The organism is Paraburkholderia phytofirmans (assembly GCF_046028095.1).
Lineage (GTDB): Bacteria > Pseudomonadota > Gammaproteobacteria > Burkholderiales > Burkholderiaceae > Paraburkholderia > Paraburkholderia phytofirmans_A.
The window spans coordinates 401,932-458,746 of the sequence record NZ_JAQQDJ010000004.1; the positions used below are offsets into that span (position 1 = coordinate 401,932).

The following is a 56,815-nucleotide window of genomic DNA, read 5'->3' on the forward strand; positions in this document are numbered from 1 at the left end:
GGGATTTCATGGGCGATGAATGTCAGTCTAATGTTCGAGGAGGCGTGCGATGCTTCAGGGAGCCGCATGCAGCGGAACGCGACGGCGCCGGTACAGTGCGAGTGTTGCTCCGAGCCCGCACACCGCGGCGAAGCTCATCCAGTAGCCTGGCGCGGCTTTATCACCCGTCATATGAATGAGCGCGGTCGAGATGACGGGCGTAAAACCTCCGAAGACCGCTGTCGCGAGGCTGTAGGCGAGTGAGAATCCGGCGACGCGTACCTCCACTGGCATCACCTCAGTGAGCGCGACGACCATCGCGCCGTTGTAAATGCCGTACATGAACGAGAGCCAGAGCAGCACAAGCAGCATGTTGACGAAGCTCGGTGCGTGGGCCAGCAGCGACAGCGCCGGGTAGGCAGTCGCAATCGCCAGGATCGTCATCGCGAGAAGGAGCGGACGGCGTCCGATCCTATCCGACAGCGCACCACCGATCGGCAGCCAGATGAAATTGGAGACACCCACGCACAGCGTGACGAGCAGGCTGTCGGCAGTGCTCAGATGCAGGACCGTCTTGCCAAAGGTCGGCGCATACACCGTGATCAGATAGAAGCTCGTGGTGGTCATCGCCACCAGCAGCACGCCGGCGATCACGACATTCCAGTTCTGCACGAGCGTAGCAAAGACCTCTTTCATGCTCGGGCGATGCTGGCGCTGTTTGAATTCCTGCGTTTCCTCGAGATTGCGCCGCAGGAGGAAGATGAAAGGCACGATCATGCAGCCGACGAAGAACGGCACGCGCCATCCCCACGCGGCGATCGCCGCCGTGTCGAGCCACTGATTGAGCGCGAAGCCGAGCGCGGCGGCGATGACGATCGCCACTTGCTGGCTCGCCGACTGCCAACTGGTGAAGAAGCCCTTGCGGCCCGGCGTCGCCATTTCGGCGAGATACACCGATACCCCGCCGAGTTCGGCGCCCGCCGAGAAGCCCTGCAGCAGACGGCCGATGAGAACCAGCGCCGGGGCGAAGAGTCCGATCGTCGCATAGCCGGGCACGAACGCGATCAGGATGGTGCCGCTCGCCATGATCGACAGCGTGACGATCAGGCCCTTGCGGCGGCCGACATCGTCTATATACGCGCCGAGGATGATCGCGCCGAGCGGCCGCATCAGGAAGCCCGCGCCGAACACTGCGAACGTCATCATCAGTGAAGCGAACTCGCTCCCCGCCGGGAAAAAGACCGCGGCAATCTGCGTGGCATAGAAGCCGAACAGGAAGAAGTCGAACTGCTCGAGGAAGTTGCCTGCCGTCACGCGTAGCACGGCGGATGCCTTCGATTGCCCGGGGGCCAGTGGGGGTGAGGAGGGATGCATCGAGTTGTCTCCAGAAATTTTTGAACTTGCGGTGTTCGGGCGATTTGTTGTTTGTCGAATATTCGCCCGAACCACATGAAACGATAAGTGCTATTTTCGAAACGATTGATGTCCGTTGGTTATCAGTGCCGGGAAAGCGCTCAGGCTACAAATCGGCACTGCGACGCGGGCGTTCGGGTGTCCATATTGCGCCCCCGGTTCAGGTGATCGTCGATTTCCGCCGCGCATCCGAGCATGCGGGGATATAGGAAGATCGTGAATGCGGCGGTTTCCAGATCGGTCTCAGTCAATTCACCACGTTGCAGCGGCTGCCACAGCATCTTCAGCAGCAACGCCGCGATCACCGCATCGACGTTTACACAGTACACGTTGCGGGACACGCCGACATCGAACAACGCCTGCACCAGTTCGCGATAGAAAGCATGGAATACGTTATATTCGCCACGCTTCTCGCATAGTTCCGCGATGAACACTTCGCGCGGGTCGTAGTTGACCGGCCTGTCCTTGAAGACCGGATGGTTCACGCCCGGCAGCTTCGCGATGTCGAGGCTGCCGGCATGCTTCTGCCGGGCCTTGTATTGCGCATACCGCTCGACCGAGCGCTCGGCCAGCGAGCGCAGGTCGACGCCATGTGCAGGGTCGGATGGATCGGCGAGGCCGCTGTCCCGGAACGCTTCGATCAGGAACGCGATGCCCTCATAGCCGTTGCCGCCATGCGTATAGCCGGTATGCGTGAGAAAGCCGACCAGCGCCTTGTTGAGTTGCACGCGCTCTGGACTTTCCGGACCGTCGGCCGATACCGCGCCTTTCGCACCCTGCGCCGAGATAGCTCCTGGACCGTTGGTGAGCAGCAGACCGACCAGCGTCTTGAAGGCGAACAGATCGTCGGGCCCGGGATCGAGGTTGAGCAGCGCAGCAAAGCAGATTTCGGTGAGGCTGCGTTCGTTCAGCAAAGCTTGCGTGGTAAAGCCGCAGAAGCCGTCTGGACGGTGCCGCGAGGCGTCCGCCGATGCGCCGATCAGCGTCCCGAACAGCATGGTCCACCAGGGCAGGCTCTCGGCCGTAACGCGCGAGATGCGCTTGCGCATCAGCGGTCCCCATGCGAGCGTCGTGGTGATTGCGGCCAGCACCGCGTCGGCCGTCGGGTGATCAGGCTGAGACGCGAGCCAGCGGACGAGCACCGACTTGACACCACGCTCGGCGAGTCCCGCGAGCATCGCCTCAGCGCGCGGATCGCTTGAGTCGGCGAAAAACGGCTCGCTGCCGCTCGCGTCGATCCGGGCGATGTCGAAAATCTCATCGAGAGGGCTTGTCAGGCCAGCTGCCGAGAAGCGATCGATCATCCATTTCGCGGCATCCCGAGCCGCTCGCTGGCGATTCGGCCCGATGATCGAAGCAGCGGCCGCCAGGATCGCGTTGGGCGCGTTTCCGGCCTCGCGGGCGGCTTGCGCCGCCGCGAGTTCCGGCGTTCCGTGCAGATTGACGAACGCGGCGATTGCCACATCGATGAGTTTCTCGTCGTTCTCGCCGCCGAACTCGTGAAGCAGGGCAAGGCTGACGTTCGCTTCGAGCGAATGTGTCGCTGCGTCGAGCATTGAGGCGCCATGCAGGCTGCTGACCTGGGTTTTCGCATCCATCTGCGAAGCGCCCGATGCGTCCTTGAGCGCCTGACGCGGCGCAATCGCCCCGACTTGCCGATTGATCTGCAAGACCTGCTCGTCGTAGGGGGCGACCGCACCGACCACGGGAATCGCAAGGCCGGCCGGAAGCTGGATGCCCTGGTTGGAGCTGAACCACGGCTTGAGCGCGAGACTGCCTTCGGGCTCGAAATCGGGCATCGTCGCGTTGGCGCGCATCACGGCAGTCAACGCAGCCGGGATATGCGCAATGTTCGTAACGACCGCGCCCTTGGCCGAGCAGCTCGGATCGTCGAGCGTGAAGAGCCGGTCCACGCCGAACTTCTCCATGAACCAGCGTTCCTTGGCTTGTGCGTCGTCGGAGCCGCCGGACATCGCGCCCGCATGGCCGACCGCACGCGTGAGGCGGGTCTTCCATCGGCCCACCACGCAGGCGACCACCGGCTTCGTGAAGTCCGCATCGGCCTCGTAGTAGCCACCCGGTTCGCAATAGAGCACCGCGGCCTTGCTGCGCGCATCGTTGGCGAGCGCAAAGGCAAATTCAGGGGCGGCATAGTGGATGTAGACGTCCTTGCCGCTGGAGATGACCGTCGACGTGCCCCAGCCGCTCATGCGCAGGTACTGCGCGATCGTCGTGCTGAAGCCGCCGGAGTTCGAGAAGATGGCGATCGATCCCTTGCGCAATGAATCGTCTGGACTATCGCCACCGAGTGCTCCGCCGATTCTCACACGATTCCACGAGTCGGCGACGCCCAGCCCGTTCGCCCCGAAGATGTCGATGCCCGCCTGCTGCCCCATCGCGCGAATTTCGCGAGCGTCGTGCACGGCGATCTTCTCGGTGATGATGAAAATCTTCTTCAGATCGGGATTGACGCGGATCAGTTCGGCGACGCCGTCGCGAGCCGCCGATGGCGGTAGATAGACCACGCCGCAGTTGAAGCGATGCCCTGCCTCCAGACCCTCGCGAACGTTGTTGTAAACAGGGATATCGCCGATAGATGTGGCGAGCACCTGGCCGCCCTTGCCCGGCGCCGTGCCGAAGACAATATTGCCGCCCGAAAACGCATGACTGACGGGCGTTACGTCTGAAGACTCACCGCCCAGGATGTTAAGTACGCACACGCGATCGTCCCGCGTGGCGATCTGCGCGAGCGAGTTGACGCCAACGAAATACTTGAACTGGTTGCTGGTTTGCTTGTACATGTCGCTCTCCTCAGGCTTGAGCCGTTTCGGTTTCGGTCGTGGGCGCGCCGATCCGTGCTGCGACCTCGGCTCGGCCACCGGCGCGCATCCACGCATCCGCCTGCCGTGCGTACTGGATGACTTCACTGATGTCGGAATCAAATCCGAACAGCCGGTACGGCAGGCCGAGCGAATCGCATGTATCTCTCAGCGCGGCCATCCCTCGCACGAGGTTCGGTCCTCCGCGGCCGAGCACCACGTAAAGGGGCGTCGGCCCATGCTCGCTGAAGTGTTCGCGAAGAGCATCGGCCATCGCTCGCAACGTCTCGAAGATGTCGGTGTTATTCGACTTGCCGCCGATGATGAAAAGCACATTCGACTGCTTGAGCCAATGCCTGAAGCAGATGCGGGCTACTTCTTTCATCTTCGCGTAAGGCGGATTGCCGCCGAAATCCGACGAGATGATCGCGGCGTCGCCCAGCATTTCGGTGACGAGCGAGTTGGCGCCGCCGCCGAAAGTCGGCGCGAGAATCGTGCCTTTCTCGTTGATCACATACACGTCGCTCTGGCCCTGGTGCGTGCGCAACTGATTGATCTCCTGCTCGAAATCGGAGTAATCCGCCGCGAACAGATGTGGCGGCAGTCCGAGGCGCGTCCATCGCGGATCATCGCGATCGAAGCCGCACTTGAAGTCGCAGGCAACCGGCGTGAGTCGTCCGTGCTTGTCCTCGCGCATGCGGATCGGATTCAACTCCAGCGTCGTCATGCCGAAATCGTGAAAGAGCTCCCAGAGTTTCGGCAACTGCTGCACGAGCGGCGAGATGATCTCCTTCGGCGCACCGATTTCGCTCAGCGCGTTCGCCACGACGAACGCCTTGAGTCCCGTCAACGCGTCGAAGGGCACCATCGCCACATGCTTCGGGTCGACCTCTTCGATATCCATGCCGCCCTTGTGCGAGAGCGTCATCATGGGTGCCCGAAAGCGGGTGGAATCGGTGATCGAAAAGTACACCTCATGCTGGGCCGGGACGCCGCCCTCGAACGTCACGCCATTTGCCTTTGCCTTCAGGTGGCCGACGGTATGCTCGGCAAAGTACAACCGCTCTTTTTCGGCCAACGCTGTCTTGAGATCGCCCGCGCGGCCGAGCAAGCCCGCCTTCCCCTTCTTTCCGACTCCACCCTTGAAGACCGGCTTGATGAAAATCTGACGATAACGATCGATCATCGTCTTGATTTCCTCCTCGCTGGCGCTCGGGCCGAGGATCTCACTCGCTGGGAATCCGACGAATTGCAGCAGGCGTGCGCCGTACAACATACCGGTGATTTGCATGGAAATGTCTCCTGAAGGTCTTTGCGATAGAAAAGAAACAGGCCGATCGGCGCTGTCGACTGAACGCTGACGCGCGCCAGTCGGAAGCGATAGGTGTGAAACGCAGTCGTAGCGTCGTTGGAGTTCGGCTTGGCTGGGCCAGGGCGTGCTTTTATTGTCCGATGCCTGAACCGGCTGCACCGCGGACTGCACGGCCCATTAAGGCGGGTCGCAGGAATGTCTTGCAGCGCGTTAGCCGCGCAAGTTGCGCCGTGCGTTGTGCATAGTCGTGTCTCCGATGCGTTTTACTTTCGTTCCAATGTCGCTGGAATCTTGAGTACAGATACTCACGCAAAAGGATCTACGCGATAAGTGCATTTTTTTGAAGCATTGATGTTCAGGTGTTATCAATGCAGTCGGATGAAACGTGGCATCGCCGCCACGTTTCTCTTCGCGGCCTGTCGGGGCAGACGTGCCAGCGGTCCAAGCTCTGAGGCGACTTCAGTTGATGGTCCGTTGTCGGCGCATGACGGGACATTCGATATTCGTCGGAGACCGTCGGTTCCGGGTCGGCTACAGTCCGAGGCACTGTTCCGCGCGGCCAGGTACCGACCGGCGTTCCCTGACACGGGCTTCGCCGATCTCGATGCTGCACGCGACTCGGCAAGCGACTTCGTGCATAGAACTATCGGCCGGCGCAGGCACGAGTGCCCCCTATCAGAAGATTCGCGAACACTTTGACTATGTGCGATAGCACACCAAAACGCACTGCCGTTCGAGCGAGCATTGCTTGGCACGCTTCTGCTTCCGACGGCAGATCGGCGCTGCACCTTTTGTTCAGATTTATTTGAGCTCCTGGCACTTCTTGACATAAACTTGTGAAGTCGTTATGGGATCGAAACATGTTAAACGTCAGCCTTAGGTCACAACTGCAGACGTATATGCGAAACATTCGCAGACCTGTGGAATTGATCGTGTCGCAGGACGGTAGTCAACAATCGCACGAGATGGTGACGATGTTGAACGAAATCGCGTCGTTGACAGATCTGGTGACGGTAATCGGGGAGCAACAGGGCAACCCACGTAAGCCATCATTTTCAATCAGGCAGGCGGGAGGAAAACCCGGTATCCAGTTTGCCGCCATTCCAACAGGGCCTGAATTTTCGTCTCTTGTCCTTGCAATACTCCAGGTTGGAGGACATCCCGTAATTGCCGACCGTACGACCATGGAACAGGTTCGAGCGCTGGAACGTGACTACGATTTCGAGACCTATATTTCGCTATCTTGTGAAAGCTGTGTGGACGTTGTGCAAGGGCTGAACATGATGACGGTGATCAATCCACGGATTCACAACACTACGATCGACGGAGGAATTTTTCAAAGTGAGGTGTCGGCGCGTGAGATTAGCGTTGTGCCGACGATCTACATGAACGGCGAGGTATTCGGTGAGGGGCGCAGCAGCTTTGTGGAGCTCGGCGCGAAACTTCACGATATAGAACTGAGCATGAGAGCAGCACTGCACGCGGCGGGCAAGCATTAGCACTGACCTGCAGATCATATCGGTGGCGTAACCCCTGCAGATTCGTTCACGGGGCTGTCGTTATCTGAAACGCTGAAAGTTTGTCACGCGTGGACGTTAGCCGACCGCGTCGGGTAGAAGTCGGCCATGAAGCGTCAGTCGCCCGCACCGTCGCTCGGAGATTCAGGCGTCGGTTCCACTCAGGAACCGGCCATTCAATTCGCAATAGTGAAGTGTTGCGTATCGGCCATTGCCGTCATTCGAGTATCGACGTCGGTCTGGCCGCTATCAGTTCTTTGTCCGACATTCGAAGATCGGCATTCGCGAATGACCGGTCTCACCGCTAGCGAATGCGTACTGCGACCCTTTCTCAGTCATACGAGGTCAATCAAGATATCCGGCCGCTTTTCGATCTGCAACGGCCATTCATCAATACAGTCGAATCGTACTGGAGGTTCAACCTCCCGATGTGGGCTGCCGCGAAAGCTCGCACGCGGCATCGACTCACATCATTTCGGGGCTGCTCAGTGTCGTTCCGTCGGAAAAGCGGGCTAGTCTGTAGGGTTTAATGTCGAACTGCGGCGCCGCGTCCATTACCAGCCGGCTCACGAGAACGCCTGCGCCTGGCCCTAGTCCAAAGCCGTGTCCGCTGAAGCCGGATGCGATCACGAGACCGGGTTTCGCATTAACCTTCGAGATGACGGGAACGAGGTCCGGCATCGTGTCGATCGCGCCCGCCCATGCGTGAGCGATCCGCAGGCCCGCCAACTCGGGAAACACGCTGGACACATTTTGCAGGGCACGTTCGAGCCATTCGGTATCAGGCCGGGGATCCAGCACCCGCGTTTCTTCGAACGGCGAGACGTCATCGTCGCGCCACGTTGCGCTTGCCTCCGGTCCGTGGAAGAAACTGGTACCGACGCGAATCTTCAGTTTTTTCTTCAGCTTGCTGCGGAACATGGTCCGAAACTTCACCGAATGCCGCAGGTTTTGCGGCGCGAGTTCCACGCGTCCGTAGCCGGGAACAGCGATCGTGTAGCCGCCGTCCAACCGCCTCCTCAGCGCGAAGTTTGGCCCGGAGAAACAGCCCTCGATGACCCCCGGCGCCTCAGCGGTTCGCAACGCCGTTCCCATCACGTTGATGGAGGGCAGATCGATGCCGTGATGCTGGCAGAACAACGCGCTCCAGGCGCCTCCCGCAAGAACGACGGTGTCGGCTGCGAGCCGGCCGCGCTCGGTCCAGAGGCCGGAGACACGCCCGGCACTCGTATCGAGACTTCGTACCGCGCAGTTCTGATACACCCTCGCGCCGAGACGTTGCGCGCCGCGAGCAATCGCAGGCGCGGCTTTCGACGGCTCGGCTCGGCCGTCCGTGGCAGACCACAGCCCGCCAGCCCACTTCGCACGTCCGGACGGAATGCGCGCCGCCAGTTCGCGCGCACTGAGGATCTCGCTGTTAAAGCCGACTTCCCGGGCGCGGGCAAGCCAAGATTCCCACTGCGCGATGTCCGATTGATGCTCCGTGCCGTACAGGATGCCCGCCTTACGAAACCCAACGTCCTCGCCCAGTTCTTCGCTTAGTTCGCTCCAGCGCTTGAGGCTCTGCATCGCGAGCGGCAACTCATGGAGGTCGCGGTTCTGCTGACGTACCCAGCCCCAATTGCGCCCTGACTGCTCGCAGCCGATGACGCCCTTTTCGAGCAGAGCCACCTGGACGCCGCGTCGCGCCAGTTCATACGCGGTGCTGACGCCAATAATGCCGCCCCCAATCACCGCGACATCGCATCGCTCGGGGAAACCTTCGCTATCCGTGACTTCGTCGATCCTTAGCATTTCATAGCCGTTGTTTGCCGCTTCTTAGTACGTTCCTGCGGTCGAGACCGTCGGAAATGCGCACCTAAAGGGCGATTTCGCCATCCGCAGATAGTGGCTACGATTTTGGTATGTTTCACCGCTTCGCCGATAGGACGATCCTGTTGTATCCGCAAGGGATACAACGATGATCCGCCAGGCGCTGACGCAAATCTTGAATTGCTATCTTGCAGACTGTTGCCGGGACCAGGTTTTTGCTAAGCCGCCGCATTCCCACGCTCTTGCTTCCTGGTTACCGGCACGCGCAAGATAGGCGAGCGGGGATGTTTCGTCGAGTGTGACCAGAGCATCGTCAATCGTCGTGAGCCTCCGACGCGAGTACAGCAACGCCGTCAGCCGCCCGCACTCCTTGCCCCGCAGGCAGCACGAAGATCGGATTGATCTCAGCTTCAACGATGCGCCCGCCAAGCCGCACCGCCATCAGCGAAAACGCAACGATTGCGCTAACCAGCGCATCAATATCGGCGCGAGGCCGTCCGCGATATCCGTCGAGCAGGGGCCACGTTTTCAGTTCGCGGATCATCCCGAGTGCGTCGTCACGCGACAGCGGCGCTTCGGAGGAGAGAAGGCGCATCGTCGTGTCCTTGAACAGTTCCGCCGTGACGCCGCCCATACCGAGCAGCAATGCGGTGCCCAGTGGATCGCGATGAAGGCCGAGAATCAACTCCGTCCCACCGGTCACCATTTCCTGAACCAGAAAAGCCTCCGCGGATACGCCGGTCGCGGTTTCAACGTCGTCCCGCATACGGTTCAGGCGTGTCCCGATGTTCTCGGCAGCGACCCCAACCGCAACGCCGCCGACATCGCTTTTGTGCGTGATCGTGTTCGACAGCAGTTTGAGCACGACTTTGTTTCCCAGCTCGCGAGCGGCGCTCTCGGCCTCACTCGCGTTCGTGACGACGCGCTCGCGTACCGCTGTCACACCGAAGCGGGCAAAAAGCGTTTTCGCTTGCGCCTCGTCTAGCGATCCATCGGGTAAGTCGCTCACGTCGACTTCTGCATCGGGGTGTCGTTCGACCAGACCCACGTCGCGCTGCATGTACTTTTCGTGCTGCCACATCGCAGCCAGCGCGCTCGTCACGCTTTCGGGCGAGGGGAATGCCGGTACTCCCTGCTCGTTAAGCAAACTTGTGATTTCCGGCGCGTGCGGGCTCACGAATGCCATCACGGGCTTGTCACTGCCGGGCAGCGAATCGCGGATCGCGCCGGCCATCAGGTCGGGCATTGCGAGGCCCGACGAACCAACGATAACGACGACCGCGTCGTATGCCTTACTGTCGAGTAGCGTGCCGATCGCACCACGCAGCAGAGCCGGTTGCAGACCCGCTAGCGTCACGTCGATCGGATTGCGGTCGAGCACCGCATGGTCGCCGGTTTGCAGCGCGCGCAGTTTTGCGGCCGTCGCTTCATCGGGCGGCGGAGTCTCGAAGCCCGCCATGCCGAGGCTGTCGGTGACGAGGGTGCCCGCTCCGCCAGTCGATGTCAGAATCGCCACGCGTCGCCCAGAGAGCTTGCGGCGCGTAGCAAGCGCATGAGGAAGATCGAGCAAATCGGAAAACGTCTGGGCACGAATCACGCCAACCTGGCTGAAGAGCGCGTCATACATACGGTCGGAGCCCGCCAATGCGCCCGTATGCGAGACTGCCGAACGCGCACCTGATTCGGAACGCCCAATCTTGAACACCACTACCGGCTTGCCCGCCGCCGCCGCCCGCAACGCTGCGCGCCGGAATTGCTCGGGCTGACGCAGCCCTTCCATGTAGAGCGCGATAACGGAGGTCGAATCGTCGTCAACCAGATAATCGACGAAGTCTGCCATGTCGAGATCCGCCTCATTGCTGGTCGACACCAGCTTGGACAAGCCAATGCCGCGTGCCGCCGCGCGCGACAGCAGCGAGCCGAGGATGCCCCCGCTTTGCGATACCACGCCGATTCCACCGACTGTAAAAGCATCGGTTTCCAGTGCGCCGCTTGCTGAAAGCGTGATGCGGTCGGTCAGGTTGACGAGCCCGATCGTATTCGGTCCGAGCAGGCGCATGGATCCCGCCGCCTCGATCAATTGCGCCTGACGCCGCGCGCCTTCCTCGCCGATCTCTGCATAGCCACTTGCCAGTACGATTGCAGCGCTCGTCCCGCGGCTCGCCAGATCTCTTACCGCAACGTGGGCGCGCTCGGCTCCAAGCAGTACGATGCCGACGTCGGGCGCGTGCGGCAACGACGCTACATCGGGATAGCAGGTCAGACCGTCGATCGATTCGTAACGGGGGTTGACCGGGTAGATGGCACCGTCGAAGCCATGCTTTCTGAGGTATGCGACCGGTCGCCCCGACGTTTTGGTCGCGTCCGCCGATGCGCCGACAGCGGACACAATCATCCCAAGGGCGAGAAGGTGGTGGCCTTCTGCGATCGCGACTGCAACATGGGGCGCCTTCGGAATCTGGAATATAGAGCTCGATAGAAGATCAACAAAGAGGAGAACGTGGAGATGCGGGTATCGGCTTCGCTCAGTCAAGCGGTCATGCAAGTTAGGATTAGCTACCAGCGGTTTGGCCCACACTTTCCCGCCGTCGCGCCAGCGCGAACGACCGCTTGACCTCGGAAACCGCCGTTAAGACCGGGCTGGTCCTACTGGACGAAGAGGGTCGTCCTGAGTCGGTCAGCGTGTGGCTCGGTGCGCCCATGAAGCGACATTCGTAGAGTCAAACTGAACGGCCGCTGATCGACTCTGACCGGCCATTCCTGAAACCTTTGTAAGCAAATCGGGAACAGTGGTTTAATATGCACTGTCGGCCGTCTGTCGGGCTTCGCCAAGGGATGCAAATGAAACGACTCGTTTGTCTGTTCCTCGCAATAGTTTGCTCTTCTTTTTCATTTCCCGAGACGGCGAAACCCCAACAGAGCCCACCACCGATCAAGGAGGAATTGGGCACGCAAGCGCTTCACCGTCGCGCAGTTGAAGCCGCCATATGGGGCATGCCGATTGTGAGCGTCGATGCAATGCGAGAAGCCTTCTTTCGCGATGCAAGTGCGAAGTACGGCGATATTGTCTACTGGTCAAAACCAGCCGACTGGAAGAACCAGACGACCACGCCGAACGCTTCTTCGCTCTACATCTACTTCAACTTCAACACGAAGGATGGCCCGGTCGTACTCGACTTCCCGGCAGCAGCAGGTGCCGGGTTGTTCGGGACAATGCTCGATGCCTGGCAAACGCCCTTGACCGATGTTGGTCCGCAGGGTGCAGACAAGGGAAAGGGCGGGAAGTACCTCGTCCTCCCACCTGGCTACAAAGGCACGGTCCCGTCGGGCTACATTCCACTGCGCTCCGCCACCTATAACGGATATGCGCTGTTCCGTGCGATCCCTGCCACTTCGTCTGACTCTGACGTAACGAAGGCCATCCTGCTGGTAAAGCGGCTGAGGCTTTATCCGCTTGCGTCGCGCTCGCATCCACCCGAGCAACGCTTTATCGACATGGCCGGAAAATTATTCGACGGCACTGTCGCATTCGATAGTACTTTTTATGACCGGCTCGCCCGCATGATCCAGGAGGAGCCTGTGCAGACGCGCGATCTCGTGGCGATGGGGCAGATCCGTACCTTGGGTATCGAAAAGGGAAAGGAATACAAACCTGATCCGGCGGCAAGTTCGGCGCTAACCGAGTCGGCGCGCGAGGCACACACAGGGTTTATCGCAGCACTGAATCAAGGCGAGCCCTGGTGGCCGGAATCTATGTGGACGCTGCCGGAAAATCTCGGGCCGAAGACGGGTTTCTCATTCCAGACATCCGACTATCTGGGTGTCGACGCGCGCGGGATGATCTACTTCCTTGCCTATGCGCCTCCAGCGAAACTCGGAGCTGCGACGTTTTACCTGACCGGATTGCATGACTCGCAAGGAAATCCGCTCGACGGTGGCAAGAGCTACCACCTGCACGTTCCGGCGGATGTGCCGGCGAAGCAGTTCTGGGCAGTAACCGTCTACGATCTCGATACTGCGGGATTCATTCGAGAATCGCCCCGCGTAGGCTTAGATTCATACAACCAGAATCTTCAAAGAAACGCGGACGGCTCCGTGGACGTCTTCTTTGGCCCGAAACCGCCGCCGGGTAAGGAGAGCAACTGGATCTACACCACGTCAGGGGGAAAGTGGTTCACGATGTTCCGACTTTACGGCCCTGGCAAACCATTGTTCGACAAGTCGTGGCGGCTCGCTGACATTGAACCCGTTGCTCATTAGGCTCAAGCACAGACCTCTCGGCACGACTTGCCGGCAAAGCCCAGATGCTGCCAGGGGAGAACAGAGATGCATTTCAAGCCACTTGCGATAGTGTGCGTCGTGAGCGTTGTCCTGTCGGCGTGTGCTGTTCCGTCTTCCGACACATCGCAGATGGATGGCCAACTCCAAACCCGTATCGGCAACATCGGAATCCAGAATGGCTACCCAGACAATGATGCGGTCAGGAGGCTGTACGATGAGATGGACTTCCAGCGTGCCTGCCAGGCCTATATCTGGGCGACACCTGCGGTCGCAATGGAAGCGCTGCGCCGGGCGAACAGGCGGGATTGGGATGTCGATTACAACACCGTTTCTGTCGTCGACAACTACACCACGCCCGCTGTTAAGGCGCTTACCGGCAACAACACGACGATCTATGCAGCGGTATTCATCGACCTGAATCGCGATGGTCCGGTCGTGGTCGATTCGCCTGCGGGCGCGTACGGTGTGATCGACGACGCATGGCAAAGGCCGGTAGTCGAAGTGGGGCCATTTGGTCCTGACAAAGGCAAAGGCGGCAAGTTTCTCCTGCTTCCACCGGCGTTCAACGGGACCGTCCCTACGGGCTACCTTGCTGCGCATTCCAAAACAAACCTGGTCATGTACCTCGCGCGTGCTTTCGTCCGCGATAACGATGTCAAAGCAGCCGTGAATACGCTAACCGAGATCCGCGTCTATCCGCTTGCAAGGGCGTCGAATCCGCCGCCTACCCAAGTTGTGCGCGCCGGGACTCGCCCGCTGGACTCGATCGCACCGCGGGGATTCGAGTACTGGGAATTGCTCGAAAGCGTCATCGACCGGGAGCCGGTCGAACCGCGTGACCGCTTCTTTTACGCGATGCTCAAGCCGCTAGGTATCGAGAAAGGCAAACCGTTCGAACCGGATGCGCGTCAGAAGCAGATATTGACGGAAGCCGCGCAGGTTGGCTTCCTGATGGCCCAAACTCTCAGCATGGCTCCCCGGCTTGCGAATGCATCTTCTTATCCTGGCACGCACTGGGAATGGGTATTGACGCTCAACCCTGACCAGGAGGCTGCTAACTATAGCCAGCTCGACGAGCGTACCGACTATACGTTCGAAGCGATCACGATCGCAGAAGGAATGGTCAAACCTATCGTGGGCGCGGGCTCGCAGTATATGAGCACGGCCAAAGACAACGATGGCAGATGGCTGGATGGTGGCAAGCAATACCTCCTCCACGTGCCAGCAAACGTTCCGGCCAAGGAGTTCTGGGCGGTCACTGTCTACGATAATCTGACGCGCTCGATGATCGTTACCGATACGATGAAGGCGGGTGTGTCGAGTAAAGACAAGTTGCAGATGGAAGCTGACGGATCGGTGGATATTTATTTCGGGCCGCAGGCGCCGGCGGCCGTACGCAGCAACTGGGTGAAGACGTTGCCAGGGCAAGGCTGGTTTGCTTATTTCCGCTGGTATGGTCCGACCCAGCCGTTTTTCGATAAGACGTGGGCTTTACCCGACATTGTGGAAAGCCCTTAGCTGGCGAATATCTAGCTTACCGAAGGACCGTTCCCCGCTTGCTATCGGTCGCTTACGACGGCTCGGAGTACGACCGCTCAGGGTCGACTACGGAACCTCGGGTGTCATCCGAGACACTCGCCCTCGGGCCGGCTATGTACTTCCGAGTTCGGCTAAACACGCGCAGCCGTTCGACCCCATAGCCCAGATCGCCCAATCGCTGCCTGCAATTTGCGACCGTGCACATCACGGTAAGCGGAGTCGCCTCACATCCCGCCGCAGAGGCGCACCGAACAGACGGCTGTACTCGCGACTGACCTGCGAGGCGCTTTCGTAGCCGACCTGGATCGCGGCGCTTCCCGCGTCAATGCCAAGGCTGAGCATCAGTTGCCGCGCCTCCTGCAAACGCAACTGCTTCTGGTATTGCAAAGGACTTGTTCCCGTGATGTTGCGGAAATGCTGACGGAACGTCGAAGTACTCATGTGTGCCTGCGCGGCCAGGTCATCCGCCAGTAGTTCCTTTGAGAAATTCTGCTTGAGCCAGGTTAGCGCTCTGACGATTTGTTGGCTCGGCTATCCGTTGGCTGCAAAATGCTGTAATTGCGGGCTGTGGGGACCAGCGAGTAGCTCCCTTTGGCATCCGCACCATGCTGGTGGAGCCTAAGTTCTTCAGAACAGACCTTCTCAACGCAGAGTCAACTACCTACGCCGAACTCTCCATCGAGGACTACGCGTCCCGCACTAAAGAGACTGTGACCGCCTGGAAAGGTATGAACGGGAAACAGGGCGGCGATCCGGCCAAGCTTGCCGCTGCGCTGGTAGAGTTGACGGCGCAGGATGAGCCTCCTGCTCGCTTCGCCGCCGGCGCGGATGCGGTCGAAGCCTTTGAGGCGAAGGCAAACACTCTACGCGCTCAGGCGAATGCGTACCGCGAGCAGTCCTCATCCCTTTTCGCACGCCCCTGAATAAAGCCGAGCGTCTTTGGTCGCGGCAATTCCCCACCACGCTCCAGGGTCGCGGCCCGGCGGAACCGTCGCAGCCTTTAGCCCAAATTTAACGTATTAGCAGGTGGTACGGGATTGCCTGAAGCCGCCGAACGGCGCGGCCGGTTCGAGTGCGAGCGTGTTGACGAGTACACGTCCTGCTTCCATCGGCGGCGCGACCTCGAATGCGCGCTTCTCGTCCGCCGAGAACACGTCTGCGCCGCGCAATCAGACGGCAACCGCTAGAATTGCGGCTTTAGCCCGGAATACGCCAATGTCTTTTGCCTCGCTTGGCCTGATCGATCCCTTGCTGCGTAATTTGCAGGATCTCAATTACCAGACACCTACGCCGGTGCAGGCCAAGGCGATTCCTGCTGTGCTCAGCGGCAATGACGTCATGGCTGCGGCACAGACCGGTACTGGCAAAACGGCGGGTTTTGCGCTGCCGCTGTTGCAACGGCTAGTGCAACACGGCCCGGCGGTGTCCAGCAACCGCGTGCGTGTTCTGGTGCTGGTGCCCACGCGTGAACTGGCCGAACAGGTGCTACAAAGCTTTATCGCTTACGGCAAAGGTCTCGACTTACGATTTCTAGCCGCCTACGGCGGTGTGAGTATCAACCCGCAGATGATGAAGTTGCGCAAAGGCGTGGATGTGCTCGTTGCCACGCCGGGCCGTTTGCTGGATCTCAATCGCCAGAACGCAGTGCAGTTTGATCAAGTACAAACGCTGGTGCTGGACGAAGCCGACCGTATGCTGGATCTGGGCTTTGAGCGTGAACTCAACGCCGTGTTTGCTGCATTGCCCGCTCAGCGCCAGACCCTGCTGTTCTCAGCCACGTTTACCGATGATATCCGCGCTATGGCGGCGGGCATTTTGCACGACCCGGTCAATATCAGCGTCAGCCCGCCCAATGCCACGGCCAGCAAGATCAAACAGTGGGTGGTGCCGGTGGATAAGAAGAACAAGCCTGACCTCTTCATGCACCTTGTGGCCGAGAACAACTGGCAGCACGCGCTGGTATTTGTCAAAACCCGCAACGGCGTGGATTACCTCGCGGCCATGCTGGATGATGCGGGCTATTCGGTCGACACCATCCACGGCGACAAACCGCAACCGGCGCGCATGCGTGCGCTGGAGCGTTTCAAGACGGGCGAAGTCCAAATGCTGGTAGCCACCGATGTCGCTGCGCGCGGGCTGGATATCGACGACCTGCCGCTGGTGATCAACGTTGATCTGCCGATCGTGGCGCAAGACTATGTGCACCGTATTGGCCGTACCGGCCGCGCGGGCGCCAGCGGCGTGGCGGTGTCCCTTGTGTGTGCCGATGAAGCGCCGCAACTGGCCGCGATTGAAGCGTTGATCCGGCAAACGCTGCGCCGTGAAGAAGAGCCTGGCTTCGAAGCCGAACATCGCGTGCCGCAAACTAGCGCGACGGGGCAGATCATCAAGAAACCCAAGAAGCCTAAGAAGCCCAAAGTGCCGCAAGCCGCGCCCGGCGCCGTGCAGGTGCTCAGCAAGAAACCGCGCCCGCAAGTTGGCGAAAACAAACGCAAGCCTGCGGCGCAACGCGCTGTGGCGTCGGGTAAAGGCACGAGCTTGTCCAGCAATAGCCCATTCAGCGTGCAAAAGCCACGCAGCAAACCTGCTAGCAAGCCAGCTGCGGGCTCACGTAAGCCGGCTGGCAAACCCGCAGGCGGCCGCGGCAAACGCTAAGCCTGATCAGGTGGGGTGAGTAGTGCCAGCGAGAAATGACGGCAGAGTGAAAAGGGCTATGCGCCGTCCTGGTCACAATCGCCAGCGGACTAACGCCACCTGCGCGTCGCTCTCGGGCGTCATTGTCAGCGAGAAGATCTGACAGGCGCCGGGGCAGGGCGCGGAGCAGATCGGACCAATCAGGCACGAGTGAACCTGTCGTCACGCCCGTTGTGCAAAGCAGCAGGTGTGGCGAAGCTGAACCTGATCGATTCACTGCACCGCGTCAGAAACACGCCGGAAGTGCGCCGTAATTCGAGTAACTCGCTACGCGATGCGCCGGCGGAAGTCCCGATCATAGGCGATGTGCGCGGGGGGGAATGCCGACCACCATGAAGCCTAATCGCCAATCGCAACAACCGCATCTTCTTCAAGCCAGCGCTGGCAGTCGTCCCGCCCATTGCTGCACCGCTTCTTGACAACGGCATCATTGGACGGGCCATCGCTCAAAGCGATATTCTGACTCCACGCCTCCGCTTTATCTAACCCACGCGGAGGCGAACGCTATCGTCGATGCAATACCACGCGCAATCGACGCGATCACAAACGCACTTGCCACAAGCAAGCGCCTGATCCACTCCGAGGAGACATAAAATGAAAATCGCCGTACCAAAGGAAATCAAAACGCAGGAGTACCGGGTTGGTCTGACGCCGGTGTCGGTCGCCGAGTTGGTTCGACACGGCCATAGCGTCGCCGTCGAGAAAAGCGCGGGCGAAGGATCGGGCATTGCTGATAGCGACTACGTCAAAGCGGGTGCAAGCATTCAGGATTCGGTCGAGCGTCTGTGGAAGGAGGCGGAGTTGATCGTCAAGGTCAAGGAACCGCAGGCGATAGAGCGCGCACGTTTGTCCCGCGGCCAGATCCTGTTCACGTACCTGCACCTCGCGGCCGACGCCGATCAGACAGCCGATCTGATCAGGAGCGGCGCGACCTGCATCGCATACGAAACAGTGACCTCGCGTTCAGGCGGTTTGCCGTTGCTGACGCCCATGTCGGAGGTGGCGGGCCGGCTGGCGCCACAGGCGGGGGCGCGCTGCCTCGAAAAATCGATGGGTGGCCGCGGTGTGCTGCTCGGCGGCGTGCCCGGTGTGCCGCCGGGAGAGGTGCTGATTCTGGGTGGCGGCGTGTCCGGCACGCACGCGGCGACGATTGCGCTCGGCATGGGCGCGAGGGTGACCGTGGTCGACCGGTCCGCCGACGTTCTGAAGCGTCTGACAGTGCAGTTCGGCAGCGCGATCCAGACGGTCTTCTCGGTGCAGGCTCAAGTCGAGGAACTGCTTGAACGGGCCGATCTCGTGATCGGATGCGTGTTGCTGCCCGGCGCGGCGGCGCCAAAGCTGATCAAGCGGGAAATGTTGGCGCGCATGAAGCCGGGTGCGGTGATTGTCGATGTCGCGATCGATCAAGGCGGCTGCTGCGAGACCTCGCGTCCGACAACGCACGACGCGCCTACGTATGTCGTCGACGGTGTGGTGCACTATTGCGTGGCAAATATGCCGGGCGCGGTCGCAAGAACGTCGACATTCGCCTTGAACAACGCCACGCTGCCGTTCGTGCTCGACATCGCGAACAAAGGCTGGAAGCAGGCATTGCTCGACGATGTGTACCTGCGCCCCGGCCTGAATGTGCATGAAGGCCGGCTCACCTGCAAACCGGTCGGCGACGCGTTGGGGATAGATAGCTGGGAGGTCAGTGAGGTGCTCGCAGCCTGAGTAGCGCCTGCTTGGTAATCTGAGGGCAATCTTTTTCCGGGCGGTCGCAACAGCGTGCGACCTCTCCCGGATTTTCAAGCATTAACGCAGTGAGACACTCGCGAGATTCAATTGAAGAGACGCGACCGATTTCGCGGCGTACGGGCCAGCGCGGTTTGCGTCATTGTCGTCGCACAAGCCGAAATGGACGAAGTGGGCACGGAGAAGCGAGCAGGCATGTGAGCGGGACACGTCGGTGGCATTGCGTCCATCCTATCAGCCGATAGCGGGCTTGCTGGCGACTCACCCGGCACATGCATCGTCGGGACGAGCGTGCGGGCTCCTCAGCTCTTCAATGGCAACCAGATCTCAAGACCACCCATCCCGCTGACGGGATCGAACTTCTCGTCATAGCGCTCAAAATTCGGCGCGTCGGCAGGAATATGTCCCGATGCCGGCAGCCACTGATTCCAGATCGTATTCCAGGTGCGCCGGATAGCCGAAATATGCTCGCGATGACTAAACACCGCATACCGCTGCGGCGAAATACGCAGCCGGCTCAGCTCAGCAGGCAATGCCGAGAAGTCGCTGACTTCGACGCCACACAGATAATCGATGTTGCCGCTGTCGTCCGCGTTATAGCAAACGCCGTACGCCACATTGCCGACCTGTCCCGGCGCTTTGCCGAAGTAGTCGCCAAAGCGCTGCCACTGCGACGGAATCGCGGCACAGGTTTCGCTCGTGTAGCGCTCGCTCAGGCCCGCGACGAGAAACGCTTTGCCGTCTTCAAAGCGCGGCGGTTCGAGATGGGTAAGCAGGGTTTCGTCCATTTTGATCGGCTCCACGAGGGCGAGATTGTCGAGATGGCCACGCGCGCGCAGCGCGTCGGGCGTGAGTCCGAATTGCTCGCGAAACGCACGCGTGAATGCCTCGTGAGAACCGTAGCCGGCGTCGATGGCGACCGCGAGGATATCCGGTGCGCCGCTCGCCAGCCGACGCGCCGCTTCGCTCAAGCGACGTCCGCGCACATAGCGCATCACCGAAAACCCCGTGGCCGCTTCGAAGGCACGCGCCAGATGAAAACGCGACACGCATCCGCAGGTGGCGATGTCGTCGAGCGTCAACTCGTGGGCAAAGTGGCTTTCGATAAACCACAGCGCTTTTCCAACCGGGTTCATATGGGCTCTCATGTCAGCATGGAACTAGCATAGCGAGCGCCGATGCGGGATGTTTGATCGGGATTGCGGTTTTGCGGAAACGCGTTTTAATAGTTTTCGGTCGCGGCTTTGTTGCCCGTGGCGGTGGAATGTTCGTCCGGTGCCGTCGTGTTTTTACCGTGAGCGTCTTCATGCGCACCCGCACTACCTGCACTACCCGCGTGCCCCGTCCGTAACAACAAGCCGCCTAGAATCCCCGCCACCGCCGCAAAAATCGCCCCAAACAAGAACGCGACGTGATACCCGCTATTCAGTGCAGCCACGGCATCTCCAGACGACGCCTGCACCGCCTCACTCCGCGCTGCGGCGAGACTCGCCAACACCGCAAGCCCAAGCGCACCACCCATCATGAACGACGTATTGACGATACCCGACGCGAGCCCCGAATCGCTCGGATCGACATCGCTCATGGCGGCGAGCAACATCGGGTTAAACGCAATACCCGCGCCGAAGCCGAGCAGAATCATTCCCGGCATGACATCGAGCACAAAACTGCCGCCAACCGGCGCGCGAGCGAACAACGCAAGACCGCAAGCCGCGACCAGCAGTCCCACGGCCAGCGGAACGCGCAGCCCAAAGCGCATTACCACCCGCGCCGACAGCCCGAGTGAGAAGAACCCCATGATCAGATTAGCGGGCAGGAACGCGAGCCCGACTTGTAACGGCCGATAGCCGAGCACACGCTGCAAATACAGCGCAGAGATAAAGAACCAGGCGAACATCGCCGCCGCCCACAGCACGCCGACCACATTCGCCGTCGCCACATTGCGCAAGCGGAACAGACCCAGCGGCATCAACGGATGCTGCACGCGCGACTCAATCACCAGGAACACGGCCAGCAGCGCCAGCGCCGCAAACAGCAAACCGAGCGTCTGCGCCGAAGTCCAACCGGCCTCATTACCATTCACCACCGCATACACGGCCAGCATCAGCGACACGGTGACGGACACCGCGCCGGCCACATCGAGCCGCTCGCCGTGCGCATGACCGCGCGCGGACGGCAACAGCGCGACACAGAGCGCGTACACGGCGATACCAATGGGTAGATTGACGAGAAAGATCCAATGCCAGCTCAGCAGATTAGTGAGCAGCCCGCCGAGCAACACGCCGATACTGCCGCCGCCCGCACACACGAACCCATACACGCCCATGGCTTTCGCGCGCTCGCCGGGTTCGGTGAACAGATTCATGATGAGCGACAGCGAAACCGCCGAGACGATGGCGCCCGCTACACCTTGAATCGCACGCGCGCACACCAGCAGCCCTTGTGAGTTCGAAATCCCGCAAGCAAGCGACGCCAGCGTGAACAACGTGATGCCGATAAGAAACAGCTTGCGATGTCCATACAGATCGCCGAGCCGCCCACCCAGCAGCAGGCAACCGCCGAACGTCAGCATGTACGCATTCACCACCCACACGAGCGACGTCTCGGTAAACCCAAGATCCGCAGCGATAGACGGCAGCGCGACGTTCACGATCGTCGTATCGAGCACGATCATGAGCACGCCGAGGCACAGCACGATCAGTGCGAGCCAGCGTTTGTTGCCGTGGATGGAATGGGTCATGCAGGCGACTCCTTAGGCATGGTCGATTGGATGCCGAACATGCCGCGGCTGAAACAGATACCGCTCCGGAAGAACCGGCGAGCAGTCCAGACCAACCGTTTGGCAACTCGTTGACGACAATGGGATTTGCCAGTCTAGCACCCGCTAATTTCGACCCACAACTACGAGTTCCAGGTCGGTGCGAACCTCAATCGCCGCCGAGCAATTCGTACTTGCCGCCACGTTCCAGTGCGCGCTGATACGCCGGCCGCGCATGAATGCGCTTCAGGAAATCGATTACCGCCGGAATCTGGCCTTCCATGCCGCCGCGCGCCGTGCCGGCTTCGAGCGGGAAACTCATCTGCACGTCCGCCGCCGTGAAGTCGTTGCCGACGAACCAGCCGGTCTTGCTCAACTCCTGATTGATATAACCGAGGTGCAGCTTCAACTGCGGATCGATGAAACTCGATTGCAGCGTGCCGGCGATCTTGCGCGCAATCGGCTTCGCGAAGAACGGCATCGGCGCGCTGGCAATGCGCAGCGCCACGAGCTTGAGCAGCAGCGGCGGCATCGCCGAACCTTCAGCGTAATGCAGCCAGTACGTGTAGCGCAGCCGCTCAGGCGTGCCTGGTGCTGGCGCAAAACGTCCCTGCCCGTATTTGCCCATCAGATACTCGATGATCGCGCCCGACTCGGCGATCGTCTGGCCGTCGTCGGTAATCACGGGCGACTTGCCGAGCGGATGCACCGCGCGCAACTCGGGCGGCGCGAGCATCGTCTTCGGATCGCGCTGGTAACGCTTGATCTCGTAAGGAACGCCGAGTTCTTCGAGCAGCCACAGCACACGCTGCGAGCGGGAGTTGTTCAGATGATGGACGATCAGCATGGGTCGAGTGACGGTGGCCAGTGAAGTGTCACATCATAAGGATGTTGCGCAGAGGCGGGCCTCTAGTCGCACCTCACACGCGTGATTTGCTGCCCATCAACTGATTCGACGGCAGCGTTTCGTCGAGCAGCTTGCGCGCGCTCTCGATGCCGGCCACCGGTAATCCCTCGGGGTTCAGCAAGCCTACCTGCACCAGCACGGAAGCCTGATCCCAATAGATGTGCTCGTTATAGAGCTTGTCGCCTCGGAAACAAACCACCGCCAGCATGGGCACCTCGAAATACTTACCGGTCGGCGGAACGCCGGGCAGCAACCAGTCGATTTCGCAGCTATGCGTGCAGCTAAAAATGAATTCGTCGACGATGCGATCCGCGCCGATGGTGCGCGAAATCGGAATCAGCTTCGTATCGACGGGATTCGAGTTGACGAAGTGATGCGTATAGAAACGCTTCAGATTGTCGTGGCCGACTCCACCGGTCATGGTCGGAACGTGATTGACGTAGGGTTGCGCGACCATGGTCGGCATGACGGCATCCACGTCGCGCGTGGCGAACTCGTAATAGCAATGCGCTTCCCACAGCGCGTTGAGATCGTAGACCGGGCCGAGCACCTTGCGCAGCAGCGCGAGCGTGCGGGAATACGCCATCATCGCGGCGGGCTTGTCGTATTGCGGGCGCGACGGCGCGGCAAACGCATGATCGCAACCCGGGTACACGTATTGCTCGATTTGCGGCCGCGTGCGCAACGCCGCGCTGATCCGTTCGCGGGTCTCCGCCGGACAGTGCGAATCGTTTTCGGGGAAGTGAAACACCATCGGGCAACGAATTGCCGGTACTTCATCCAGATGCGCTTCGAGGCCGACGCCGTAGTAGCTGACCGCGCAATCGACATCGGTTCGCGCGGCGCTCAGGAACGCGAGCTTGCCGCCGAGGCAGTAGCCCACGGTGCCGACTTTGCCCGCCTGTTCAGGCATGGCGCGCAATGCAGCGAGCGTGGCGGCGATATCGTCGATGGCCAGATCCGTGTCGAACTGGCTGAGATAGTGGAGCGCCTGTTTCATGTCGACTTCGCCGTAACCGAGCACGATCCCCGGTTTGATCCGCCAGAACAGATCGGGCACCAGCACCACATAACCTTCTTCAGCGAAGCGATCGGCCAACGTCTTCATGGTGTCGTTGATGCCGAAAATTTCCTGCAGGAGCACGAGTCCCGGGCCCGACCCTTGCGCGGGGCGGGCGACGTAGGCATTGAAACGGCCGCCATCCTGGGCGACTACTTCGATGAAAGAGGCGGCCATGCGGTGTGTCTCCGTGCAGGTAGTTTGAGCTATGCCATGGTACGCAACTCGAAACGTTTGAGCTTGCCGGTTTCGGTGCGCGGCAATGAATCGACAAAAACGATGACGCGTGGATATTTATACGGCGCCACGCTATTTTTCACGAAATCCTGCAGTTGCGCGACCAGTTTGTCATCGCGCTCGTAACCGGGATTCACCACGACGAATGCCTTGACGATCTGCCCGCGGGTTTCGTCCGGCACGCCGATCACGCCGCATTCGGACACCGCGTTGTGTTGCAGCAGGACGCTCTCCACTTCGGGCCCGGAGATGTTGTAACCGGCGGAAACGATCATGTCGTCGGCGCGCGCCTGGTAGAACACGTAGCCGTCTGCGTCGAGATAGACGGAATCGCCGGGCAAGTTCCAGCCGTCGCGCACAAACTTCTTTTGCCGCTCGTCGGCGAGATAGCGGCAGCCGGTCGGGCCGCGCACCGCCAGTTTGCCGATCGTGCCCGGCGCGACCGGTTGCATGTCGTCGTCCACGGCCTGCACGGCGTAACCCGGCACCGCGCGGCCGATGGCGTTCGGGCGAATCTCGTCGCCCTGCGCCGAAATGAAAATGTGGATCAACTCGGTGCCGCCAATCCCGTCGATCATGTCGATGCCGGTCGCGTCGCGCCATAAACGCCGTGTCGAATCCGGCAACGCCTCGCCCGCCGACACGGTTTTCTTCAACGAAGAGACGTCGTGGTGCGCAACCAGCGGCGCCATTTGTCGATAGAACGTTGGCGCGGTGAACATGACGGTCGCATGAAAACGTTCGACGGTCTGCAGCAAAGTCTCGGGCGTGAGCTTCTCGATCAGCACTGTGGACGCGCCCACTCGCAACGGGAAACACAGCAAGCCGCCAAGGCCGAACGTAAATGCGAGTGGCGGCGTGCCGCAAAAGATATCGCTCGACGTAGGCTTGAGCACGTGACGCGGGAACAGATCGCACATGGCCACGACATCGCGATGAAAGTGCATGCAGCCTTTCGGCGCGCCGGTCGTGCCGCTGGTGAAGGCGATCAGGCAGACGTCGTCGGCAGCGGTGTCGCACGCGGTGAAGTGGTCGGGCTTGTTGATCGCAAGTGTGTCGAGAGAATCAGGGGCGTCGTCGTGGAAGAGGCGGGTTTGCTTCAAGCCCGTGCAGTAAAACTCGTCTTCTGGATCGCTGCAGCGCGCGAGTTCGGCGGTCAGCCGGGCGTCGCACAACGCCGCGCCAACTTGCGCTTTCTCGATGATCTGCTTCAGCTCCTTGGCTCGTAGGAGCGGCATGGTCGGCACCACGACGAGCCCAACCTTCAGCGCGGCGAGTGCGGTCACGGCCATATGCAGCGTGTTCGGGCCGCGCAGTAAAACGCGGTTGCCGGGCTGCAGTCCCATTTCGTCGACCAGCACGTGCGCGCTGCGATTCACAAGCGCCAGCAGCTCACCGTAAGTGGTAGCGCGCGGTGTTCCGTCGACATCGGACCAGATCGCGGGATCATCACGGTGGCCCGCATCGATGGTTCTGTCGAGCAACTCCGTCGCGCAGTTCAAGCGCGCCGGGTACGCGACGTCCGGGTTGTCGAGCAGAAAGACGGGCCATTGATCCTGCGGCGGAAGATTGTCGCGCGCGAAGGTATCGACGTGTGCTGACGGTTCCATCATGGTCTCCCGGGCGTTGAGCCGGCTGAATGCGCTTCGGTTGGCTTGGTGGCTTTTTTCGAATGTGCTGCGCTACTGCGGAACCACGGCGGTCGCTTCAATTTCAACTTTCGCTTCGTCTTCGATCAGCGCGACCACTTGCACCGCGCTCATCGCGATGTCGTAGTCGCCGATCAACTCGCGAAACGCGCGGCCGATGTCTTTCAACGACGCCAGATACTCGCGTTTGTCGGTGACGTACCACGTCAATCGCACCAGATGCTCAGGCTTGCCGCCGGCTTCATGCAAAACGGCGAGCACGTTCTTGAGCGCCTGGATGGCTTGCGCGGCGAAGTCCGTCGTGTGAAAGCGCGCCTGTTCGTCCCAGCCGATCTGACCGGCAATGAACACCTGCGTGCCGGTTGCCGCGACGCCGTTAGCGTAGCCACGCGGCTTGACCCAGCCGGCGGGGAGAAGAGCTTTTTTCATGGGCGATGCGCCTCAGTGGAGTCCGGCTGTGGGGCAAACGCCGCGAGCGCGCTCGCGATGTCGGCGGGAATGTCGATGGATGTGCCGCGCTCGAGCGACGTCGTGACGAGCACCTGTTTCGCGCGAAACCGGGTTTCGCCGTTGCACTGCCCGACGATATCGATGCTAATCGAGCGCCGGCCGATTGCTGCCACGTTAAGTGTCAGCGTGATCGTTTCGCCCATCTGACTCGGCCGTGAAAACTCGCAATCGAGTTTGACGATCGGCAAGCCGACACGGCGTTGCGAGATCATGTGCGCGTAGTCGATATTCAGGCCTTCGTTAAACCAGTCTTCGACCAGCGCGTTGGTCATCACGAGATATTGCGGAAAGAACACGATGCCCGCCGGATCGCAGTGCGAGAAGCGGATGCGTACGGGCCGTTCAAAAGACGCGCTCATTTGGCGTTGTCTCCGGCAGTCGCGGCAGCGTGCGCTTTCAACAGATCGCGTCCGATAATCAGCTGCTGCACTTCGGTCGCGCCTTCGTAAATGCGCAGCGCACGAATCTCGCGATACAGCATCTCGACAGCCGTGCCGCTTTGCACGCCCATGCCGCCGAACAGTTGCACAGCAGCATCGATCACCTGTTGCGCGCCTTCGCTTGCGTGCCACTTCGCCATCGCAGCTTCGCGCGTGACGCTTTCGCCTTGATCGCGCAGCCACGCGGCGCGATAGACGAGCAACGCGCTGCTGTCGATGGTCAACGCCATTTGTGCTAGTTTGGCTTGCGTCAGTTGAAAATCGCCGAGCGTCTGCCCGAACATCTTGCGCGATGCGGCGCGCGAGATACCTTCGGCCATCGCATGACGCGCGAAGCCGAGCGACGCCGCCGCCACGGACGTGCGGAAAATATCCAGCGTGCGCATGGCGAGCTTGAAACCTTCGCCGGGCGCGCCGAGCATCTGGCTGCGCGGCACGCGCGCGCCGGCAAAGTGCAGACGTGCGAGCGGATGCGGCGCAATCACGTCGATGCGTTCAGCGATCTCCAGTCCCGGCGTATCCGCATCGACGATGAATGCGCTGATGCCACGCGCGCCCGGCGCTTCGCCGGTTCTTGCGAACACCACGTAGAAATCGGCGATCCCGCCGTTGGAGATCCATGTCTTGTCGCCGTCGAGAACGTAGGCGTCGCCATCCTCGCGCGCGGAGAGCGCCATGGCGGCGACATCGGAGCCGGCTTCGGGTTCGGACAGCGCGAACGCTGCGAGCGCCGTGCCGTTAGCGACGCGCGGCAGATAGCGGGTCTTTTGTTCGTGCGTGCCGCCGAGCGAAATGGCGCCCGAACCGAGTCCCTGCATTGCCAATGCGAAGTCCGCGAGCCCGGAGTGTTTGGCCAGCGTTTCGCGCAGCAGGCAAACGGCGCGCGTGTCGATCGTGTCGCCATGGCCGCCGTACGCGACGCCGCCCACGCCATATTTCAGCCAGCCCGCCTCGCCGAGTTCACGCACCAGGTGGCGACAGGTTGCGTCGACGTCCTTGTGGTCTTCGTGCTTCAGCTTCTCGCGGCACCATGCTTCGATACCTGCGGCCAGCTCGCGATGATGCGGCTCGAAAAACGGCCACGCCAGCGCGCTATGCGGATCCAGTTCGGTGTTGGCGCTCAACTCAATCTCCTTCGAACACCGGACGCGATTTCGCGGCAAACGCGCTGTAGGCGCGCTCGAAATCACGTGTGCTCATGCAGATGGCCTGGGCTTGCGCTTCCGACTCGATCGCTTCGTCGATACTCATGCTCCATTCCTGATGCAGCATCTTCTTGGTAATGCCGTGCGCGAAGGTCGGACCGGCGACGAGATCGGCGGCGAGCTTTCGCGCTTCTTCAAGCAGCGCGGCAGGTTCGCATAGCCGGTTGTAGAAGCCCCATGCGTGGCCTTCTTCGCCGCTTGCCGAGCGCCCGGTGAAAAGCAGTTCGGCGGCGCGCCCCTGACCGATGATGCGCGGCAGAATCGCACAAGCGCCCATGTCGCAACCGGCGAGACCGACGCGCGAGAACAGGAAAGCGAGCTTGCTGCGCGCAGTTCCAAGCCGCATGTCGGACGACATGGCGAGAATCGCGCCGGCGCCGGCGCAGACGCCATCGACCGCCGCAATGATCGGTTGCGGACAATGGCGCATGGCCTTCACCAGATCGCCGGTCATGCGCGTGAAGAGCAGCAGTTCCGGCATCGGCAGATCGATCAGCGGCGCGATGATGTTGTGCACGTCGCCGCCGGAGCAGAAGTTGTCGCCCGCGCCGTGAATCACGACCGCTTTGACGTCGGTCGCATAGGTCAATTGCCGGAACAGATCGCGCAACTCCGCGTACGACTCGAAGGTCAGCGGGTTCTTGCGCTCGGGGCGATTCAGCGTGATCGTCGCGACCTTGTCGGCGACCGACCAGCCGAAGTGCCGCGCTTCGTAGCCGGCTAGCGTGAGGCGATTGCCGGCCAGCAGGGCGTCGGCGTTGGATCGTGTCATGAGTCTCTCTCCGCGGTTCGATGCCGATCAGTCTTTCAGACTGTCGAGCAGATGTTGCTTGAGTTTGCCGAGGCGCTGATGAGTGCGCGATTTTTCATCGAGGCTCAAACCGCCGAACAGTTCAACCACCCATTGCTCGTGTGCGATTGCCATCTTGTCGAACGCTTTGCGTCCGGCCGGCGTCAGGCACACGCTGATCGAGCGCCGGTCGTTCGGATCGTTGTCGCGCGACACCAGGCCTTCTTTTTCGAGCTGATCCGTAATGCCGGTGATGTTGCCGCCCGTCACCATCAAACGGCGCGACAGCTCGGTCATCTTCAGACCTTCAGGATGACGCTCCAACTGCGCCATCAGATCGAAACGCGGCAACGTGGTGTCGAATTCGTTGCGCAGACGCTTGCGCAGTTCGGCTTGCACGAGGTTGGTCGTCGTCAGCATGCGCAGCCATAGACGCAGGCCCATGTGACTATCCGCGCCGGTGCTCATTTCGAGGTCCACGACGTTCTCCGCGGGTTTGGGGACGCCCTTGCGCGGCGGTTTCGTTTCAGCCGCCGCCGCGGGCTTCTTGATGTTCGATGACTTGGTCACATCACTTCTCCACCAGAGATGGAAATGGATTGCCCCGTGACGGCGTCCGAGCCGGGTTGGCAGAGCCAGAGCACCGCATTGGCGACCTGTTCCGGACTCACGAAGCGATGTTGCGGATTCGAGCGAAGCAAGGTTTCGCGCGCCTGCTGTTCGGTGCGCGAGGTCTTGCTGGTGATCTGTTCAAGCGACGCGTGCAGCAGTTCGGTTTCCGTGTAACCGGGACAAACTGCATTGACGGTGACGCCTTTCGTTGCGACTTCCAATGCGAGCGAGCGCGTGAGACCGATCACGCCATGTTTCGCGGCGCAATAGGCGGCGACGTACGCGTAGCCGATTTGCCCCGCCGTGCTGGCCACGTTGACGATACGTCCATGGCCGCGTTCGAGCATGCCGGGCAAGGCCGCGCGCGTGCCGAGAAAGACGCCGGTGAGGTTCACGTCCAGCATGCGCTGCCAGAGCGCCATGTCGGTATGCGTGAACGGCGCGGCTTGCGCCTGGCCCGCGTTGTTGACGAGGATGTCGATTGCGCCGGCCTCGGTGAACGCACTCGCGACGGAGTCTTCCTGTGTGACGTCGACGCTGATGCAAGCCACGTCGCCCAGTGCCCGGCATTTCTCCCGCTGCACGTCGAGACGTTCCGCGTTGCGACCCATCAACGTGACGCGCGCGCCGGCGCGTAGCAGAGCTTCCGCGACGGCGGCGCCGATGCCGCTGCCGCCGCCGGTGACGACCGCGTGCTGTCCCGCGAGTGTCGAATTGAGTGTGTTCACACGGTTCCTTCGGCGCGTTGCGCGCGTTCTTGCGGCGACAGCCCCGCGTTCGCGGCGGCTTGAGCGCGCTCGCGTTCGAGGTTGCGTTCGAGTTGAGACTTAGCCGCGGTGTAGGGCTTCGGCCACATCACGTCGAAATAGCCAATCTTGGCCGCTTCGTTCAATGTCCACGAAGGATTCGCCAGATGCGGGCGCGCAATCGCGCACAGATCCGCGCGGCCTGCCGCGATGATGCTGTTCACGTGATCCGCTTCGGAGATCGCGCCGACCGCGATGGTCGCGATGCCTGCTTCGTTGCGCACGCGGTCGGCGAACGGCGTCTGGAACATGCGGCCGAATACCGGTTTTTCTTCTTTGCTGACCTGGCCCGACGACACGTCGATCATGTCGGCGCCGGCTGCCTTGAAGGCTTGGGCGATCTTGACTGCGTCGTCGGGTGTCGTGCCGCCTTCGACCCAATCGTTCGCGGAGATGCGCACGGAAATCGGCTTGTCTTGCGGCCAGACCGCGCGGATCGCCTTGAAAACCTGCAATGGATAGCGCAGACGATTTTCCAGCGAGCCGCCGTATTCGTCAGTGCGATGATTGGTGAGCGGCGACAGAAAGCTCGACAGGAAATATCCGTGCGCGCAATGCAATTCGAGCCAGTCGAAATCTGCCTCGGCCGACATTTGCGTGGCGCGGACGAACTGCGCTTCGATTTCGCGTAACTCGTCTTGCGTGGCTTCGCGCGAATGCTGGCTGATGCCACGCAGATATTGTTGCGGCGATGCTGAGAGGAGCGGCCAGTTGCCTTCTGTGAGCGGCTGATCGATGCCTTCCCACGAGACACGTGTCGACCCTTTCGCGCCGGAATGGCCGAGCTGAATGCCGATCTTCGCATCCGATTGACGATGCACGAGGTCGACGATGCGTTTCCATGCGGTGAGATGCTCCGGCGCATACATGCCGGGACACGCGGGCGTAATGCGCGCTTCGGGCGAGACACAGGTCATTTCCGTCATGACCAGCCCTGCGCCGCCCATGGCGCGAGCGCCGAGATGCATCAGGTGATAGTCGCCCGCAATGCCGTCGACGGCGGAGTATTGCGCCATCGGCGACACCACTACGCGGTTTTTCAGCGTGACGCCGCGCAACGTGAAGGGGGTGAACATGGGCGGCACGGAGTGCTTCTCGGGCGCGCGATTCACGCCGGAGCGCTGGGCGAGCCAGTCTTCGAAACCGGACAGATAGTGCGCGTCGCGTTCACGCAGATTTTCGTGCGAGATGCGCTGCGAGCGCGTGAGCAGCGAATACGCGAACTGTTCCGGCTCGAACGACGTATAGCGATCGACATGTTCGAACCATTCCGTCGAATTACGCGCCGCGTTCTGAATGCGCAATACGTCGATGCTGCGCACGTCCGTGTAATGCTTGAGCGCGGCGGCCAGGTCACCCGGATGCGCGCCGATGCTATTGGCGAGTTCGATCGAATCTTCGAGCGCGAGCTTGGTGCCCGAGCCGATCGAGAAGTGAGCAGTGTGCGCGGCGTCGCCCATGAGGACGATCGGCGTCTGCGAGCCGTCCGCGTTATTGCGCCAATGCACCCATTCGTCGTTGACGACACGCGGGAAGCGAATCCATTGCGACGAGCCGCGCAAATGCGCCGCGTTCGACAACAAAGCGTTGCCGTCCAGATACTTCGCGAACAGCTTTTCGCAGAAGGCGATGCTCTCTTCCTTGCTCATTTCGTCGAGGCCGGCGGCGCGCCATACGCGCTCCGGCGTTTCGACGATAAACGTGGAGGTCTGATCGTCGAAGCGATAAGCGTGCGCCTGGAACCAGCCGAATTCGGTTTCTTCGAAAGCAAAGGTGAAGGCATCGAAGAGTTTTTTAGTGCCGAGCCAGACGAAGCGGCAATCGCGCATGTCGATGGCGGGCCGATAAGTGGCCGAGTACTTTTGACGGACCGCGCTGTTCGCGCCGTCGCACGCAATGATCAAGTCGGCTTCGTAGACACTGTCGTCCGTGACCTGGGTTTCGAAAACCAGCTCGACGCCGAGTTCTTCGCAGCGCGCTTGCAGGATATTCAGCAGACGCTTGCGGCCGATGCCGCAGAAGCCGTGACCCGACGAACGGATTTGCCGGCCGCGGAAATTGATCTCGATGTCGTCCCAGTGGTTGAAGGCGTCGAGGATGGCGTCGGCGCTGGGGGCGTCGGCGGCGCGTAGATTGCCGAGCGTCTGGTCGGAGAACACGACGCCCCAGCCGAAGGTGTCGTACGGACGGTTGCGCTCGACGACCGTGACATCGTAGGCCGGGTTCCGGCTTTTCATCAAGAGCCCGAAATACAGGCCGGCCGGGCCGCCACCAATGCAAACGATGCGCATGCTTGTTCCCCAAGTGTGAACGCTGCTGATGGGGGTAATTTAGGCTTCGATAGTTTAGATGTCAAGTAAATGTGGTTGTGCGAGGTTGGTGGTCGCGGCCGTGGAAACTCCCGCTCACGCAACTCGCCTGAGTCAATCGTTTCCTCGGCGCTATGATCATTTCGGTTCCATAGCCAATATCATTGTTAGCGAACTGCATTTACATTATTCATATCTAACAACGGACCCGCCGACGCAGCGCCAGCGGGCAACTGGCTGCCGACGCCTCGCGGCACGCAATACCGGCTGACGTTCCGGTATTACGGTCCACTCGACGGCGTGGCCAATGGCACGTACTACCCGCCGCCAATGACGAGAGTCCGGTAAGCAGAAGCATGTCGGAGCTAAGTGCTGTCCATGAGAGGCCACAATGAGTTTGCATAATAAATGGCTCTTATAGCCATTACGGCAATGCTGGTCGGCACAGGCAACGGCCGCGCAGAATCGCTATCGCCGTCACCCGGATGGAGCAGCGCGATGCCGCCCGGACCCGATGCACGGGTTTCGATGACGGAGTCATATGCCCGAATGGTCGCGCGCGATGCGTATTTCTGGGCGTGGCCGATGGTCAATATCTACAATCGCCGGCTCGCATTCAAGCAGGCGCCCAAGGTCGGGCTAATGAACGGCACGATCCCTTACGCGCCGCTGAACCGGCTCGCCATGTTGCACGACTACATCCAGCCGGAGCAGCGCTGGGTTGCTTGCCCTAATCAGGATGTCGCGTACGGCGCGGGCATCGCGGCACTTGATGAGACTCCGGTAGTCGTGCAGGTACCGGACTTTGGCACCCGCTTCTGGGTGTATCAGATCGTCGACCTGCGTACCGATAGCTTCGCGCAGCTGGGAGCCATGTACGGCACGCGCCCGGGCTTCTATCTGCTGGTCGGTCCCAACTGGAACGGCAAAGTCCCCGCGGGCATCACCAAGGTGTTCCGCGCCGGGACCGGCACGGCCTTCGTGGTGCCGCGCGTGTTCATGGACGACACCGCGCAGGACCGCGCCGCCATCCAGCCCGCACTGGCAGGCATCGATGTCTATCCGTTGGCCGAGTTCGATGGCACGCCAAAGCGCCGCGACTGGTCCCGTCTGCCCTCGCTCACATCGCCCACCGACGATAGCGGCGGCGGCGAGACGAAATGGGTCATTCCCGAGAAGTTCTTCGATGAACTGCCGCTGGTGTTGAAGGATGCACCGCCGCTGCCGGGCGAGGAAGCCCGATATGCGCAGATCAATGCTGTGCTGGCTGCCGCGAGCAACGACCCGGCGCTCAAGCGCGCAATGATCGACGAAGCGACGAAGACGGAAAAGGAACTGATCGACCCGCTGCTGCAATTTCGCAACTGGGGGCTGCCTGTGGGTAATCACTGGACCACGACACAGAATAACGCGGCATTCGGCACGGACTATTTCACCCGAACCGCAGTGGCCAAATCAAACATACTGGTCAATGCGCCGGCTGAAACGAAATACCTTTACCAGGATCTCGACGCAACCGGACAGCGACTCTCCGGCGCGAACCGGTACACCGTGACCTTCCCGAAAGGCCAGACGCCACCGGTCGACGGCTTCTGGTCGCTGACCCTATACGACAGCAATCATTTCTTCGTGCCGAACCGCCTGAAGCGGTATTCGCTCGGCACCAAGAACCGCGACCTGACATTCAACAGCGATGGCTCACTGACCCTCTACGTGCAGGCCGAGTCACCCGGTGCCGCGAATGAGTCGAACTGGCTGCCCGCGCCGGCCGGGGCAGTGTTCACGCTCTATCTCCGCGCCTATTGGCCGAAGACCTCGATTATCGACGGCTCCTGGGCACCGCCGCCGGTGCGCTTGGTCAACTGATCGCGGCGTTCCCCGCAAAGCTTTCTTGCACACCTTGCATGCAACTCGGAGGGCAGATTGTGAGAATTGGCCTGCGCCGTTGAACGTCACGAGGGCGACGTCATCGAGAATAGACGGGGACGCGTACGGGTGCAGCAAATTATCCGGACCGATCAAACAAACAAAATTAAAAATGGCCGCCGTTTGCGGAGCAAGCCATGAGAGAACGCGAGGCCGTGGATCACGCTGTAAAGCCGCATAGCTAGAAAAGTCTAATCCACGACATGCCACGGTGCCTGATGAATATCGGACTAAAGACAGGCGCATTCAGAACCGCGTGATGAGCCGGGTGAACTGCGATGAAACCCGCTTTCGTCCATGGCCGCATCTTCACGCGTTAGAGTAAGAAGCGCGTGAGCTGGGGCAGTCAGTAAGACCAGTAGCCGAAGCGTTGCGGGTAGCCATAAACGACGGGAGCCGGTGCATACGCGACGGGAGGCGCAGCGTAGACAGGCGCCGTGGTATAGACCGCCGGCTGGGAAATATTGTTGCCCTTCGAGGCCATACATTGTGCGTAGGCGGCGTTGTAGCGCGCCTGCAGACTGGCCGAAGTGGCTGCCGCGCCGTTTGCACCCACGGCGCTCCCAAGCAGCAGGCCCGCGCCCGCACCGATTGCTGCGCCGATGCCGGCGTCGCCTGCCGCGGCGCCGAGCAGCGCGCCAGCGGCCGCTCCGCCCACGGTGCCGATCGCACTGCTGCCGACGCCCTCGGGTATTGCGCTGTGTGCCGGTGCGGTGGCATTGTCCGAGCGGAACGCGTAGTCCCGACATGCGTAGTCTTCCTGCTGGAACACGCTTATCGGTTTGCCGCTTGGCGGCAATGCAACGACGGACGGGCCGGTCGGCTGCATGACGGCGCAGCCGGTGAGCGCAACGGCGACCAGGCAGACGGGCAAGGCTATGCGGGCGGTTCTTAAGAGCTTCATGATGTGACGTCCCCTGATTCGATGACGCCATCTTGAACGCGCACAATTAGCCTTGAATTAGTTCGACACCGCGCAGGGCGGGTGCGCATGAGGTAATGGCTCTTATGACCCGCGAGTTGTCGCCTGCCTGATCGTACGGCTAGGGCCAAACCGGGTCAAAGTAGCGATAGACGGGACAGGCCATATTCCGCGGTCCCGTTCGAGTTCCTGGCTGTTGCGTATCATGATGACGGAGACCAGTCCGTGCCGGTATGCTATCGGACTCGGTAATCGATCCACGCAAGCACCACGGGAGCAACGTGAAAAAGACTGAGTTGCGAAACGACTTTCTGGAATTGCGCGAACTCATTCGCGAGTTTGTCAGCGAGCGCGACTGGGACAAATTCCACACTCCGAAGAATCTGGCAACGGCGCTCAGTGTCGAGGCAAGTGAGTTGCTCGAGCCATTTCAATGGCTTGTTTCAGGCGACAAAAGCGAACTCGACGAAGCGAAGGAAACCGCCATCCGGCACGAAATGGCCGACGTTCTGGTGTACCTCGTTCGCCTCGCCGACAAGATGGATGTCGACCTGTTTCAGGCCGTGCTGGAAAAGATGGCGCTTAATCGGCAAAAATATCCCGTTGACAAAGTCCGTGGTGACTCGCGAAAGTACTCCGAGTACAAAGACTAACGCAGCGAGCCTTTCCCGCAGCCTCACCCGCATTTCAGGAGTGTCAGCCGATGTCGGCTTCGTCATCCGCCAGCGCACACGCCGGCGCGTCCTCGCTGATCACCTCGCTGGTCGCAGCCGCGCTGTTCATGGAAAACCTCGACGGCTCGATCATCGCAACCGCGCTGCCGCAAATGGCGCATTCGTTTCATGTCACACCGGTCGAGCTGAGCGTCGGCATCACCTCGTATCTGTTGACGCTCGCGGTATTCATCCCGATCAGCGGCTGGATCGCCGACCGGGTCGGCGTGCGCACGGTGTTCACGGCGGCGCTTGCGATCTTCACCGTCGCATCGGTGCTGTGCGGATTGACCGACAACCTTTTTGAATTCACCGGCGCGCGGATTTTGCAGGGCATTGGCGGCGCGATGATGGTGCCGGTCGGGCGGCTCGCCGTGCTGCGCGCCACGCCGAAAGAAGGCCTGATGCGTGCGATCTCCATCATCACGTGGCCCGGGCTGGTCGCGCCTGTCCTCGGACCGCCACTCGGCGGCTTCATTACGACGTACTCGTCGTGGCGCTGGATCTTCTATCTGAACGTGCCGCTCGGACTCGTGGGCGTGGTGCTGGCGTGGCGCTTTATCAGCTCGGAACGCGACACGGATCGTCGTCCGTTCGACATGCTGGGTTTCGTGCTGACCGGGGTCGCGGGTACCTCGGTGATGTACGCAATGGAGGCGATTGGCCGCGCGGACTCGTCGTGGCGCACGGCGCTGGTGTTTCTGGCAATCGGTCTCGCGGCTTGCGCGGGCGCGTGGTTTCATCTGCGACGCAGCGCGCACCCGATGGTCGATCTGTCGGCGTTCCGGATCAAGACGTTCACGGTGGCGATCGGCGGCGGGTCGCTGTTCCGGATTGCGATCGGCTCGGTGCCGTTTCTACTGCCGCTGATGTTTCAGGTCGGCTTCGGCATGAATCCGTTTCAGTCGGGCTTGCTGACGCTTGGCGTATTCGCCGGCAATCTGTCGACGAAGCTCGTCACGACGCGGATCTTGCGGCGCTTCGGCTTTCGCTCTGTGCTTCTCTATAACGGCGCGTTCGCCGCGGTGACGCTGGCGAGCATGAGTCTGCTGACGGCCTCCACGCCATATGGATGGATCCTCTTCGCGCTATTCGTCAGCGGCGTCGCGCGGTCATTGCAATTCACGGCGATCAACACGCTCGGTTTCGCGGATGTGCCGAAACAGCAGATGAGCGGCGCGTCGACCTTATCGAGCACCTTGGGCCAGATGACGATGGGCATGGGCGTCGCGGCCGGCGCGATCGCATTACGGATCGCCGCGTGGTGGCATGGACACGACGGGCAAACACTGGCGCCGGCCGATTTCACCATCGCGTTTCTGATGATGGCGGCATTGAGCGTGATCGCAATAGCCGATGTCATTTCGCTGTCGCCTGATGCCGGCGCGCATGTCAGCGGGCACCAGCCGGCGGGCGAGAAGTCGTGACGATGCGGGCGAACTGCACACCCAACCTTCTACGCCGTGCTTAAGCAGTTGAGCCGCGGCACGCGAGCATCGCGGCCCGCGCCTCAAATCGACTTCACTTCTCCACCGTCCATCCGCAAGCTCGATCCCGTCATCCAGCGCGCCTCGGGTGACACGACGAACGCCATCAACGCGGCAATCTCATCCGGCGTGCCGTAACGCGTGATACCGGCTTCAACCGGAAACTTCGCCGTCGCTTCTTCGACGGACATGTTGTGCAGCGGTGCCCAATGCTCCAAGTACGAGCGTCGCCGGCCGGTCATCACGGGCCCTGGCAGCACACTGTTGACCTGCACGCCATCGGCGATGCCGCGATCCGAGAACGCTTTCGCGAGCGCCACGATCGCCGCGTTGATCGTGCCCACGGCCGCATAGGGCGCCTTGGGAAACAGCGCCGAATTCCCCGACATCAGCACGACCGATCCTGAGCTCTCCTTCAGTGCCGGCCACGCCGCGATCGTCAATCGACGCGCGCCGTGCAGCTTGAGCGCGAGACCGTGGTCCCATTGCTCGTCGGTCATCTCCAGCACATCGATCTGCGGCACCGCGCCGGCAATGTTGAGCAACGCGTCGATCCGGCCGAACGTCGCGAGCGTTTGCTCGACGACTTGCCGCGCGACGTCCGGCTCGGAGAGATCGGCGTCGATAACGAGCGTCTCGGCGCCGGCCTTCTTCACCTCGACGGCGGTCTCTTCGAGGTTCGCGCGGTTGCGCGCCACGAGCACGATCGAATCAAAATCCCGTGCCAGTCTGATGGCGGTCGAACGACCGATACCCTGGCTTGCGCCCGTCACGATGGCGACTTTGCTGAACATGTTGCTTCTCCTGATTGATTGAATGAAGGACGCTTCAGTGCTTTCTTCGGATAGGTCAGCGGTCGAGAAAATCCGAAATGGCCGCGGCGATTTCCGTGGCGTGCGTCTCCAGAGCGAAGTGGCCTGTATCGAAGAAGCGCACCACCGCGCCCGGAACGTCGCGCTTGAATGCTTCGGCGCCGGCGGGCAGAAAGAAGGGATCGTTTTTTCCCCACACGGCGAGCAGGGGCGGCTGATGGGTGCGGAAGTATTGCTGGAATGCCGGGTACAGCGCGACGTTGCTTTGATAGTCGTGGAACAGGTCGAGTTGTACCTCGTGCGCACCCGGCCGGCTCAGATAGAAGTCGTCGAGCGAGTAACCGTCAGGCGACACGGACGCCGTGTCGGACACACCGTGCGTGTACTGCCAGACGGTCGTTTCGTGCGTCAGCAGAGCGCGAAGCGCATCGCGATTAACCGGCGAAGCGTCTTGCCAATAGGCTCGGATAGGATTCCAGCCTTCGCTCAATCCTTCTTCGTAGGCGTTGCCGTTCTGCGAAATGATCGCGGTGATCCGCTCGGGATGTCGGATCGCAAGGCGGAAACCGGTCGGCGCGCCGTAGTCGAAGACGTAGACCGCAAAACGGTCGAAGCCGATCGCCTCCGTGAAATGCTCGATGACATTGGCGATATTGTCGAACGTGTAAGCAAAATCGTCGCGGCTTGGCATGTCGGACTGACCGAAGCCGGGCAGATCCGGCGCGACGATATGGAAACGGTCGGCGAGCTTCGGAATCAGGTCGCGAAACATATGGCTCGAACTCGGGAAGCCGTGCAGGAGCAGCAGCTTTGGCGCGCCCTGATGCCCGGCTTCGCGATAGAACACCTTGAAGCCGTCGACATCAGCGTGACGATAAGCGATTGAAGTCATGATTTTTCTCCTGAAGGGAGCACAGTTGAACGGGGCACGAAAGGCGCTGTGCGATGTTGGGTATCGCAACTCGCGCCGAACTCGCGGATAACGTTAGCGAGCGGAAACCGCCTGGACGGCTTCGGCGATGACATGCGTGACGGCGTCGGGCGCGGTCACGATCGGCGTGTGGTCGACCTGATACGACCGCACGTGCGCATTCATGCGAGCTGCCATGAAATGCTGGGTTTCAGGGTTGATCATCCGGTCCTGTTCGGCGATCAGGAACCAGCTTGGACGGTCTTTCCACAGCGGACGCCCGACTGCTTCGCCGATGCACGACACGGAAATCGGACGTTGCACCGCGGCGAGCACCGCCAACTCTTGTTGAGTTGCCTGTTGCGCAAACGCTTGGGCGAACGCCTCTTGCGGCAGCCATATCAATCCGTGTCGATCCGGCGCGAGTGTCGGCGCCAGCGAATGCATTTCGCCGCGATAGAACACGTCGCCGACCGTTTCGCCTTCATCGGGTGCCAGCGCGGCGACGTAGACCAATGCCCTGATTTTGTCGGACCGGCTCGATCCGATCACAGCGCCGGCATACGCATGGCCAGCGAGCACCACCGGGCCTTCGATCCGCTCAAGCGTCCGGTCGAGTGCGGCCACGTCTTCACTCAGCGACGTGAGCGGCAGCGGAGCCGCGACGGCATCGACCCCCTGTTTCTTCAGACGGTCGATCACCTTGCTCCAACTCGATCCGTCCGCCCATGCGCCGTGCACCAGCACCGCGCTCACATTGCCAGTAGACATGTCCTGCTCCTTTGAAGATGGTGAATGCTGCTTGCGAAATGCAGCCAGATTCGCCGTATCTTTGTAACCTTCTTGATGTTGTTTTAAAGGTTACTTATTCGATGTGTAACTTGTCAAGTGCCTTTTTAGCGGTTACGATGCTGTCATCGTCATTGCAGATTGATTACAAGAAAAATGGACTACCGTCAGATTCCGGCGATATTCGTAGCCGACGCGCCGGGCCTCGATTTTCTGAACTCGGTCGCGACGCCGGTGGATGAACAGGTCGACTGGATCAGCGATGGAGGCGGATTGCTGAACTGGCTGGAGCAGGCTGAAATGGTGCCGCGCTCTGCGCTTGCGGCACTGCGGTCGCAATCCACGCCGGCCGAACTCGACGCCGTCGCGGCGCAGGCTCGCGCGCTGCGCGAGTGGTTCAGGGTGTTTGCGCAGAAGAGGAAGGGGCGGCCATTGACCGCGAGAGATTTGCGTGAGCTCGCGCCGCTGAATCAACTGCTCGGGCGCGACGACCGCTATGGAGAGATCGTCGCTAATGTGGCGGGCGAGGCGTCGCCTTTTGAACTGCGGACGAATCGGCGTTGGAAGTCGCCGGAGTCATTGTTGATGCCGATCGCCGAAGCACTGGCGAACCTCGTGTGTGACGAGGACTTCACGCACGTGAAGGCATGCGAAGGTCCGCGCTGCACGTTGATGTTCGCGGATCACACGCGGGGTCACGCGCGCCGCTGGTGCAGCATGGCAATTTGCGGGAACCGCGCAAAGGTTGCCGCTCACCGGAAGCGGCTCAAGGAACAGCAAGAAGAGTGACGTAATGCGGTTCTCGATTTAGCGTTGTAATCGCGAGAACCTGACAGATGAACAAGTCATCACTACACCACGGTTGGCTTGGTGAAGTGAAGAGCAGCAATCCTGGCGCATGCCGTTCGAGCGAATCTGCGAACGCTTCCGGCGCGCAGCTATAATCGCCCTCGAACATGGCCAGGGGAAGTTACTCGTGAAAAAGACCGCCGCATTCGTGCTCGTTGCGCTTGTATTGACCGCTTGCTCGTCTGCCGAGAAGCAGGAGCAGCAAGAGCAGAGGTTCCTCCACAACGAAACCAACCTCGCCGCCGCTCAACGCAATGCGGCGGTCGACTGCCAACCGGCGAACTGCGACGCCGCCTGGGCGCTGACGAAACGCTATATCGAGCAGCATTCCGATACGGCGGTAACGCGCGCGGATGCAGTGGCAATCGACACCGACGTGCCGAGTGGTTCAGGCAAGGTGGCCTTTTCGGCGACTCGCGCGGCAAAGGGTTCGGGTGCGACCTTGACGCTCTTTGCGCAGTGCCGCGGTATGTATGGGCCGGACAATGCGAAGGGTTCGGACTACGACGAGTGCGCCGAGAAGATCCTCAAGACCCAGAACGGCTATGTGGCGTTTCTCAGGTCACACGCGTCGGGCCAGTAACGCCTGGAACTGCCACTCGAGCATCAATGTACTCTCCGTCCCGCACTATCTATCACCTGTTCGCCATCCTCTTTTACAAACGCGCGTTGTTGCCCGGCGGGTAGGATGTCGAGCACGATTTCGGAAGGTCTGCATAAGCGCACGCCGAGCGGCGTGACGACGATCGGACGATTGATGAGGATTGGATGCGTCAGCATCGCGTCGAGTAACTGCTCATCGCTCAGCGTTGTATCGGCGAGGCCGAGTTCGTCGTAGGGCGTGCCTTTTTCGCGTAGCGCGGTTCGCACGGTAAGGCCCGCGCGTTCGATCAGGTTCTTCAGTGTGTCCCGATCCGGCGGGCTCTTCAGATACTCGATGATCTCCGGTTCGATACCGGCATTGCGAATCATCGCCAACGTGTTGCGCGAAGTGCCGCAATCCGGATTGTGATAGATCGTGACACTCATACGCGTTGTCCTTTCAGGTTGTGTTTCGTCTCGTACCAGTGCTGCGAACGATTGACGACGCCGACCACCAGCAGCATCACCGGCACTTCGATCAGCACGCCGACGACGGTAGCGAGCGCGGCGCCCGAGTGGAATCCGAACAGACTGATCGCCGTGGCGACCGCCAGCTCGAAGAAATTGCTCGCGCCGATCAGACTCGAAGGACCTGCCACACAATGCGCAACGCCGAGCCGGCGATTCAGCAGATACGCAAGTCCGGAGTTGAAAAACACCTGAATCAGAATCGGCACCGCGAGCATGGCGATGACCAGCGGTTCGTCGACAATGGCCTGTCCCTGGAAGGCGAACAGCAACACCAGTGTGGCGAGTAGCGCGCCGATCGAGTAGGGGCCGAGATGTGCGACTACCTGTTGGAAATGGGCGTCGCCCCTGGTCAGAAGACGCCGCCGCAGTAACTGGGCGAGGATGACCGGCACGACGATGTACAGACCGACTGACGTGATCAGCGTGTCCCATGGCACTGTAATGGCCGATAGACCCAGCAAAAGCGCCACCAATGGCGCGAAGGCCACGATCATGATCGAGTCGTTCAGCGCCACTTGTGAGAGCGTGAAATACGGGTCGCCCTTACAAAGCTGCGACCAGACGAACACCATCGCCGTGCAGGGTGCCGCGGCCAGCAGAATGAGGCCTGCGATATAGCTGTCGAGTTGAGCGGCGGGAAGCCACGGCGCAAAGACATGCCGGATAAAAATCCAGCCGAGCAGCGCCATCGAAAACGGCTTAACGAGCCAGTTCACGAACAAGGTGACGCCAATGCCGCGCCACTGGCTTTTCACCTGCGTCATGGCGGTGAAATCGACCTTGATCAGCATCGGAATGATCATCACCCAGATCAGCACGCCGACCGGGAGATTGACGTGCGCCACCGCCATGCGGCCGATCGCCTGGAACGGCAGAGGCAGCCACCGTCCAAGTGCGACGCCGCACACGATGCACAACGCGACCCACACGGTCAGGTAACGCTCGAAGAATCCAATCGCGGACCGCGCGCCGCGAATCGTCGTGACAGTACCGGTCATTTTTCGCAGCAGCCTGGAAGATCCGTGGCGCTGCACGTCGCGCCGGCACAGCAGTTTTCCGTGAGGAAGCCGATCAGATTCGTCATGGAATCGAAATTCGCCGAATAGATGACGAAGCGGCCGTCTTGCCGCGGCGTCACCAATTCAGCATGCGTCAGGTCCTTGAGGTGAAAGGACAGACTGGACGGCGAGAGCCCCAGCTGCTGCGCGATTTCACCGGCCGCCATGCCGTCTTTCCCGGCGACAACGAGCAGGCGGAAAATCGCCAGGCGAGATTCATGAGCGAGCGCGCCAAGGGCGCGTACCACGAGGTTCGAGTTCATGACCGAACGATACGCCCTTCGCTTTTATATTTCAAGTATTGTTGAAATGACGCCGTGAGCGTCGCGATTGAAGCAGATCACATGGAGGGTGTTTTCTATTGGAATCTCGCGGGCGCTGATCGGCTCAATTTCGCAGGAAGCCCTTGGGGCGCTCGACCTAACCGAGATTGCATTTGCGCTCCGCGCGAACCATACTTGTTTTCTCCTTTATTGCTCGCGGTGAACGGCGATGAACAGCAACGATCCTGATAGCGATCACCACGCGCACCCGCACACCGACACGCACGACCATCACGGTAGTGCTTTGTCGGAAATGGATCTGCGTGTTCGAGCTCTGGAGTCCCTGCTGGTCGAAAAAGGTTATGTCGATCCGCAGGCGCTGGATGTACTCGTCGAAACCTATGAGCACAAAGTCGGGCCGCGCAATGGCGCCCGTGTGATTGCAAAGGCGTGGCGTGATCCGGCGTACAAACAATGGCTGCTCGACGACGCCACCGCGGCGATTGCGTCACTCGGCTACACGGGCCGGCAGGGCGAGCACATGATCGCGCTGGAGAACACACCCGCGACGCACAACATGGTGGTCTGCACATTGTGCTCGTGCTACCCGTGGCCTGTGCTTGGACTGCCGCCGGTGTGGTACAAGTCGGCGCCTTATCGCTCGCGTGCCGTCATCGATCCCCGTGGTGTACTGAAGGAGTTCGGCTTCGAATTACCGGCGGAGGTCGAGTTTCGTGTGTGGGATTCCACTGCTGAAGTTCGATACCTCGTGTTGCCTATGCAGCCGCCAGGAGCTGACGGCTTCTCCGAAGAGGCGCTAGCTGAACTGGTCACGCGTGATTCGATGATCGGCACGGGATTGCCGAAGACTCCACAATCGACACGGGGGACACCATGAACGGCGCGCAGGACCTTGGTGGCATGCAGTCTTTCGGCCCGATATGCCCCGACAACGATGTCTCGCCTTTTCACGCCGACTGGGAGCGCAGGGTGCACGCGACCACGATTGCCATGGGCGCAATCGGCAAGTGGAACATCGACATGTCGCGTGCGGCGCGGGAGAGTTTGCCGCCGGCGCAATATCTATCCAGCAGCTACTACCAGATCTGGTTCGAGGGTTTGAAGAAACTCATCCTGAGCACGGGTCTGGCCACGGCCGACGAAATCGAGTCAGGCGAATCGAGGACACAAGCTGTGCCGGTTCCGCGCGTGTTGATGGCCAAAGATGTATCGGCGGCGCTGTTCAGGGGCAGTCCCGTCGATCGGCCCGCAGCCGCGGAAGCAAAGTTTGCGATCGGCGATTGGGTGCGGGCCCGGGAAATGAATCCTTCCTCGCACACTCGTTTGCCGCGGTATTGTCGCGGTAAACGCGGGCACATTGTTGCCGTGCACGGCGCGCACGTTTTTCCCGATGCCAACGCGATCGGCCTGGGCGAGCAGCCGCAATGGCTCTACACAGTGCGCTTCGACGGTGCGGAGCTGTGGGGACGTGATACGACTGCGGCATCGGTGTGCGTCGATTGTTGGGAACCCTATCTCGAGCCGCCGTCTGCCCACCATGACTGACGCTCAAACGAAATTGCCCGAACTGCGCGCTGCGTTGCCAGCACTGCCGTGCGACGACGCGGGGCCGGTTTTCAACGCACCGTGGGAAGCGCAGGCGTTTGCGATGACGCTGGCGCTGCACGAGCGTGGCATGTTCACCTGGGGCGAATGGGCTGCGTGCCTGAACGAGGCAATTCGCGACGCGCAGGCCGCCGGCGATGCGGACTACGGCGACACGTACTACGCGCATTGGCTGACAGCACTGGAGCGCATCAGCACGATCAAGGGACTTGTGACCGACGACTCGCTTCTCCGTCGCCGCAGCGCATGGGACGCAGCAGCGCGCCGCACGCCGCATGGACAGCCGATCGAACTTGGGTGACGTTGCCGCATGCGCCGTCAATCAGGAATCACTGGCTCCACGAGCCTCGCCAACTGAACCAGCGACTCCTGCCAACCGAGGTAGCACATCTCCACAGGAATGACCTCGGGCACACCCTCCTGCAAAACGGTGAGTTCGGTTCCGCACGACACCGGTCGCAATGAAATGGTGGCCTGCATCTCGCCCGGCAGATTCGGGTCGTCGAATCGGTCCGAGTAGCGGATCTTTTCGAACGGCACCAACTCGAGATACTCGCCGCCGAATGAGTGGCTGTGGCCGGTGCCGAAGTTACGAAAGGACATCTTGTGGGTGCCGCCGACCTTGGCATCCATGTGGTGAACCTGACAGGTGAAACCGTACGGCGGAAGCCACCGCACTATCGCATCCGGTTCGAGGAAGGCCCGATAGATGCGTTCGGGCGTGGCGCGCAAGACGCGGTGGAGGTGGATCGTTCCGGTAGCCATGGTGTGTTCTCCTTTCATTAAAGAAATTGGACATACTCCCACGACGATCCGACGACGCCGATATCGACGCAGGTTGAGACCAGGAAAAACCCGCACGCTTTGCGCGGTTTAATCTCAAATCGACGGCAAGCTTACTCCCTCGGAGTGGCCCACTTATCCCATCGCGCTGGACATGTCTTTTTATCAAGTCCTCCACGCGCCCGTTCCCCATTTACTCCCGCCTCTGTGTTCTCTTCGAGCCGGCGCCGTATGTCCGGCAGTTTGCGATTTCAATCCAGACCCATCTGTTTTGTTTATCGCGATCTGAAACGCCGTCAAAACCGGTTCGCCGACCAGCGCACACGCGGGATCCCGAAAGCGCTTTACAGGGCGCGGGCCGCCGATATCGTCAGCTCAAGCGACAGAACGCGTAACGGCATTTCCGCGCGCTTAACTAAGGGTTTACCCGTACTTTCTGCCGGGTCATGGAATTCATACCGTTGTATCCCGAGACGCCCGCTGTCTGAGTTGGTTACGCCGGCGGTCCAAATGAGTTTTTGAAGGAGTACAGGCATGGCACGGATCATTGGAGGCATCGCTGCCTCACACACACCAACCATCGGTTTTGCTTTCGATAAGAACAAGCGTGACGATCCCGTGTGGGCACCCATCTTCGAAAACTTCGCGCCGCTGGCTGACTGGCTCGCCGACAAGCGTCCCGACGTACTGCTGGTTATCTACAACGACCACGTCACTTCGTTTTTCTTCGACCACTATTCCGCGTTCACGCTAGGTGTGGGACCCGAATGGAACGTCGCCGACGAAGGGGGCGGCGCGCGCGATCTGCCGCCGATCAAAGGCCATCCGGCTTTAGCCGCGCACATCGGTACCTCGTTGATGACCGATGAATTCGACATGTCGTTCTTTCAGAACAAGGCGCTCGATCACGGCTGCTTTTCGCCGCTGTCGATGCTTTGCCCGCACAAGCCCGAATGGCCGGTGAAGCTCGTGCCGCTGCAGATGGGTGTGCTGCAACTACCGGTCCCGAGCGCACGGCGCTTCTACAAGCTTGGGCAAGCATTGAGGCGCGCAATCGAGAGCTACCCCGAAGATCTCAAAGTCGCGATCGTCGCGACGGGTGGGCTGTCGCATCAGGTGCACGGAGAACGTGCGGGTTTCAACAATACCGAATGGGACCAGCGTTTTCTCGATCTCTTCGAAAACGATCCCGAGCAGCTGGCCGACATGACGCTTGCCGAGTATGCGGAACTGGGCGGCTTCGAAGGCGCGGAAGTGATCATGTGGCTGACGATGCGGGGCGCGCTGTCCTCCAACGTGGTTTGCAAACATCGCAGCTACTACCTGCCGTCGATGGCGGGCATCGCGACCGCGATCTACGAAAGCGAAGAGAGCGAGACGAAGCCTTCTGTCGTTGAACGTCACCGGCAGCGGATGGCGGTTCAACTCGCCGATGTCGAAAAACTCGAGGGCACCTATCCCTTTTCGATCGAAACCGCCGTGCGGGCCTATCGGATCAACGATTTCCTCCACCGGATGGTCGCGCCCGCCCATCGCGAAGCGTTCCTGAACGATCCGGAAGCGAGCTTCGAAGCGGCGGCGTTGAGCGAGGAAGAGCGCGACCTGATTCGCCGTCGCGACTGGCGCGGCCTGCTGCACTACGGCGTGATCTTTTTCATGCTCGAGAAGCTCGGCGCCGTGACCGGCGTGTCGAATCTGCACATCTACGCCGCCATGCGCGGCGAAACGCTGGAGGCTTTCCAACGCACCCGCAACGCGCCCGGCGCGCTGTATTCGGTGGCGGGGAAAACTGCTGGAAAACTTGATTGGGACAACGCAGAAAACGGAAAGAACTGAAACACGAAGCAACAGCGCCGATGCTTTCGCCGCCCCGGCGAAGTACCGGACTCGATAGAAGCATGGCGTGACGGAAAACAACACAGTCAATTACGTCAATGCGCCAAAGCAAGGAGACAGGAGTAATTCGATGACAAACGGAAAAGCGATCGACATCAAGGCGTTTATCGACGAGCGAGCCATCTCGGCCTACCAGTGGTTACTGGTAGCGCTGTGCTTTCTCGTGGTGACAGCCGACGGCATGGACGTAGCGATCATGGGCTTCGTGGCGCCATCCATCATTCACGATTGGGGGATCTCACGCCCCGCATTTGGTCTCGTGATGAGCGCGGCGCCGCTGGGACTCGTGATCGGCGCGTTGGCGGCGGGCCCGGCTTCGGATCGTATCGGACGGAAGTGGGTTCTTATTACCTCGGTTTTCCTCTTCGGCATTTTCACCATTGCGACGGCTTTCACTCACTCGCCCATGGAAATGGCGGTGCTGCGGTTGCTGACGGGCATCGGCCTCGGCGCCGCAATGCCGAACACGACGACGCTTCTGTCCGAGTACGCCCCTCAGCGCAAACGCTCGCTGATGATCACGATCATGTTCACCGGCTTCAATCTGGGTTCGGCGTTGATCGGTTTCGCGGCCGGCTGGCTGATTCCCGTCCATGGCTGGCGTTCGGTTCTGATATTCGGTGGCGCGCTGCCGTTAGCGCTGATCCCGTTGCAAATGTGGCTGCTGCCGGAGTCCGCCCGCCTGCTCGCGGTGCGCGGCGCATCGCCGGCGCGTATCGGCGCCGTGCTCGGCCGCGTATGCGGTGCGCGCTTTACCGGTGACGAAGTGTTCATTTCCAACGAACCGCCGTTGCCCACGCGCAAGCCGATCGGCGTGCTCTTCTCGCAAGGCTATGGCTTCATGACGGCGGCGCTTTGGGTGACCTATTTCATGGGTCTGCTCGTCATCTATCTGCTGACGGGCTGGCTGCCCACGTTGATGAAAGACGCAGGCTTGACGGTCACGTCGGCCGCTAACGTCACGGCGATGTTCCAGATCGGCGGAACGATCGGCGCCATTCTCGTCGGCTGGGTGATGGACAAGGTGCGGCCGGCGCGGGTGATCAGCGCGGCGTACCTCGGCGGCGCGCTGTGCGTTCTTGGACTCGCATGGATCGGCGCGTTGTCGTCGTCGCTGGCCCTGCTGGTGTTCGCGGCGGGCTTCTGCATGAGCGGCGCGCAGACGGGCCTGAATGCGTTCGCGCCGGGTCGCTACCCGACGGTTGCGCGCGCCACCGGCGTCAGCTGGATGCTCGGTATGGGCCGCTTCGGCAGCATCTTCGGCTCCGCTATCGGCGGCGCGCTGCTCGGCCTCGGCTGGCAGTTCGGCGCGATTCTCGCGATGCTCGCCGTACCCGCAACACTGGCTGCGCTCGCCATCATGGTCGCTCAACGGGCAAGGACCGGCGAGCCGGCTGTGCAGGTGACCGCGGCGCACTGAGAAAGTCGTCGGGCGACGCCATGCGTGGCGTCGCCCGATAAACGAATCAACTGTTGGAGTAACGATGATCATCGATATTCACGGCCACTATACGACGGCGCCCAAGGCGCTGGAGCAGTGGCGCAACCGCCAGATCGCGGGCATCAAGCATCCTTCGGAAATGCCCAAGGTCTCCGAATTGCAGATCAGCGACGATGAGCTGCGCGAATCGATCGAGAGCAACCAGTTGCGCCTGATGCGCGAGCGCGGCCTCGATCTCACCATCTTCAGCCCGCGTGCCAGTTTCATGGCGCATCACATTGGCGATTTTCAGGTGTCCAGTACCTGGGCGGCGATCTGCAACGAGTTGTGTTTCCGTGTGAGTCAGCTGTTTCCCGATCATTTCATTCCGGCCGCGATGCTTCCGCAAAGCCCCGGCGTGGATGCCGCCACCTGCATTCCCGAACTCGTGAAGTGCGTGGAGGAGTACGGCAACGTGGCGATCAATCTCAACCCGGATCCGTCGGGCGGTCACTGGACCGGCGCGCCGCTGTCCGACCGCTCCTGGTATCCGATCTACGAGAAGATGGTCGAGTACGACATCCCCGCGATGATCCATGTGAGCACGAGCTGCAATGCGTGCTTCCACACGACGGGCGCGCATTACCTGAACGCCGACACCACGGCGTTCATGCAGTGCCTGACGTCGGACCTGTTCCGCGATTTCCCCACGCTGCGCTTCGTGATTCCGCACGGCGGCGGCGCGGTGCCCTATCACTGGGGACGCTTTCGCGGACTCGCGCAGGAACTCAAGAAGCCGTTGCTGAAAGACCATCTGCTCAACAACGTGTTCTTCGACACCTGCGTGTATCACCAGCCGGGCATCGATCTGCTCACGCGCGTGATTCCGGTGGACAACATCCTGTTCGCGAGCGAGATGATCGGCGCCGTGCGCGGCATCGATCCGGAGACGGGCAATTATTTCGACGACACGAAGCGCTACATCGAGGCCGCCCATATCGACGCGGACGAGCGCTACAAGATCTACGAGGGCAACGCACGCCGCGTCTATCCGCGCCTCGATGCAGCATTGAAGACGAAAGGACATTGATCATGTTTGAACTAGGTGTGGTGTATCGCAACATCCAGCGGGCAGACGGCGACGTTGCCGCGAAGCTCGGTACGCTCGGAACCGCTACCGTGCACGAGGCAATGGGCCGCGTCGGTCTGCTGAAGCCTTATATGCGCCCGATCTACGCCGGTGCACGTGCTCACGGTACAGCCGTCACCGTGCTGCTGCAGCCGGGCGACAACTGGATGCTGCACGTCGCGGCGGAACAGATCCAGCCGGGCGATATCGTCATTGCCGGCGTCACGGCCGATTGCACGGACGGCTATTTCGGCGACCTGCTGGCGACGAGCTTCAAGGCGCGCGGCGCTCAGGGTTTGATCATCGATGCCGGCGTGCGCGATGTGAGCGTGCTCACTGAAATGCAGTTCCCGGTCTGGAGCAAGGCGATCTCTGCCAAAGGGACGGTCAAGGCGACGCTCGGTTCGGTGAACATTCCGGTGGTGTGCGCCGGTGCGCAGGTGAATCCGGGCGACGTGGTCGTCGCGGATGAAGACGGCGTGGTCGTGGTCCCCGCGGCATCGGCGCAGAAGGTGCTCGACAAGGCGGCGGCGCGCGAAGCCAACGAAGGCGAGAAGCGCGCGAAGCTGGCCAGCGGCGTGCTGGGTCTCGACATGTACAGCATGCGCGAACCGTTGCGGCAAGCCGGGTTGCGATACATCGATTGAGAGGCGGAGAAACCATGAGCACGCAGCTCACCGGCATCTCGTCGATGGCCACCCGTACTGTGCTCGCCGAGGTGGTCCAGGACTATGAGCGGCTTTCCGGGCAGCCCGTTGCCGTCAAATCTGTCGGTGGTGTCGAGGCCGCACGACGCGTCGAGAGCGGCGACGGGTTCGACTTCGTCGTACTCGCTGCCAACGTGATTGATCGACTGGAAGCCGCCGGCTATGTCGTTTCGGGAAGTCGGGTCGACGTGGCCCGCTCGGGCGTGGCGATCGCGGTGGCAGCCGGTGTGCCGCGACCCGATGTCGGCTCTGAGGCGGCGCTTCGCGACGCCGTTCTCGCCGCGCGCAGTATCGGGTATTCGACCGGGCCCAGCGGCGCACATCTGACCCGCCTGTTCGAGCGTTGGGGCATTGCCGACGTGGTTGCGCCGCGGATTGTGCAGGCCCCGCCCGGTGTTCCGGTCGGCGCGCTTGTCGCACGCAGGGACGTCGAGTTGGGTTTTCAGCAGTTAAGCGAATTAATGCACTTGCCGGGCATCGATGTGATTGGTCCTATGCCCGCGGACGTTCAGATCGTAACCGTCTTTTCTGCCGGCATATGTGTGGCGTCCGCGCAGAAAGATGCAGCGAAGGCGTTCCTCTCTTTTCTGGCTTCGTCGCAATGCGATCAAGCCAAGCTGAATCAGGGGATGGAGCCTGCTGTCCGCTGAGTGCCGAACGAATCACCGCTCCTGTTTATGCGCCTGCGCGGCGACCATCCAGCAGACCACTGCACCCGCGGCCCAGGCGCATGCCAACATCAGTTCGAGATCGAGCATGCCCTGGAAATTCTCCGCATTTTCGTAGCTGCATGTTCGATGAGTTTGAAACTGGATACAGCCGGTTTGCATGTCCTGGAAAACGACGAATAACTTATACAGACCGAACATTGTGAATGCCAGCGCGAGAAGCGCGAGTTTTTTTGGTTTTGTCATAGCATGTTCCGTGAGTTCAGTCTGACAGGATACCAATTGTCGGCGATACAAACGCGCTGATTTCCCTGATTCGACAGGTCGCCGGAAATCGTAGAGAATCGGTCGGCATATCCCGCTGCGGATTGGCGCATTTGCGACTTTCCTTCCGCGAGTCTTCAGACGACACAAGGAGCCGGTATGCCCAAGGTCGACATCGCCACTGTGCCCGCGCGTAATGGCTCGGGCTATCCACCGCCGTTCGATGCGCCTTGTGCCGCACGTACGCGCAAGCGTCTGGGCGAGGCGGGCGGTCTTCGCGATTTCGGCGTCAATCTGATGACCTTGCCGCCCGGCAGTTGGTCCAGCCAGCGTCATTGGCACAGTCACGAGGACGAGTTCGTCTATGTGCTCGAGGGCGAGGTGACGCTCATCGAAGACGACGGCGAAACGCTATTGCGCGGGGGAATGTGCGGCGTTTGCGCACGGGTCCGGCAATGGCCATCATCTGATCAACCATTCATCCGCGATGGCGGTATATCTGGAGGTGGGTTCGCGTAACCCGCATGACCTGACCACCTGCTCCGACATCGACATGATGAGTGCCAACGCCGACGGCCGGTTCGTGCATAAGGACGGCACGCCGTATCCCGCTTGACTCGCACGAGATCTGAGTGCTTATATTCCAGACGATCAAACGATGCAGCCACTCATTCCCATCGTTGCGGCATTAAAAGGGGACCAGAATCGATGAATAAAGAATTAGTAGACGCATCGGAACGGATCGACGAACTGATCGCCGGTCTAACGGACTGGCGTGGCAAAACATTCGCGAGTGTCCGCAAGGTCATCCTTGAGGCCGACCCGGAGATCATCGAGGAATGGAAATGGATGGGGAGCCCGGTTTGGTCTCGGGACGGCATGATCGCCGTCGCCAACGCCCACAAAGGGAAGGTGAAGGTTACCTTTGCGCACGGGGCCGGCCTCGATGATCCCGACAAGCTATTCAACGCGGGTCTAGAAGGCAACGCGCGACGAGCGATCGATTTTTTGGAGGGCGATAAGGTTAATGCGCGCGCGCTGAAGAATCTCGTCCGCGCCGCTATTGCGTACAACCAGACCCATTTGAAGAAGAACAAAACTCCCGCGGGTACGCCGGCGAAAGTGGACAAGAGTAAAGCGACGTGAGAGTAAGCCCGTTGACTAGCTGCCGGCCGCGTGCCTCGCGCGCAGCACGACCTAACCCGCTATGCGCGTTGCCTCGCATTCACACTGGACTCGCCCAAATAGACCCGTTAGTCTGACAACATTGCACGACGCAGTCTGGCGATGCTGTTCCTAACCGACAACGTGGGAGCCGAACATGGAAGTGAGCACGGAAGCGCTTGTTGACATGCTGCGAGAAGTCGAAGCCGACGACCCGATCGACTACGCGGACCTTCCTTTCGGAGAGCAGGAGCTCAGGCGTCTGGTGATGACCTCGCTCGTCGAGCGCCACCACCAAGTCGAGGCCGGCAACATGTCGGTGTCCGACATCCATGCGTTATACCTTTTGAGCACCGCCAAGCTGGTTCTCGAAAACACGGTGCTTCACGCAAGGCTGCTTCTGCTGCAGGGACGGCAGATCGACGTGCAGTCCCTGCTGGCTCCATTCACGCTCAAGGGCAAATCATAGGCCGGGCGAGTGGACGCTCGACTGCGGAGCGCCGCCCGCCGACTTTCGCTCAGCTCTGAAAGTAGTTCAGACCGAGCGCGTTTTTCACCTCGGATACCGTCGCGCCCGCCACTTCCCGCGCGCGCATCGTCCCGCGGCGCAGAACGTTCAGCACCTCGGCACGATCGGCTTCGTACTCGCGGCGGCGCTCGCGAATCGGGGCGATCAGTGCTTGCAGCCGTTCGTTGAGCACGCGTTTGACCGCGCTGTCGCCAAGACCGCCGCGGCGGTAGTGCGCCTTGAGTTCGTCGACCATCGGCACGTCCGGCTCGAACGCGTCGAGGAACGCGAACACCACATTGCCTTCCACCTGGCCCGGATCGCTGACGCGCAGATGGTTGGGGTCGGTGTACATATTGTTCACGGCCTTGGTGATTTCGTCCGGCGTCGCGCCCAAGGCGATCGCGTTCCCGAGCGACTTGCTCATCTTGGCTTTCCCGTCGATGCCCGGCAGCCGTGCAACGTGCGAGAGCACGGCTTCGCATTCGACCAGCACCTGTTGATCGACCGTGTTGTTGAAACGGCGCACCAGTTCGTTGGTTTGTTCGATCATCGGCAACTGGTCGTCGCCGACAGGCACGCGCGTCGCCTTGAAAGCGGTGATGTCGGCGGCCTGGCTGACCGGATACGTCAAAAAGCCGGCAGGGATGTCCCGTTCGAAACCGCGCAGCACGATTTCCGCCTTGATGGTCGGGTTACGCTCGAGGCGCGCGACCGTGACGAGATTGAGCAGGTACTGGGTCAGTTCCGCCAGCTCGGGCACCTGCGACTGGATAAAAATGGTCGACTTCGCCGGGTCGATGCCGACGGCGAGATAGTCGAGCGCGACCTCGATGACGTTTTCCGTGACCTTCTGATGCCGGCCGACATTGTCGGTCATGGCTTGTGCATCGGCCAGCAGCAAAAACTGCTGCGCCTCGTGCTGGAGCTGCACGCGCGAGCGCAGCGAGCCGATGTAGTGGCCAAGGTGCAGCGGGCCCGTCGTGCGGTCGCCGGTAAGGATAATCGGTGGGTTCGTGGTCGGTTTTGCGTCTGTCATGGTCTGGGGTTGTGCGTTTGTCGATACCACCAGCCGTCGGCGCGCAGAAACGAAAATGCCGCCAGGACTGGCGGCATCACGTTTCGGTGGTCGAGTGGAAACGGGCCGCCTAAGTCAGGCGCGCCACCAACAGTTCAGCGTGATCGGCTTCGTATCCATCGGCAGAGTATAACGCGGCGGATCGCCAAGTCGTCAACGGCGGGCCGGAAAGTGTGTCCACAGGTCCGCACCCGCGAATGCGGACCTGTGACGAATGTGCCCTGCAAACCGCCCTGCAACCAATCCGCACCGCCGTCTAGGCCGCCGAAAAAACGACCGCCGCGGCGTCCTCGACCTGCGTGAAAGTGCGCACAAAGCGATAGGCCTGGCCGCCGATCTCCATCTCGTTGACGCCCGAGCGGGTCAGTTCCAGCATCTCATTGGCGAGCGGGATGGCAATCGTGCCGAGCTTCTTCATTTCCTCGATCAGACCGGCCGGGTCGCCCAGATAGACGGTGCAAACGTCGTTCGTGTGGCGCGTCATGACCACGCTCGACGCCTTGTCGAGCGAGAGTTCGAGATACTCGACCAAGGTCTGCAGCGACTCTGGCACGGGCTCGCGAGAGCCGTTCATCGATGTATTTGCGACTGTCATCTCGTAGTCCCCCATCGCGCCGATCTACGGGTACGCCGCTGGAAATCAGCGGTGCATCCACTATACGGCATCGTACATCGATACTCGACTCGCGAGGCTTTTGGGGGCGGCGATGATCAATCAGAAAACACCCAGCACCGACTTCGGCTCCAGAAACGCTTCCAGCCCGAACGTACCGTATTCACGCCCAATGCCGGATTGCTTGAAGCCGCCGAACGGCGCCGCCGGTTCGTGGGCCAGCGTGTTGACCAGTACGCGTCCCGCTTCGATCCGTGCCGCGACTTCGTGCGCGCGCTGCGTGTCTTGTGACAACACATAAGCCTGCAAGCCGTAGCTCGTATCGTTGGCGATCGTGACGGCCTCGTCGATGTCGCCATAGCCGATGATCGACAGCACCGGGCCGAAAATCTCCTCACGCGCAATCGTCATGTCGTTCGTGACATCGCTGAAGACGGTCGGGCGCACGAACCAGCCCGCGCTGACGCGATCCGGCCGTCCCTCGCCGCCCGCGATCAGGCGAGCGCCTTCGTCGATGCCGATGCGGATGTAACGCTGCACGCGCTCCCATTGCTTCTGGCTGACCATCGGGCCGATGGTGGTTTGCGGATCGCGCGGGTCGCCTGATTGACTGCGCGCGACCTCTTCCTGCACGCAAGTCTCGAACTCCGCGAGCCGTTGGCGCGGCACCAGAATGCGGGTACCCGCGATACACGCCTGACCGCTATTCATGAAGCCGGCCTGAATGGCGAGCGGCACCGCTTCGTCGAAGTCCGCGTCGTCCAGCACGACCACGGGCGACTTGCCGCCGAGTTCGAGCGTCACGCGCTTCAACGTGTCGGACGCCGCGCGCAAAATCGTTTTGCCGACGGCCGTGGAGCCCGTGAACGACAGCTTCGCGACATCGGGATGCGAGCTGATCTCCGCACCCACGGTGTCGCCGCGCCCGGTCACGATGTTGAACACGCCTGCGGGCAGACCCGCTTCATGCAGCGCCTCGGTCACGATGCGCGTCTGGATCGCGCTCATCTCGCTCGGTTTGATAACGGCTGTGCAGCCCGCGGCGAGAGCGGCGGCGAGCTTGCCACAGATGAAACCCGCGTCGCTATTCCACGGCGTGATCAAACCGGCGACGCCCAACGGTTGCATCACGACCTCGGCGCTGCCCGCGCGGCGCGTAAATGCATAGTCCTGCAAGACCTTTGCGGCTTCGAGTAGCACGCTGCTCGCATGCCGCGCCATCCAGCGGCCGCGCGACACCGGCGCGCCATATTCTTCGGTGATCGCTTCGTAAAGCTCGTCTTCTATTGCCACGACGGCTTCATGCATGCGCTTTAGCATGTCGATACGCTCACGCGGACTGGTGCGCGAAAAGGCGGGAAACGCGCGCTTCGCGGCGGCGATAGCATCGCGTGCGTCCTGCGCGTCGGCGAGGCGCACCTGGCCGATCACCTGCTCCGTCGCCGGATTGAAAAGATCGAACATTTCGCTGCCGTGTGGCGTAATGAACGCGCCGTCGATGTAAATCCTGTCGATGATCTGCATGCCTTGCTCCAAAGAAGTTTCGAACGAACCACAATAGACCGTGGCCATTGCGTTGACTAGCCGTACAATCAAGCACGTCACGTTGAACGATTTGGGACAATGAAAACTTCGGGTCTGGGTGAACTGGAGGCGATTCTGGCCGTTGCGCGCCATCGCAGCTTTCGGGCGGCCGCGACCGAACTCGGCGTGTCGACGTCCGCGCTCAGTCAT

Annotated in this window: 53 protein-coding genes and 3 pseudogenes (2 of these 56 running past the window's edge); 24 read left to right on the plus strand and 32 right to left on the minus strand. The window is 61.0% G+C overall.

All coding sequences use genetic code 11. The features are described 5' to 3' along the window. The 4 genes from PQR54_RS14465 to PQR54_RS14480 all read right to left on the minus strand — a co-directional run. A protein-coding gene (locus PQR54_RS14465) for a substrate-binding domain-containing protein (protein ID WP_408246695.1) crosses the window boundary here: on the minus strand, positions 1-10 show its beginning. Its footprint begins 773 nt before the window's first position; 10 of the gene's 783 nt are visible here — the first part of the coding sequence; the start codon lies at positions 8-10; its stop codon lies off the left edge, out of view. 44 nt (positions 11-54) lie between these two features. Next, a complete protein-coding gene (locus PQR54_RS14470; protein ID WP_408246697.1) occupies positions 55-1,353 on the minus strand; it encodes an MFS transporter in 1,299 nt (432 codons plus the stop codon). 140 nt (positions 1,354-1,493) lie between these two features. Then, positions 1,494-4,193 carry a CoA-binding protein gene (locus PQR54_RS14475; protein WP_408246699.1) on the minus strand — a complete coding sequence of 900 codons (2,700 nt, stop codon included), beginning with the start codon at positions 4,191-4,193 and terminating at the stop codon, positions 1,494-1,496. Between the two features lie 10 nt (positions 4,194-4,203). Next, positions 4,204-5,502 (minus strand): ATP-grasp domain-containing protein, encoded by a 1,299-nt coding sequence (locus PQR54_RS14480; protein WP_211608442.1) that lies wholly within the window; start codon positions 5,500-5,502, stop codon positions 4,204-4,206. A gap of 941 nt (positions 5,503-6,443) precedes the next feature. Between PQR54_RS14480 and PQR54_RS14485 the strand changes: the two genes are divergently transcribed. Next, positions 6,444-7,022, plus strand: a complete 579-nt coding sequence (locus PQR54_RS14485; RefSeq protein ID WP_408246701.1) for an alkyl hydroperoxide reductase subunit F family protein — start codon at positions 6,444-6,446, stop codon at positions 7,020-7,022. Between the two features lie 483 nt (positions 7,023-7,505). Here PQR54_RS14485 and PQR54_RS14490 read toward each other — a convergent pair whose 3' ends face one another. Then, positions 7,506-8,834, minus strand: coding sequence for an NAD(P)/FAD-dependent oxidoreductase (locus PQR54_RS14490; RefSeq protein ID WP_408246703.1), 1,329 nt, complete (start codon positions 8,832-8,834; stop codon positions 7,506-7,508). Between the two features lie 331 nt (positions 8,835-9,165). Further along, positions 9,166-11,247: an acetate--CoA ligase family protein gene (locus PQR54_RS14495; protein WP_408246705.1), complete on the minus strand. Its 2,082-nt coding sequence runs from the start codon at positions 11,245-11,247 to the stop codon at positions 9,166-9,168. 446 nt (positions 11,248-11,693) lie between these two features. On the opposite strand from PQR54_RS14495, the gene PQR54_RS14500 reads away from it, so the two are divergent. Both PQR54_RS14500 and PQR54_RS14505 read left to right on the plus strand, forming a co-directional pair. Then, positions 11,694-13,112, plus strand: coding sequence for a DUF1254 domain-containing protein (locus PQR54_RS14500; RefSeq protein WP_408246707.1), 1,419 nt, complete (start codon positions 11,694-11,696; stop codon positions 13,110-13,112). A gap of 66 nt (positions 13,113-13,178) precedes the next feature. After that, the gene (locus tag PQR54_RS14505) at positions 13,179-14,651 is read left to right on the plus strand and encodes a DUF1254 domain-containing protein (RefSeq protein ID WP_408246709.1); all 1,473 of its coding nucleotides are present in this window, start codon (positions 13,179-13,181) and stop codon (positions 14,649-14,651) included. A gap of 225 nt (positions 14,652-14,876) precedes the next feature. On the opposite strand, the gene PQR54_RS14510 is transcribed toward PQR54_RS14505, so the two are convergent. Beyond that, positions 14,877-15,191, minus strand: a complete 315-nt coding sequence (locus tag PQR54_RS14510; protein WP_408247164.1) for a helix-turn-helix domain-containing protein — start codon at positions 15,189-15,191, stop codon at positions 14,877-14,879. A gap of 86 nt (positions 15,192-15,277) precedes the next feature. Here PQR54_RS14510 and PQR54_RS14515 point away from each other — a divergent pair, with 86 nt between their 5' ends. Beyond that, positions 15,278-15,595, plus strand: coding sequence for a Rossmann-fold NAD(P)-binding domain-containing protein (locus tag PQR54_RS14515; RefSeq protein ID WP_408246711.1), 318 nt, complete (start codon positions 15,278-15,280; stop codon positions 15,593-15,595). A 111-nt stretch (positions 15,596-15,706) separates the two neighbouring features. On the opposite strand, the pseudogene PQR54_RS14520 reads toward PQR54_RS14515, so the two are convergent. Next, positions 15,707-15,832: pseudogene (locus PQR54_RS14520) on the minus strand (aldehyde dehydrogenase family protein); the annotation flags it as partial. Positions 15,833-15,887: 55 nt separating this feature from the next. Between PQR54_RS14520 and PQR54_RS14525 the strand changes: the two are divergent. Further along, entirely contained in the window at positions 15,888-17,327 is a 1,440-nt protein-coding gene (locus PQR54_RS14525; RefSeq protein WP_408246713.1) for a DEAD/DEAH box helicase, read from the plus strand. 633 nt (positions 17,328-17,960) lie between these two features. Then, the gene (gene ald / locus PQR54_RS14530) at positions 17,961-19,079 is read left to right on the plus strand and encodes an alanine dehydrogenase (RefSeq protein WP_408246715.1); all 1,119 of its coding nucleotides are present in this window, start codon (positions 17,961-17,963) and stop codon (positions 19,077-19,079) included. A gap of 323 nt (positions 19,080-19,402) precedes the next feature. Here ald and PQR54_RS14535 read toward each other — a convergent pair whose 3' ends face one another. The 12 genes from PQR54_RS14535 to PQR54_RS14590 form a co-directional block, all read right to left on the minus strand. Continuing rightward, positions 19,403-20,236: an AraC family transcriptional regulator gene (locus PQR54_RS14535; RefSeq protein WP_408246717.1), complete on the minus strand. Its 834-nt coding sequence runs from the start codon at positions 20,234-20,236 to the stop codon at positions 19,403-19,405. A gap of 86 nt (positions 20,237-20,322) precedes the next feature. After that, positions 20,323-21,840, minus strand: a complete 1,518-nt coding sequence (locus PQR54_RS14540) for a DHA2 family efflux MFS transporter permease subunit (protein ID WP_408246719.1) — start codon at positions 21,838-21,840, stop codon at positions 20,323-20,325. 187 nt (positions 21,841-22,027) lie between these two features. Next, complete coding sequence (locus PQR54_RS14545; RefSeq protein WP_408246721.1) at positions 22,028-22,705, minus strand: glutathione S-transferase; 678 nt, start codon at positions 22,703-22,705, stop codon at positions 22,028-22,030. Positions 22,706-22,778: 73 nt separating this feature from the next. Next, positions 22,779-24,002, minus strand: coding sequence for a dienelactone hydrolase family protein (locus PQR54_RS14550; protein WP_408246723.1), 1,224 nt, complete (start codon positions 24,000-24,002; stop codon positions 22,779-22,781). A gap of 29 nt (positions 24,003-24,031) precedes the next feature. Beyond that, the gene (locus PQR54_RS14555; RefSeq protein WP_408247166.1) at positions 24,032-25,672 is read right to left on the minus strand and encodes an AMP-binding protein; all 1,641 of its coding nucleotides are present in this window, start codon (positions 25,670-25,672) and stop codon (positions 24,032-24,034) included. 72 nt (positions 25,673-25,744) lie between these two features. Next, complete coding sequence (locus tag PQR54_RS14560; RefSeq protein ID WP_408246724.1) at positions 25,745-26,140, minus strand: RidA family protein; 396 nt, start codon at positions 26,138-26,140, stop codon at positions 25,745-25,747. Beyond that, positions 26,137-26,580, minus strand: coding sequence for an acyl-CoA thioesterase (locus tag PQR54_RS14565; protein WP_408246726.1), 444 nt, complete (start codon positions 26,578-26,580; stop codon positions 26,137-26,139). The genes PQR54_RS14560 and PQR54_RS14565 overlap by 4 nt, the downstream gene beginning before the upstream one ends. Continuing rightward, positions 26,577-27,785 carry an acyl-CoA dehydrogenase family protein gene (locus tag PQR54_RS14570; RefSeq protein WP_408246728.1) on the minus strand — a complete coding sequence of 403 codons (1,209 nt, stop codon included), beginning with the start codon at positions 27,783-27,785 and terminating at the stop codon, positions 26,577-26,579. Before PQR54_RS14570 ends, PQR54_RS14565 begins: the two co-directional genes overlap by 4 nt. Position 27,786: 1 nt before the next feature. Beyond that, positions 27,787-28,638, minus strand: coding sequence for an enoyl-CoA hydratase family protein (locus tag PQR54_RS14575; RefSeq protein ID WP_408246730.1), 852 nt, complete (start codon positions 28,636-28,638; stop codon positions 27,787-27,789). A gap of 27 nt (positions 28,639-28,665) precedes the next feature. Beyond that, positions 28,666-29,226: a MarR family winged helix-turn-helix transcriptional regulator gene (locus PQR54_RS14580; protein WP_116122882.1), complete on the minus strand. Its 561-nt coding sequence runs from the start codon at positions 29,224-29,226 to the stop codon at positions 28,666-28,668. After that, positions 29,223-29,996: an SDR family NAD(P)-dependent oxidoreductase gene (locus PQR54_RS14585; RefSeq protein ID WP_408246732.1), complete on the minus strand. Its 774-nt coding sequence runs from the start codon at positions 29,994-29,996 to the stop codon at positions 29,223-29,225. The genes PQR54_RS14580 and PQR54_RS14585 overlap by 4 nt, the downstream gene beginning before the upstream one ends. Continuing rightward, entirely contained in the window at positions 29,993-32,365 is a 2,373-nt protein-coding gene (locus PQR54_RS14590) for a bifunctional salicylyl-CoA 5-hydroxylase/oxidoreductase (RefSeq protein WP_408246734.1), read from the minus strand. The genes PQR54_RS14585 and PQR54_RS14590 overlap by 4 nt, the downstream gene beginning before the upstream one ends. 207 nt (positions 32,366-32,572) lie before the next feature. On the opposite strand from PQR54_RS14590, the pseudogene PQR54_RS14595 reads away from it, so the two are divergent. After that, positions 32,573-32,731 (plus strand): annotated as a pseudogene (locus PQR54_RS14595) (DUF1214 domain-containing protein); the annotation flags it as partial. A gap of 60 nt (positions 32,732-32,791) precedes the next feature. Continuing rightward, positions 32,792-34,249, plus strand: a complete 1,458-nt coding sequence (locus PQR54_RS14600; protein WP_408246736.1) for a DUF1254 domain-containing protein — start codon at positions 32,792-32,794, stop codon at positions 34,247-34,249. A 406-nt stretch (positions 34,250-34,655) separates the two neighbouring features. Here PQR54_RS14600 and PQR54_RS14605 read toward each other — a convergent pair whose 3' ends face one another. After that, positions 34,656-35,213, minus strand: coding sequence for a glycine zipper family protein (locus PQR54_RS14605; RefSeq protein ID WP_408246738.1), 558 nt, complete (start codon positions 35,211-35,213; stop codon positions 34,656-34,658). Positions 35,214-35,512: 299 nt separating this feature from the next. On the opposite strand from PQR54_RS14605, the gene PQR54_RS14610 reads away from it, so the two are divergent. After that, positions 35,513-35,884, plus strand: a complete 372-nt coding sequence (locus PQR54_RS14610; RefSeq protein WP_408246740.1) for a nucleotide pyrophosphohydrolase — start codon at positions 35,513-35,515, stop codon at positions 35,882-35,884. 50 nt (positions 35,885-35,934) lie between these two features. Next, positions 35,935-37,371 (plus strand): DHA2 family efflux MFS transporter permease subunit, encoded by a 1,437-nt coding sequence (locus PQR54_RS14615; protein ID WP_408246742.1) that lies wholly within the window; start codon positions 35,935-35,937, stop codon positions 37,369-37,371. A gap of 83 nt (positions 37,372-37,454) precedes the next feature. On the opposite strand, the gene PQR54_RS14620 is transcribed toward PQR54_RS14615, so the two are convergent. From PQR54_RS14620 to PQR54_RS14630, 3 genes are all read right to left on the minus strand, one after another. Further along, entirely contained in the window at positions 37,455-38,225 is a 771-nt protein-coding gene (locus PQR54_RS14620) for an SDR family oxidoreductase (RefSeq protein WP_408246744.1), read from the minus strand. A 55-nt stretch (positions 38,226-38,280) separates the two neighbouring features. Then, complete coding sequence (locus PQR54_RS14625; protein WP_408246746.1) at positions 38,281-39,135, minus strand: alpha/beta fold hydrolase; 855 nt, start codon at positions 39,133-39,135, stop codon at positions 38,281-38,283. A 93-nt stretch (positions 39,136-39,228) separates the two neighbouring features. Further along, entirely contained in the window at positions 39,229-39,924 is a 696-nt protein-coding gene (locus PQR54_RS14630) for an alpha/beta fold hydrolase (RefSeq protein WP_408246747.1), read from the minus strand. A gap of 174 nt (positions 39,925-40,098) precedes the next feature. Here PQR54_RS14630 and PQR54_RS14635 point away from each other — a divergent pair, with 174 nt between their 5' ends. Continuing rightward, the gene (locus PQR54_RS14635) at positions 40,099-40,731 is read left to right on the plus strand and encodes a CGNR zinc finger domain-containing protein (protein ID WP_408246749.1); all 633 of its coding nucleotides are present in this window, start codon (positions 40,099-40,101) and stop codon (positions 40,729-40,731) included. A 187-nt stretch (positions 40,732-40,918) separates the two neighbouring features. Then, complete coding sequence (locus tag PQR54_RS14640; protein WP_408246751.1) at positions 40,919-41,374, plus strand: hypothetical protein; 456 nt, start codon at positions 40,919-40,921, stop codon at positions 41,372-41,374. A gap of 23 nt (positions 41,375-41,397) precedes the next feature. Here the strand turns inward: PQR54_RS14640 and arsC are convergent, their stop codons facing one another. Genes arsC through PQR54_RS14655 form a run of 3 tightly spaced genes read right to left on the minus strand, consistent with a single transcriptional unit; the run spans position 41,398 to position 43,225 of the window. After that, positions 41,398-41,820, minus strand: a complete 423-nt coding sequence (gene arsC / locus PQR54_RS14645; protein ID WP_408246753.1) for an arsenate reductase (glutaredoxin) — start codon at positions 41,818-41,820, stop codon at positions 41,398-41,400. After that, on the minus strand, positions 41,817-42,902 hold the full coding sequence (arsB, locus tag PQR54_RS14650; RefSeq protein WP_408246755.1) for an ACR3 family arsenite efflux transporter: 1,086 nt from the start codon (positions 42,900-42,902) through the stop codon (positions 41,817-41,819). Before arsB ends, arsC begins: the two co-directional genes overlap by 4 nt. Further along, positions 42,899-43,225, minus strand: coding sequence for an ArsR/SmtB family transcription factor (locus PQR54_RS14655; RefSeq protein ID WP_408246757.1), 327 nt, complete (start codon positions 43,223-43,225; stop codon positions 42,899-42,901). The genes arsB and PQR54_RS14655 overlap by 4 nt, the downstream gene beginning before the upstream one ends. A gap of 229 nt (positions 43,226-43,454) precedes the next feature. Between PQR54_RS14655 and nthA the strand changes: the two genes are divergently transcribed. Genes nthA through PQR54_RS14670 form a run of 3 tightly spaced genes read left to right on the plus strand, consistent with a single transcriptional unit; the run spans position 43,455 to position 45,152 of the window. Beyond that, on the plus strand, positions 43,455-44,123 hold the full coding sequence (gene nthA / locus PQR54_RS14660; protein WP_408246759.1) for a nitrile hydratase subunit alpha: 669 nt from the start codon (positions 43,455-43,457) through the stop codon (positions 44,121-44,123). Further along, complete coding sequence (gene nthB / locus PQR54_RS14665) at positions 44,120-44,791, plus strand: nitrile hydratase subunit beta (RefSeq protein WP_408246761.1); 672 nt, start codon at positions 44,120-44,122, stop codon at positions 44,789-44,791. Before nthA ends, nthB begins: the two co-directional genes overlap by 4 nt. Then, the gene (locus PQR54_RS14670; protein ID WP_408246763.1) at positions 44,784-45,152 is read left to right on the plus strand and encodes a nitrile hydratase accessory protein; all 369 of its coding nucleotides are present in this window, start codon (positions 44,784-44,786) and stop codon (positions 45,150-45,152) included. The genes nthB and PQR54_RS14670 overlap by 8 nt, the downstream gene beginning before the upstream one ends. Before the next feature lie 17 nt (positions 45,153-45,169). On the opposite strand, the gene PQR54_RS14675 is transcribed toward PQR54_RS14670, so the two are convergent. Beyond that, complete coding sequence (locus PQR54_RS14675; RefSeq protein ID WP_408246765.1) at positions 45,170-45,616, minus strand: SRPBCC family protein; 447 nt, start codon at positions 45,614-45,616, stop codon at positions 45,170-45,172. Positions 45,617-46,168: 552 nt separating this feature from the next. Here PQR54_RS14675 and PQR54_RS14680 point away from each other — a divergent pair. The 5 genes from PQR54_RS14680 (at position 46,169) to PQR54_RS14700 (ending at position 51,436) form a co-directional block, all read left to right on the plus strand. Beyond that, positions 46,169-47,470, plus strand: a complete 1,302-nt coding sequence (locus PQR54_RS14680; RefSeq protein WP_408246767.1) for a gallate dioxygenase — start codon at positions 46,169-46,171, stop codon at positions 47,468-47,470. 130 nt (positions 47,471-47,600) lie between these two features. After that, positions 47,601-48,950: an MFS transporter gene (locus PQR54_RS14685; protein WP_408246769.1), complete on the plus strand. Its 1,350-nt coding sequence runs from the start codon at positions 47,601-47,603 to the stop codon at positions 48,948-48,950. 64 nt (positions 48,951-49,014) lie between these two features. Beyond that, positions 49,015-50,040: an amidohydrolase family protein gene (locus PQR54_RS14690; RefSeq protein WP_408246772.1), complete on the plus strand. Its 1,026-nt coding sequence runs from the start codon at positions 49,015-49,017 to the stop codon at positions 50,038-50,040. A 2-nt stretch (positions 50,041-50,042) separates the two neighbouring features. Then, the gene (gene ligK / locus PQR54_RS14695; RefSeq protein WP_408246775.1) at positions 50,043-50,726 is read left to right on the plus strand and encodes a 4-carboxy-4-hydroxy-2-oxoadipate aldolase/oxaloacetate decarboxylase; all 684 of its coding nucleotides are present in this window, start codon (positions 50,043-50,045) and stop codon (positions 50,724-50,726) included. Positions 50,727-50,740: 14 nt separating this feature from the next. Then, positions 50,741-51,436, plus strand: coding sequence for a substrate-binding domain-containing protein (locus PQR54_RS14700; protein WP_408246777.1), 696 nt, complete (start codon positions 50,741-50,743; stop codon positions 51,434-51,436). A gap of 12 nt (positions 51,437-51,448) precedes the next feature. On the opposite strand, the gene PQR54_RS14705 is transcribed toward PQR54_RS14700, so the two are convergent. Further along, on the minus strand, positions 51,449-51,700 hold the full coding sequence (locus tag PQR54_RS14705; protein ID WP_012428968.1) for a hypothetical protein: 252 nt from the start codon (positions 51,698-51,700) through the stop codon (positions 51,449-51,451). Between the two features lie 177 nt (positions 51,701-51,877). Here PQR54_RS14705 and PQR54_RS14710 point away from each other — a divergent pair. From PQR54_RS14710 to PQR54_RS14720, 3 genes and pseudogenes are all read left to right on the plus strand, one after another. Further along, positions 51,878-52,334: pseudogene (locus PQR54_RS14710) on the plus strand (cupin domain-containing protein). Between the two features lie 92 nt (positions 52,335-52,426). Further along, positions 52,427-52,864 carry a DUF1801 domain-containing protein gene (locus PQR54_RS14715; RefSeq protein ID WP_408246779.1) on the plus strand — a complete coding sequence of 146 codons (438 nt, stop codon included), beginning with the start codon at positions 52,427-52,429 and terminating at the stop codon, positions 52,862-52,864. A gap of 175 nt (positions 52,865-53,039) precedes the next feature. Continuing rightward, positions 53,040-53,351 carry a hypothetical protein gene (locus PQR54_RS14720; RefSeq protein ID WP_012428971.1) on the plus strand — a complete coding sequence of 104 codons (312 nt, stop codon included), beginning with the start codon at positions 53,040-53,042 and terminating at the stop codon, positions 53,349-53,351. 49 nt (positions 53,352-53,400) lie between these two features. Here PQR54_RS14720 and trpS read toward each other — a convergent pair whose 3' ends face one another. From trpS to PQR54_RS14735, 3 genes are all read right to left on the minus strand, one after another. Then, complete coding sequence (gene trpS, locus PQR54_RS14725; protein ID WP_408246781.1) at positions 53,401-54,429, minus strand: tryptophan--tRNA ligase; 1,029 nt, start codon at positions 54,427-54,429, stop codon at positions 53,401-53,403. Positions 54,430-54,724: 295 nt separating this feature from the next. Next, a complete protein-coding gene (locus PQR54_RS14730) occupies positions 54,725-55,063 on the minus strand; it encodes a hypothetical protein (protein WP_408246783.1) in 339 nt (112 codons plus the stop codon). Between the two features lie 120 nt (positions 55,064-55,183). Then, positions 55,184-56,605 (minus strand): aldehyde dehydrogenase family protein, encoded by a 1,422-nt coding sequence (locus PQR54_RS14735; protein WP_408246785.1) that lies wholly within the window; start codon positions 56,603-56,605, stop codon positions 55,184-55,186. 99 nt (positions 56,606-56,704) lie between these two features. Here PQR54_RS14735 and PQR54_RS14740 point away from each other — a divergent pair, with 99 nt between their 5' ends. Continuing rightward, positions 56,705-56,815: the beginning of a LysR family transcriptional regulator gene (locus PQR54_RS14740; protein WP_408246787.1), read on the plus strand. 828 nt of this gene lie beyond the right edge of the window; 111 of the gene's 939 nt are visible here — the first part of the coding sequence; the start codon lies at positions 56,705-56,707; its stop codon lies beyond the right edge, outside the window.

Bases quoted from the DNA above. Each gene is read 5' to 3' on its own strand.
- PQR54_RS14565 (WP_408246726.1), bottom strand. From the start codon at position 26,580: ATGAGCGCGTCTTTTGAACGGCCCGTACGCATCCGCTTCTCGCACTGC.
- ald (WP_408246715.1), top strand. From the start codon at position 17,961: ATGAAAATCGCCGTACCAAAGGAAATCAAAACGCAGGAGTACCGGGTT.
- PQR54_RS14675 (WP_408246765.1), bottom strand. From the start codon at position 45,616: ATGGCTACCGGAACGATCCACCTCCACCGCGTCTTGCGCGCCACGCCC.
- PQR54_RS14480 (WP_211608442.1), bottom strand. From the start codon at position 5,502: ATGCAAATCACCGGTATGTTGTACGGCGCACGCCTGCTGCAATTCGTC.
- PQR54_RS14655 (WP_408246757.1), bottom strand. From the start codon at position 43,225: ATGAACTCGAACCTCGTGGTACGCGCCCTTGGCGCGCTCGCTCATGAA.
- nthA (WP_408246759.1), top strand. From the start codon at position 43,455: ATGAACAGCAACGATCCTGATAGCGATCACCACGCGCACCCGCACACC.
- PQR54_RS14685 (WP_408246769.1), top strand. From the start codon at position 47,601: ATGACAAACGGAAAAGCGATCGACATCAAGGCGTTTATCGACGAGCGA.
- arsC (WP_408246753.1), bottom strand. From the start codon at position 41,820: ATGAGTGTCACGATCTATCACAATCCGGATTGCGGCACTTCGCGCAAC.
- arsB (WP_408246755.1), bottom strand. From the start codon at position 42,902: ATGACCGGTACTGTCACGACGATTCGCGGCGCGCGGTCCGCGATTGGA.
- PQR54_RS14575 (WP_408246730.1), bottom strand. From the start codon at position 28,638: ATGACACGATCCAACGCCGACGCCCTGCTGGCCGGCAATCGCCTCACG.
- PQR54_RS14735 (WP_408246785.1), bottom strand. From the start codon at position 56,605: ATGCAGATCATCGACAGGATTTACATCGACGGCGCGTTCATTACGCCA.
- PQR54_RS14700 (WP_408246777.1), top strand. From the start codon at position 50,741: ATGAGCACGCAGCTCACCGGCATCTCGTCGATGGCCACCCGTACTGTG.
- ligK (WP_408246775.1), top strand. From the start codon at position 50,043: ATGTTTGAACTAGGTGTGGTGTATCGCAACATCCAGCGGGCAGACGGC.
- PQR54_RS14600 (WP_408246736.1), top strand. From the start codon at position 32,792: ATGGCTCTTATAGCCATTACGGCAATGCTGGTCGGCACAGGCAACGGC.
- PQR54_RS14670 (WP_408246763.1), top strand. From the start codon at position 44,784: ATGACTGACGCTCAAACGAAATTGCCCGAACTGCGCGCTGCGTTGCCA.
- PQR54_RS14590 (WP_408246734.1), bottom strand. From the start codon at position 32,365: ATGCGCATCGTTTGCATTGGTGGCGGCCCGGCCGGCCTGTATTTCGGG.
- PQR54_RS14555 (WP_408247166.1), bottom strand. From the start codon at position 25,672: ATGGAACCGTCAGCACACGTCGATACCTTCGCGCGCGACAATCTTCCG.
- PQR54_RS14680 (WP_408246767.1), top strand. From the start codon at position 46,169: ATGGCACGGATCATTGGAGGCATCGCTGCCTCACACACACCAACCATC.
- PQR54_RS14490 (WP_408246703.1), bottom strand. From the start codon at position 8,834: ATGCTAAGGATCGACGAAGTCACGGATAGCGAAGGTTTCCCCGAGCGA.
- PQR54_RS14475 (WP_408246699.1), bottom strand. From the start codon at position 4,193: ATGTACAAGCAAACCAGCAACCAGTTCAAGTATTTCGTTGGCGTCAAC.
- PQR54_RS14470 (WP_408246697.1), bottom strand. From the start codon at position 1,353: ATGCATCCCTCCTCACCCCCACTGGCCCCCGGGCAATCGAAGGCATCC.
- PQR54_RS14690 (WP_408246772.1), top strand. From the start codon at position 49,015: ATGATCATCGATATTCACGGCCACTATACGACGGCGCCCAAGGCGCTG.
- PQR54_RS14515 (WP_408246711.1), top strand. From the start codon at position 15,278: ATGCTGGTGGAGCCTAAGTTCTTCAGAACAGACCTTCTCAACGCAGAG.
- PQR54_RS14605 (WP_408246738.1), bottom strand. From the start codon at position 35,213: ATGAAGCTCTTAAGAACCGCCCGCATAGCCTTGCCCGTCTGCCTGGTC.
- PQR54_RS14560 (WP_408246724.1), bottom strand. From the start codon at position 26,140: ATGAAAAAAGCTCTTCTCCCCGCCGGCTGGGTCAAGCCGCGTGGCTAC.
- nthB (WP_408246761.1), top strand. From the start codon at position 44,120: ATGAACGGCGCGCAGGACCTTGGTGGCATGCAGTCTTTCGGCCCGATA.
- PQR54_RS14730 (WP_408246783.1), bottom strand. From the start codon at position 55,063: ATGACAGTCGCAAATACATCGATGAACGGCTCTCGCGAGCCCGTGCCA.
- PQR54_RS14550 (WP_408246723.1), bottom strand. From the start codon at position 24,002: ATGGCCGCCTCTTTCATCGAAGTAGTCGCCCAGGATGGCGGCCGTTTC.
- PQR54_RS14615 (WP_408246742.1), top strand. From the start codon at position 35,935: ATGTCGGCTTCGTCATCCGCCAGCGCACACGCCGGCGCGTCCTCGCTG.
- PQR54_RS14545 (WP_408246721.1), bottom strand. From the start codon at position 22,705: ATGCTGATCGTCCATCATCTGAACAACTCCCGCTCGCAGCGTGTGCTG.
- PQR54_RS14525 (WP_408246713.1), top strand. From the start codon at position 15,888: ATGTCTTTTGCCTCGCTTGGCCTGATCGATCCCTTGCTGCGTAATTTG.
- PQR54_RS14625 (WP_408246746.1), bottom strand. From the start codon at position 39,135: ATGACTTCAATCGCTTATCGTCACGCTGATGTCGACGGCTTCAAGGTG.
- PQR54_RS14720 (WP_012428971.1), top strand. From the start codon at position 53,040: ATGGAAGTGAGCACGGAAGCGCTTGTTGACATGCTGCGAGAAGTCGAA.
- PQR54_RS14620 (WP_408246744.1), bottom strand. From the start codon at position 38,225: ATGTTCAGCAAAGTCGCCATCGTGACGGGCGCAAGCCAGGGTATCGGT.
- trpS (WP_408246781.1), bottom strand. From the start codon at position 54,429: ATGACAGACGCAAAACCGACCACGAACCCACCGATTATCCTTACCGGC.
- PQR54_RS14630 (WP_408246747.1), bottom strand. From the start codon at position 39,924: ATGTCTACTGGCAATGTGAGCGCGGTGCTGGTGCACGGCGCATGGGCG.
- PQR54_RS14540 (WP_408246719.1), bottom strand. From the start codon at position 21,840: ATGACCCATTCCATCCACGGCAACAAACGCTGGCTCGCACTGATCGTG.
- PQR54_RS14535 (WP_408246717.1), bottom strand. From the start codon at position 20,236: ATGAACCCGGTTGGAAAAGCGCTGTGGTTTATCGAAAGCCACTTTGCC.
- PQR54_RS14635 (WP_408246749.1), top strand. From the start codon at position 40,099: ATGGACTACCGTCAGATTCCGGCGATATTCGTAGCCGACGCGCCGGGC.
- PQR54_RS14500 (WP_408246707.1), top strand. From the start codon at position 11,694: ATGAAACGACTCGTTTGTCTGTTCCTCGCAATAGTTTGCTCTTCTTTT.
- PQR54_RS14505 (WP_408246709.1), top strand. From the start codon at position 13,179: ATGCATTTCAAGCCACTTGCGATAGTGTGCGTCGTGAGCGTTGTCCTG.
- PQR54_RS14715 (WP_408246779.1), top strand. From the start codon at position 52,427: ATGAATAAAGAATTAGTAGACGCATCGGAACGGATCGACGAACTGATC.
- PQR54_RS14705 (WP_012428968.1), bottom strand. From the start codon at position 51,700: ATGACAAAACCAAAAAAACTCGCGCTTCTCGCGCTGGCATTCACAATG.
- PQR54_RS14495 (WP_408246705.1), bottom strand. From the start codon at position 11,247: ATGATTGTGTCCGCTGTCGGCGCATCGGCGGACGCGACCAAAACGTCG.